Annotated in this window: 53 protein-coding genes, 6 tRNA genes and 1 pseudogene (2 of these 60 only partly in view); 21 read left to right on the forward strand and 39 right to left on the reverse strand. The window is 63.9% G+C overall.

The window, feature by feature from the left end; translation table 11 throughout:
- From GV035_RS19380 to GV035_RS19390, 3 genes are all read right to left on the reverse strand, one after another.
- Positions 1–266: the 5' portion of an NUDIX hydrolase gene (locus tag GV035_RS19380; RefSeq protein WP_159836600.1), read on the reverse strand. 196 nt of this gene lie to the left of the window's left edge; only the first 266 of its 462 coding nucleotides appear in the window; the start codon lies at positions 264–266; its stop codon lies off the left edge, out of view.
- Between the two features lie 22 nt (positions 267–288).
- Positions 289–687, reverse strand: coding sequence for an RT0821/Lpp0805 family surface protein (locus GV035_RS19385; RefSeq protein WP_159836601.1), 399 nt, complete (start codon positions 685–687; stop codon positions 289–291).
- A 234-nt stretch (positions 688–921) separates the two neighbouring features.
- Positions 922–1,611 carry a GntR family transcriptional regulator gene (locus GV035_RS19390; protein WP_159836602.1) on the reverse strand — a complete coding sequence of 230 codons (690 nt, stop codon included), beginning with the start codon at positions 1,609–1,611 and terminating at the stop codon, positions 922–924.
- A gap of 136 nt (positions 1,612–1,747) precedes the next feature.
- Between GV035_RS19390 and GV035_RS19395 the strand changes: the two genes are divergently transcribed.
- On the forward strand, positions 1,748–2,938 hold the full coding sequence (locus tag GV035_RS19395; RefSeq protein ID WP_159836603.1) for an amidohydrolase family protein: 1,191 nt from the start codon (positions 1,748–1,750) through the stop codon (positions 2,936–2,938).
- Positions 2,935–4,236 carry a cyanate transporter gene (locus GV035_RS19400; protein ID WP_159836604.1) on the forward strand — a complete coding sequence of 434 codons (1,302 nt, stop codon included), beginning with the start codon at positions 2,935–2,937 and terminating at the stop codon, positions 4,234–4,236. Before GV035_RS19395 ends, GV035_RS19400 begins: the two co-directional genes overlap by 4 nt.
- On the opposite strand, the gene GV035_RS19405 is transcribed toward GV035_RS19400, so the two are convergent.
- From GV035_RS19405 to GV035_RS19415, 3 genes are all read right to left on the reverse strand, one after another.
- Positions 4,136–4,591, reverse strand: a complete 456-nt coding sequence (locus tag GV035_RS19405; RefSeq protein ID WP_159836605.1) for a hypothetical protein — start codon at positions 4,589–4,591, stop codon at positions 4,136–4,138. The two genes, GV035_RS19400 and GV035_RS19405, sit on opposite strands and share 101 nt — an antisense overlap.
- A gap of 269 nt (positions 4,592–4,860) precedes the next feature.
- Positions 4,861–4,937: transfer RNA gene (locus GV035_RS19410), tRNA-Arg, on the reverse strand.
- Positions 4,938–5,028: 91 nt separating this feature from the next.
- Positions 5,029–5,859: an undecaprenyl-diphosphate phosphatase gene (locus GV035_RS19415; protein ID WP_159836606.1), complete on the reverse strand. Its 831-nt coding sequence runs from the start codon at positions 5,857–5,859 to the stop codon at positions 5,029–5,031.
- Positions 5,860–6,365: 506 nt separating this feature from the next.
- Between GV035_RS19415 and GV035_RS19420 the strand changes: the two genes are divergently transcribed.
- The 3 genes from GV035_RS19420 (at position 6,366) to GV035_RS19430 (ending at position 8,448) form a co-directional block, all read left to right on the forward strand.
- On the forward strand, positions 6,366–7,277 hold the full coding sequence (locus GV035_RS19420; protein WP_159836607.1) for an aldose epimerase family protein: 912 nt from the start codon (positions 6,366–6,368) through the stop codon (positions 7,275–7,277).
- A gap of 129 nt (positions 7,278–7,406) precedes the next feature.
- Positions 7,407–8,099, forward strand: coding sequence for a peptidoglycan DD-metalloendopeptidase family protein (locus GV035_RS19425; RefSeq protein WP_442859597.1), 693 nt, complete (start codon positions 7,407–7,409; stop codon positions 8,097–8,099).
- Between the two features lie 28 nt (positions 8,100–8,127).
- Complete coding sequence (locus GV035_RS19430; RefSeq protein WP_159836609.1) at positions 8,128–8,448, forward strand: hypothetical protein; 321 nt, start codon at positions 8,128–8,130, stop codon at positions 8,446–8,448.
- An 11-nt stretch (positions 8,449–8,459) separates the two neighbouring features.
- Here the strand turns inward: GV035_RS19430 and GV035_RS29525 are convergent, their stop codons facing one another.
- From GV035_RS29525 to GV035_RS19440, 3 genes are all read right to left on the reverse strand, one after another.
- Positions 8,460–8,597, reverse strand: coding sequence for a hypothetical protein (locus GV035_RS29525; RefSeq protein ID WP_236572667.1), 138 nt, complete (start codon positions 8,595–8,597; stop codon positions 8,460–8,462).
- Between the two features lie 162 nt (positions 8,598–8,759).
- Complete coding sequence (locus tag GV035_RS19435) at positions 8,760–8,933, reverse strand: hypothetical protein (protein WP_159836610.1); 174 nt, start codon at positions 8,931–8,933, stop codon at positions 8,760–8,762.
- Positions 8,934–8,994: 61 nt separating this feature from the next.
- Positions 8,995–9,071, reverse strand: a tRNA-Pro gene (locus GV035_RS19440).
- Between the two features lie 123 nt (positions 9,072–9,194).
- Between GV035_RS19440 and GV035_RS19445 the strand changes: the two genes are divergently transcribed.
- Entirely contained in the window at positions 9,195–9,653 is a 459-nt protein-coding gene (locus tag GV035_RS19445) for a SixA phosphatase family protein (protein ID WP_159836611.1), read from the forward strand.
- Positions 9,654–9,779: 126 nt separating this feature from the next.
- On the forward strand, positions 9,780–10,601 hold the full coding sequence (locus GV035_RS19450; RefSeq protein ID WP_159836612.1) for a GNAT family N-acetyltransferase: 822 nt from the start codon (positions 9,780–9,782) through the stop codon (positions 10,599–10,601).
- A 27-nt stretch (positions 10,602–10,628) separates the two neighbouring features.
- Here GV035_RS19450 and ppx read toward each other — a convergent pair whose 3' ends face one another.
- Positions 10,629–12,137: an exopolyphosphatase gene (ppx, locus tag GV035_RS19455; protein WP_159836613.1), complete on the reverse strand. Its 1,509-nt coding sequence runs from the start codon at positions 12,135–12,137 to the stop codon at positions 10,629–10,631.
- A 244-nt stretch (positions 12,138–12,381) separates the two neighbouring features.
- Between ppx and ppk1 the strand changes: the two genes are divergently transcribed.
- Positions 12,382–14,445: a polyphosphate kinase 1 gene (ppk1, locus tag GV035_RS19460; protein ID WP_159838073.1), complete on the forward strand. Its 2,064-nt coding sequence runs from the start codon at positions 12,382–12,384 to the stop codon at positions 14,443–14,445.
- 13 nt (positions 14,446–14,458) lie between these two features.
- Here ppk1 and phoR read toward each other — a convergent pair whose 3' ends face one another.
- From phoR to pstS, 7 genes are all read right to left on the reverse strand, one after another.
- Positions 14,459–15,772 carry a phosphate regulon sensor histidine kinase PhoR gene (phoR, locus tag GV035_RS19465; RefSeq protein WP_159836614.1) on the reverse strand — a complete coding sequence of 438 codons (1,314 nt, stop codon included), beginning with the start codon at positions 15,770–15,772 and terminating at the stop codon, positions 14,459–14,461.
- 51 nt (positions 15,773–15,823) lie between these two features.
- On the reverse strand, positions 15,824–16,525 hold the full coding sequence (phoB, locus tag GV035_RS19470) for a phosphate regulon transcriptional regulator PhoB (protein ID WP_159836615.1): 702 nt from the start codon (positions 16,523–16,525) through the stop codon (positions 15,824–15,826).
- Positions 16,526–16,565: 40 nt separating this feature from the next.
- Complete coding sequence (gene phoU, locus GV035_RS19475; RefSeq protein WP_159836616.1) at positions 16,566–17,270, reverse strand: phosphate signaling complex protein PhoU; 705 nt, start codon at positions 17,268–17,270, stop codon at positions 16,566–16,568.
- 41 nt (positions 17,271–17,311) lie between these two features.
- A complete protein-coding gene (gene pstB, locus GV035_RS19480; RefSeq protein ID WP_159836617.1) occupies positions 17,312–18,187 on the reverse strand; it encodes a phosphate ABC transporter ATP-binding protein PstB in 876 nt (291 codons plus the stop codon).
- Between the two features lie 15 nt (positions 18,188–18,202).
- The gene (gene pstA / locus GV035_RS19485; protein WP_159836618.1) at positions 18,203–19,090 is read right to left on the reverse strand and encodes a phosphate ABC transporter permease PstA; all 888 of its coding nucleotides are present in this window, start codon (positions 19,088–19,090) and stop codon (positions 18,203–18,205) included.
- On the reverse strand, positions 19,087–20,070 hold the full coding sequence (gene pstC, locus GV035_RS19490) for a phosphate ABC transporter permease PstC (protein ID WP_159836619.1): 984 nt from the start codon (positions 20,068–20,070) through the stop codon (positions 19,087–19,089). Before pstC ends, pstA begins: the two co-directional genes overlap by 4 nt.
- Positions 20,071–20,197: 127 nt before the next feature.
- A complete protein-coding gene (gene pstS, locus GV035_RS19495; protein WP_159836620.1) occupies positions 20,198–21,229 on the reverse strand; it encodes a phosphate ABC transporter substrate-binding protein PstS in 1,032 nt (343 codons plus the stop codon).
- 263 nt (positions 21,230–21,492) lie between these two features.
- Between pstS and GV035_RS19500 the strand changes: the two genes are divergently transcribed.
- Both GV035_RS19500 and GV035_RS19505 read left to right on the forward strand, forming a co-directional pair.
- Positions 21,493–21,660 carry a transposase domain-containing protein gene (locus tag GV035_RS19500; RefSeq protein WP_236572668.1) on the forward strand — a complete coding sequence of 56 codons (168 nt, stop codon included), beginning with the start codon at positions 21,493–21,495 and terminating at the stop codon, positions 21,658–21,660.
- A pseudogene (locus tag GV035_RS19505) lies at positions 21,635–22,263 on the forward strand (transposase); the annotation flags it as partial. The gene GV035_RS19500 and the pseudogene GV035_RS19505, both read left to right, overlap by 26 nt.
- Before the next feature lie 56 nt (positions 22,264–22,319).
- Here GV035_RS19505 and glmM read toward each other — a convergent pair.
- From glmM to GV035_RS19525, 4 genes are all read right to left on the reverse strand, one after another.
- On the reverse strand, positions 22,320–23,678 hold the full coding sequence (glmM, locus tag GV035_RS19510; protein WP_159836621.1) for a phosphoglucosamine mutase: 1,359 nt from the start codon (positions 23,676–23,678) through the stop codon (positions 22,320–22,322).
- 111 nt (positions 23,679–23,789) lie between these two features.
- On the reverse strand, positions 23,790–24,674 hold the full coding sequence (gene folP / locus GV035_RS19515) for a dihydropteroate synthase (RefSeq protein WP_442859576.1): 885 nt from the start codon (positions 24,672–24,674) through the stop codon (positions 23,790–23,792).
- A gap of 109 nt (positions 24,675–24,783) precedes the next feature.
- Positions 24,784–26,670 carry an ATP-dependent zinc metalloprotease FtsH gene (gene ftsH, locus GV035_RS19520; protein WP_159836622.1) on the reverse strand — a complete coding sequence of 629 codons (1,887 nt, stop codon included), beginning with the start codon at positions 26,668–26,670 and terminating at the stop codon, positions 24,784–24,786.
- A gap of 173 nt (positions 26,671–26,843) precedes the next feature.
- Positions 26,844–27,518: an RlmE family RNA methyltransferase gene (locus tag GV035_RS19525; protein ID WP_159836623.1), complete on the reverse strand. Its 675-nt coding sequence runs from the start codon at positions 27,516–27,518 to the stop codon at positions 26,844–26,846.
- A 327-nt stretch (positions 27,519–27,845) separates the two neighbouring features.
- Between GV035_RS19525 and GV035_RS19530 the strand changes: the two genes are divergently transcribed.
- Positions 27,846–28,385: a YhbY family RNA-binding protein gene (locus GV035_RS19530; RefSeq protein WP_159836624.1), complete on the forward strand. Its 540-nt coding sequence runs from the start codon at positions 27,846–27,848 to the stop codon at positions 28,383–28,385.
- 57 nt (positions 28,386–28,442) lie between these two features.
- On the opposite strand, the gene GV035_RS19535 is transcribed toward GV035_RS19530, so the two are convergent.
- From GV035_RS19535 to gloB, 7 genes are all read right to left on the reverse strand, one after another.
- Positions 28,443–28,964, reverse strand: coding sequence for a DUF4149 domain-containing protein (locus tag GV035_RS19535; RefSeq protein ID WP_442859577.1), 522 nt, complete (start codon positions 28,962–28,964; stop codon positions 28,443–28,445).
- Positions 28,964–29,440, reverse strand: a complete 477-nt coding sequence (gene greA / locus GV035_RS19540) for a transcription elongation factor GreA (protein ID WP_159836625.1) — start codon at positions 29,438–29,440, stop codon at positions 28,964–28,966. The genes GV035_RS19535 and greA overlap by 1 nt, the downstream gene beginning before the upstream one ends.
- 114 nt (positions 29,441–29,554) lie before the next feature.
- Positions 29,555–32,809, reverse strand: a complete 3,255-nt coding sequence (gene carB, locus GV035_RS19545) for a carbamoyl-phosphate synthase large subunit (RefSeq protein ID WP_159836626.1) — start codon at positions 32,807–32,809, stop codon at positions 29,555–29,557.
- Positions 32,810–32,830: 21 nt separating this feature from the next.
- On the reverse strand, positions 32,831–33,973 hold the full coding sequence (gene carA / locus GV035_RS19550; RefSeq protein WP_159836627.1) for a glutamine-hydrolyzing carbamoyl-phosphate synthase small subunit: 1,143 nt from the start codon (positions 33,971–33,973) through the stop codon (positions 32,831–32,833).
- Positions 33,974–34,326: 353 nt separating this feature from the next.
- Positions 34,327–35,628, reverse strand: coding sequence for an MFS transporter (locus GV035_RS19555; RefSeq protein ID WP_442859578.1), 1,302 nt, complete (start codon positions 35,626–35,628; stop codon positions 34,327–34,329).
- 45 nt (positions 35,629–35,673) lie between these two features.
- Positions 35,674–37,326, reverse strand: coding sequence for a transglycosylase SLT domain-containing protein (locus GV035_RS19560; protein ID WP_159836629.1), 1,653 nt, complete (start codon positions 37,324–37,326; stop codon positions 35,674–35,676).
- Positions 37,327–37,474: 148 nt separating this feature from the next.
- Positions 37,475–38,326 (reverse strand): hydroxyacylglutathione hydrolase, encoded by an 852-nt coding sequence (gene gloB, locus GV035_RS19565; protein ID WP_159836630.1) that lies wholly within the window; start codon positions 38,324–38,326, stop codon positions 37,475–37,477.
- A gap of 17 nt (positions 38,327–38,343) precedes the next feature.
- Here gloB and GV035_RS19570 point away from each other — a divergent pair, with 17 nt between their 5' ends.
- From GV035_RS19570 to GV035_RS19585, 4 genes are all read left to right on the forward strand, one after another.
- Complete coding sequence (locus GV035_RS19570) at positions 38,344–39,147, forward strand: class I SAM-dependent methyltransferase (RefSeq protein ID WP_159836631.1); 804 nt, start codon at positions 38,344–38,346, stop codon at positions 39,145–39,147.
- Positions 39,147–39,608, forward strand: coding sequence for a ribonuclease HI (gene rnhA / locus GV035_RS19575; RefSeq protein ID WP_159836632.1), 462 nt, complete (start codon positions 39,147–39,149; stop codon positions 39,606–39,608). The genes GV035_RS19570 and rnhA overlap by 1 nt, the downstream gene beginning before the upstream one ends.
- 22 nt (positions 39,609–39,630) lie before the next feature.
- Positions 39,631–40,368 carry a DNA polymerase III subunit epsilon gene (gene dnaQ, locus GV035_RS19580; protein WP_159836633.1) on the forward strand — a complete coding sequence of 246 codons (738 nt, stop codon included), beginning with the start codon at positions 39,631–39,633 and terminating at the stop codon, positions 40,366–40,368.
- A gap of 67 nt (positions 40,369–40,435) precedes the next feature.
- Positions 40,436–40,510 (forward strand) — tRNA-Val (locus GV035_RS19585).
- Between the two features lie 95 nt (positions 40,511–40,605).
- Here GV035_RS19585 and GV035_RS19590 read toward each other — a convergent pair.
- The 3 genes from GV035_RS19590 to GV035_RS19600 all read right to left on the reverse strand — a co-directional run bounded on the left by GV035_RS19590 (position 40,606) and on the right by GV035_RS19600 (position 43,271).
- Positions 40,606–41,079 (reverse strand): DUF2214 family protein, encoded by a 474-nt coding sequence (locus tag GV035_RS19590; RefSeq protein ID WP_201304003.1) that lies wholly within the window; start codon positions 41,077–41,079, stop codon positions 40,606–40,608.
- A gap of 64 nt (positions 41,080–41,143) precedes the next feature.
- Positions 41,144–41,956 carry a hypothetical protein gene (locus tag GV035_RS19595; RefSeq protein WP_159836634.1) on the reverse strand — a complete coding sequence of 271 codons (813 nt, stop codon included), beginning with the start codon at positions 41,954–41,956 and terminating at the stop codon, positions 41,144–41,146.
- Between the two features lie 253 nt (positions 41,957–42,209).
- Positions 42,210–43,271 carry a glycosyltransferase family 4 protein gene (locus GV035_RS19600; protein ID WP_159836635.1) on the reverse strand — a complete coding sequence of 354 codons (1,062 nt, stop codon included), beginning with the start codon at positions 43,269–43,271 and terminating at the stop codon, positions 42,210–42,212.
- A gap of 469 nt (positions 43,272–43,740) precedes the next feature.
- Between GV035_RS19600 and GV035_RS19605 the strand changes: the two genes are divergently transcribed.
- Together GV035_RS19605 and GV035_RS19610 are read left to right on the forward strand one after the other, a co-directional pair.
- Positions 43,741–43,956, forward strand: coding sequence for a hypothetical protein (locus GV035_RS19605; RefSeq protein ID WP_159836636.1), 216 nt, complete (start codon positions 43,741–43,743; stop codon positions 43,954–43,956).
- A 120-nt stretch (positions 43,957–44,076) separates the two neighbouring features.
- Positions 44,077–45,957 carry an ABC transporter ATP-binding protein gene (locus GV035_RS19610; RefSeq protein WP_236572669.1) on the forward strand — a complete coding sequence of 627 codons (1,881 nt, stop codon included), beginning with the start codon at positions 44,077–44,079 and terminating at the stop codon, positions 45,955–45,957.
- Positions 45,958–46,014: 57 nt separating this feature from the next.
- Here GV035_RS19610 and otsA read toward each other — a convergent pair whose 3' ends face one another.
- Both otsA and otsB read right to left on the reverse strand, forming a co-directional pair.
- Positions 46,015–47,397 carry an alpha,alpha-trehalose-phosphate synthase (UDP-forming) gene (gene otsA / locus GV035_RS19615; protein ID WP_159836638.1) on the reverse strand — a complete coding sequence of 461 codons (1,383 nt, stop codon included), beginning with the start codon at positions 47,395–47,397 and terminating at the stop codon, positions 46,015–46,017.
- Entirely contained in the window at positions 47,394–48,146 is a 753-nt protein-coding gene (gene otsB, locus GV035_RS19620; RefSeq protein ID WP_159836639.1) for a trehalose-phosphatase, read from the reverse strand. The genes otsA and otsB overlap by 4 nt, the downstream gene beginning before the upstream one ends.
- 290 nt (positions 48,147–48,436) lie before the next feature.
- On the opposite strand from otsB, the gene GV035_RS19625 reads away from it, so the two are divergent.
- Both GV035_RS19625 and GV035_RS19630 read left to right on the forward strand, forming a co-directional pair.
- Positions 48,437–49,069 (forward strand): SCO family protein, encoded by a 633-nt coding sequence (locus GV035_RS19625; RefSeq protein ID WP_159836640.1) that lies wholly within the window; start codon positions 48,437–48,439, stop codon positions 49,067–49,069.
- A gap of 2 nt (positions 49,070–49,071) precedes the next feature.
- On the forward strand, positions 49,072–49,935 hold the full coding sequence (locus tag GV035_RS19630) for a cytochrome c oxidase assembly protein (RefSeq protein ID WP_159836641.1): 864 nt from the start codon (positions 49,072–49,074) through the stop codon (positions 49,933–49,935).
- On the opposite strand, the gene GV035_RS19635 is transcribed toward GV035_RS19630, so the two are convergent.
- The 6 genes from GV035_RS19635 to uvrC form a co-directional block, all read right to left on the reverse strand.
- Positions 49,930–50,424 (reverse strand): GNAT family N-acetyltransferase, encoded by a 495-nt coding sequence (locus GV035_RS19635; RefSeq protein ID WP_159836642.1) that lies wholly within the window; start codon positions 50,422–50,424, stop codon positions 49,930–49,932. The genes GV035_RS19630 and GV035_RS19635 overlap by 6 nt on opposite strands.
- A 115-nt stretch (positions 50,425–50,539) precedes the next feature.
- Positions 50,540–50,613, reverse strand: a tRNA-Cys gene (locus GV035_RS19640).
- Positions 50,614–50,693: 80 nt separating this feature from the next.
- Positions 50,694–50,769: transfer RNA gene (locus GV035_RS19645), tRNA-Gly, on the reverse strand.
- A 96-nt stretch (positions 50,770–50,865) separates the two neighbouring features.
- Positions 50,866–50,941 (reverse strand) — tRNA-Gly (locus GV035_RS19650).
- 148 nt (positions 50,942–51,089) lie between these two features.
- Complete coding sequence (gene pgsA / locus GV035_RS19655; protein WP_159836643.1) at positions 51,090–51,686, reverse strand: CDP-diacylglycerol--glycerol-3-phosphate 3-phosphatidyltransferase; 597 nt, start codon at positions 51,684–51,686, stop codon at positions 51,090–51,092.
- 118 nt (positions 51,687–51,804) lie between these two features.
- Positions 51,805–54,165 carry an excinuclease ABC subunit UvrC gene (gene uvrC, locus GV035_RS19660; protein ID WP_159836644.1) on the reverse strand — a complete coding sequence of 787 codons (2,361 nt, stop codon included), beginning with the start codon at positions 54,163–54,165 and terminating at the stop codon, positions 51,805–51,807.
- 121 nt (positions 54,166–54,286) lie between these two features.
- Between uvrC and earP the strand changes: the two genes are divergently transcribed.
- Positions 54,287–55,453 carry an elongation factor P maturation arginine rhamnosyltransferase EarP gene (gene earP / locus GV035_RS19665; RefSeq protein WP_159836645.1) on the forward strand — a complete coding sequence of 389 codons (1,167 nt, stop codon included), beginning with the start codon at positions 54,287–54,289 and terminating at the stop codon, positions 55,451–55,453.
- Positions 55,454–55,699: 246 nt separating this feature from the next.
- Positions 55,700–56,162, forward strand: the 5' portion of a protein-coding gene (gene efp / locus GV035_RS19670) for an elongation factor P (RefSeq protein WP_159836646.1). The gene runs 95 nt beyond the window's last position; only the first 463 of its 558 coding nucleotides appear in the window; it begins with the start codon at positions 55,700–55,702; its stop codon lies beyond the right edge, outside the window.

The raw sequence follows: 56,162 nt of genomic DNA on the forward strand, positions 1-56,162 counted from the left end.
CGCACGCGCACCGCGAAAAGGTGCAGATCCTTGTCGCGCCGATAGACGAAGCGGCCCAGATCCTTCAGATGCGCAAGGCGCTCCTCCGACAGCACGATGCCCGTCTCCTCGACGAGCTCGCGCAAAGCCGCATCGCGCGGGTTCTCGTCAGGGTCCGCCTGGCCCTTGGGCACGTCCCAGTGCGCGGTTTCGGTCGCGTGGCAGAGCAGCACGTCGCCCTCTGCGTTCAGAATGACGACGCCGCACGAAACGGTGCGGCCGGTCATCGCGCGTGTGCTCCGCTCGTGCTCATTGCTTTTTCAGTTTCCATTTGCCGTCGGCTTGCTTGCAGGCGGTCGGCGCCCACGTCTGCGTCTGCCCTTTCGCGTTCGCCACCAGCGTGATCTTGCGGCACTTCAGGCCGTCCGAGTCGAACGTTTCGTGCGGCGTCACGGTGCCGTTGATCGCGACGGTGTTGCCGGTGCCTTCGTTGTTCCAGTCGAGCGATTCGCCGTCCTTCTTCGTATCGAGCGCGGTCTGCGCGGCCTTGTTGAGCGCCTGAAGATCGCGCTGTTTCATGTACGTGATCGGCGTGTTGTTCAGAAAGCCCAGATTGGCCGCGAAAGCGCCTGCGCTGGCGGCAGCGAACGCGACGGCCACGGTCGTGCGGATGCAGGCGCGAGCGGGTGCTCGATGAAGACTCGGCATGAAATTTCTCCTCGTTGCAGAAAGGTCCGGAGCCGGGACGTGAACTGCGTCGCTCGCCAGCCGGAGTGCGACGAGAATAGCATGAGGCGGCGATCGGTTTTCCTACCGATCTCGATTCGCTTTCGTCGGAAAAACGCGTCGCACCGCCGCCGCAGCCGGGAATCGCATCGCGCGATGCTGCGCGTCCCGCGAAAGCCGATGCGCGGACTCACAAAGGCGAATCGCGGTGTGAGCTCAAGCCTGGGCGAAGAGCGTCGCTAGACCGGTGGGCTTCGCCGCGCTCGCTTGTGCGAGGACGCGGGCTTCGATCTCCGACAGATGCTCGCGCATGGTCGCCAGCGCCGTGTCGAGATCGCCGGCTTCCAGTGCATCGACGAGACTGCCGTGCTCGTCGGACGCGCAGTTCGATACCTTCGACGAATCGAACAATGCCTTGTAAAGCTCGGTTTTCGCGACGAGCTTCGCGAGAAACGCCTCGACTTCCGGCGCGCGGGCGAGCTGCGCGAGGAGCAGATGAAACTGGCCGGCGAGCCGCACGCACTCCGCCGCATCGCCCGCCTTTGCCGCACGGCGTTCGCTGCGGATATGCGAGCGCAGCGCGCGCTTGTCCGGCGTGCGAAGCGTGCCGCACAGCGCCACCACGATGCCCGCTTCAGCGACCTGCCGCGCACGGTACACATCGCGGATATCGTCCACGGACGGCGACGGCACGAACGCGCCGCGATTGACCTCGAGCGTGAGCTTGCCTTCCGCGCCGAGACGCGCGAGCGCCTTGCGGACCGCGCCGCGCGTGCAATCGAAAGCCGCGGCCAGTTCGCGCTCCACGAGTTGCGCGCCGGGCGGCAGCTTGCCCCGCAGCAATGCCGAGGTGATCGCGCGGTGAACGCGCTCGTCGGGTGCGGTATCGTCGTTTTCCGATGCCATGAATGCGTGTGATGTAGAAAGGCTTGGCAGCGATTGTAGCGAAAGCCGAATGCGGCGCATCAGGGTTAAGCGCATTTTGGTTAACCATGCGTTGCTACAATGGTCAACCAAAACGGGGCATAGAGGAGAGACGGCGATGCAGAATCCGACGTGGATCATCGGCGCACGACCGTTCGGCGGTGCGCTTTCCGACGTGCGGGTCATGGGCGCGATCATCGACGCCATCACGCCGCATGGTGAGCGCGCGCCGGCGGCGGGCGACACGGTCATCGACGGCGCGGGCATGCTGCTGTTGCCCGGCTTCGTCGAAGGCCATACGCATCTGGACAAGACCACGTGGGGCATGCCGTGGTATCGCAATGCGGTGGGTCCGCGGCTCACGGACCGGATCGAGAACGAACGAAACTGGCGCAGGAAAAGCGGACACGACGCTGCGCAGGCGTCGCGCGCGCTTGCACTCGAATTCCTGCGCCGCGGCACGACCCGCCTGCGCACGCACGTCGACATCGATACGGACGCCGGCCTGCGCCATCTCGAAGGCGTGATGGCAACGCGCGCCGCACTCGCCGACGTGCTCGACATGCAGATCGTCGCGTTCCCGCAATCCGGCGTGCTGAAACGCGAAGGCACGCGCGAACTGCTCGATGCCGCGTTGCGTGAAGGCGCGGACGTGCTCGGCGCGCTCGACCCCGCAGCCATCGACGGCGATCCGGCCGCATCGCTCGACATGACGTTCGCGCTCGCCGCGAAGCACGGCAAGCCGATCGACATCCACTTGCACGAACCGGGCGAGCTCGGCGCGTTCACGCTCGACCTGCTGCTCGATCGCGTGGAGGCGCACGGTTATCAGGGACGCGTCGTCGTGAGTCATGCGTTCGCGCTCGGCGCGTTGCCGGACGCCAGGCGCCGCGCGTTGCTCGAGCGCATCGCGCTGAACCGCGTTGCGCTGCTCACGACTGCTCCGGCGTCCGTGAGCGTGCCGCCCTTTCACGAGGCGCGCGCGGCGGGCGTCACGCTCTTCGCCGGCAACGACGGCGTGCGCGACACGTGGACGCCGTTCGGCTCGCCCGACATGCTCGAACGCGCGATGCTGCTCGCGATGCGCTACGACCTGCGTCGCGACGACGACCTCGCCGCCGCGTTCGATTGCATCTCGACCGACGCGGCCCGTGCCTGCGGCTTCACGCGTTATGGTCTCGCACCGGGCATGCGCGCGGACCTCGTGCTGCTGGAAGCGGAGACTATCGCGCATGCGCTCGCGCTGCGTCCGCCGCGCCGCTTCGTGATGGCGAACGGCGTCGCGATCGCCGCGAATTTCACGCGATGAAGCCGCGTTCGATCGACGTCGCGTGGCTCGTCGTCATCGTCGCGACCGGGCTGAATCTGCGGCCGCTCCTGACGTCCGTGAGCCCGCTCATGAACGTGATTCTGCCCGCGACGGGGCTCTCGTTCCGTGGTGCGTCGTTGCTGACGGGGCTGCCTGTCGTCGCGATGGGCGTGTGCGCGTTCGGCGCGGGCGCGCTGTCGCGTTCGATCGGCAATGCGCGCGGCGTCGCCGCGGGCCTGGTCGCGATCGTCGTCGCTTGCGCCGCGCGTCTCGCCGCGGACAACGCGGCGGTCTTCATTGCGAGCGCGGCGGTGGCGGGTACGGGCGTCGCGATCATTCAGGCGCTCTTGCCCGGCGTGATGAAGACGCGCTTCGCTGCGCGCCTGCCCTTCGCGATGGGCGTGTATTCCGCGTCGCTGATGGCGGGCGGCGGGCTCGGCGCGAGCATCACGCCGGCGGTGGCGCGCCATGCCTCGTGGCAAGCCGCGCTTGCGTGCTGGGCGCTGCCGGGCGCGGTCGCGCTCGCCGCGTGGCTTTCGCTGATGCGCGCCGACGCCTCCCCTCACGCACGCCCGATGCAACGCGGCGCACCCGCGTCTTCGCTCATTAGGAACCGGCGCGCGTGGACGCTCGGCGTGTTCTTCGGCCTCGTCAATGGCGGCTATACCTGCCTCGTGGCGTGGATGCCCGCGTACTATCAGCAATTGGGGCGCGGCGTGAGCGAAAGCGGCGCGCTGCTCGCGACGCTCACGGTATTCCAGGCTTCGTCGGCCTTGCTCTTGCCGATGGCCGCGTCGCGCTTCGGACGCGGCCGGGACCGGCGCGGGTGGATCGCGGCGGGGCTGCTCGCTCAACTCGCGGGCTTCGTGCTGTTGCTCGATGCGCCGCTCGCCGCGCCGGTTCTCGCCGTGGCGCTGCTCGGCGCCGGCCTCGGCGGCGTCTTCGCGCTCACGCTCGTGCTGACGCTCGATCACACGGACGATCCCGCGCTCGCCGCGCGTCTCGTCGCGTTCGTGCAGGGCGTGGGCTTCATCATCGCGGCGGTCGCGCCGGTCGCGGCGGGCATCGTTCGCGATGCGACCGGCGGCTTCACGATGTGCTGGGCGTTGCTGGCGGCGAGCCTCGTCGCGATGATCGGGCTCAACGTCGTGTTCGGTCCGCGCAGCTATGCGCGCGCCATGCCGCGCCCGGCATCGGCTAACGAACGAGATGACACGCGAAAAACTCGTCGAGGATATCCGTCATCTGCCACACGGGACACGGCCGGCGACAGTGACCGTCGTAGCCCGCTTCCTTGAGCGCGGCGAGCGGCTCTTCCGGCAAGAAACCGCTCATCGCGACGACGAGACGGTTCGCGTCTTCCCGATGCGCTCGCAGCTCACGGACGAGCGCGTAGTTTGCGCATCCGCCGAGGCGCGTATCGATGAACAGCACGTGCGGCTGCCATTCGCTGACGCTGTGCCTGAGCGACGATACGTCGGCGACGAATCGCGCGGGAAAGCCCTTGAGATCGAATAGCTTGACGAGCGATTCGGCGAGCGCGCGCTCCGTCGACGCGACGAGCACGCGCCGCGCTTCCCGTTCCAGACGCAACTGCCTGCGGTTCCATAGCGCGCATTGCGCCGTACTCGATTCGTAGGCTCGTTTGTTCATGCGCCCTCTTCGCGATTGCATTCGGTGCATCGCGCGCCGCGATGATGCATGCGCGCACCGCTGGCGAGCGGCGCTGTCGACGGTTAATGGCGTGAGTCGTGAAGCGCCGCGTGCGGGGCGAATACGGGCAGGAAGCGGGCCAGTTCGACGAAGAAAAGGTATGAGCTTTGGGACGCGTGCGCGAAGGTCGAACAGGAATGCTAATGATCGCGGGCCGCAGGGCACGAACGACAAAGGGCTACGCGACGCGCAGCCCTTCAATAGCGACTTGGCCCGCCCTACACGATTCGAACGTGTGACCTACGGCTTAGAAGGCCGTTGCTCTATCCAACTGAGCTAAGGGCGGGTGACGGCTGCGCGCAGAAGTCGCGCAGCCGGGGAAACGCCGGATTTTACCTCATCCGCCATACCGCGCGAATACCGGCATCAGACCGGCATCAAACCGGCTGAGCGTGCATCATGAACCAGCCCAGAAAGAAGATGCCCGCGATCACGCAATACACGCCGAACGACGCCAGCTTGCCGTGGCCTTCGAAGTAGCGCATCAGAAAGCGCACGCTCAGGTAAGCGGCGATGCCCGTCAGCACGCCGCCGAGCGCGGCGTCGAACAGTTGGCCGGGCGCGTGAAAGAGCTTCGGCAATTCGAGGATGCCCGCCGCGAAAATGATCGGCGTGCCGAGCAGGAACGAGAATTCGGCCGCCGCTTCGGCCGTCAGTCCGGCGCCCACGCCCGCGATCATCGTCAGGCCGCTACGCGAGAAGCCGGGAATCAGCGCGCCGATCTGCGCGAGGCCGACGAGAAACGCCTGCTTGAACGTGAGCTTCTCCGGCGCACGCGCGGCGCGGCTGCGCTGCAAGCGATCGCCGAGCCACAGCAGCACGCCGTTGACGATCAGCGCCGCCGCGACGATCCGCAGATCGTGAAACAGCGCTTCCAGCCGCTTTTCCAGCAACAGACCGACGATGCCCGTCGGAATCGTGCCGATGATGAGCGCCCACATCATATGGCCGTCTTCGTTGCGGCGTCCGCCGAAGGACGCGAACCAGCCGGCGATCAGCGCGATCCATCGCTTGCGGAAATACCACAGCAGCGCGAGCGCCGTGCCGAGATGCAATGCCACGAGAAACGGCAGCAGCTGCGGCGCGTGCTTGTCGATATGCATGCCGATGAGGCCGGGAACCAGCAATGTATGGCCGAGACTGCTGACCGGAAACAGTTCGGTTACGCCCTGAAGGACGCTGAGAAATACGAGAAACCAGAGAGTCACGCGTCGGTCCTTGTCGTGGAGGAAATGAACGACGCGCCGCAAATCGCTCGCAGCGCCGTGAGGCGCAGAGCAGAGACACAAACAGGGAAAAATGTTGCGACGCGCAAGCCGGGACCGATTATGCCTAGGGGAAAACCCAGCGCCAAGCGCCTTGCGCACACAAATAGAAACCGACAGCGGAACGTCGGCGATTCAACGAATAACGAAAGCGGATGCCAATGCAATCGAAAGAAACAGAGCGGGCGCGCTTGCCGTTCAACCCTTGAGTTTGAAGAGAAAAAGCGCCGTGCTCGCGCCGAAGAGGCTGAACATCGCGACGCCCATTGCCATCGCCAGATCCATGCTGACTCCTGTCCGTCTGATTCCTCACATTGGAACCGTATAACAACACATCGCCATGGCGCCTGGCAGTCGCAGTTTCCCGCAAAGGGTTTCTGCGTAGAACAATCCAAGGCAGAATCGACGAATCCTGAAACCAGTCGGCCATTACGGAGCGCGTTGCCACCATGTCATCCGAGAAAGACGTCATCGAAATCGAGCGCGACGGCGCGGCCATCCAGCTCGCGCCGCATGCGGGCGGGCGGCTCATGACCTGGCGCGTCGGCGGCGAGCCGGTCATTCAATGGCCGGCCGCGCTGGATGCAGCCGCCTGGTCCAACGCCGCGAAGGTTCGCGGCGGCAATCCGCTGCTGTTCCCGTTTCTCGGGCGGCATTTCGTCGACGGCGAAATCGGCAAATGGCGTGATCCGGACGGCGTCGTCCATGCACTGCCCACGCACGGCTTCGCGCGCAATCTGCCCTTCTCCTCCACGCGCGATGCCGACGGCCACGGCCTGCGCATGACGCTCGTCGACAGCGACGCAACGCGCGACGGCTATCCGTTCGCGTTTCGCTTCGAAGCGGCCTACCGTCTCGTCGATGCCGTCACGCTCGACGTCGAACTCACGACATCCAATCCCGGCGAAGTCGCGCTGCCCTATTACGCGGGGCATCACTTCTATTTCCATCTGCCGCACGACCAGCGCGGCGAGAGCAGCGTCGAGTTGCCGCGCACCGAGCGGCGGCGTCAGTTGCCGGACGGCTCCATCACCGATGCCGAGACCGGCGCGCCGCGCTATTCGCTGGCGGATGCGAGCATCGTCGATTGCTTCCATTGCCTCACCGGGCCTTCGGATGAACCCGTGAGGCTCGTGCTGCCGGCGCTGAACCGGACGGTGAGCTTCGAGCTGCAACAGCCGGACTCGGTGCCGTGGTACGCGGTCACGACGTGGACGGAGTCGGATACGTCGGACTTCTACTGCGTCGAGCCGTGGATCGGCCTGCCGGACGCCATCCACAACGGCTGCGGCCTGCGCTGGCTCGCGCCGGGCAAGACCGAGACGGCGTCGCTTCGGCTCGTGGTCACTCCCGCGCGATAAGCTCGAGCGCACCGCCGGCACGCGGCGCCTTTCGGTGCGCGCAAATCCGGGACGGTAAAATCCTGCCTTCCGATCCGCCGCCGCTCGACGCGCGGCGGCGCTTTACGAGGTCAGGTTTTGCAAAAAAGAATTAGACAGGTCGTCCGCGCGTCGGTCGTCGCAACGCTAGTCGCGGTGCTTGCCGCGTGCGGCTCCGGGCCGGTCGCGCCGGGATACTATCGCGTGCAACGCGGCGACACGCTCTCCAAGATCGCGCGGGAAAACCGCACGTCGATCAGGAACATCACGCGCTGGAACGCGCTGACGAACCCCGACGCTATCGAAGTCGGCCAGGTGCTGCGCGTCGAGCCGCCTGCGGGCAGCGCGAGTGCGTCGGGCGCAACGTCGGCTGGCGCATCGAATTCCGCGAAGAACGAAGCAAAGGCCGACGCGGCGGCGCAGGCCAAACCGGGACCGGGCGTATCGCTCGTCTGGCCGGCGCAGGGCACCGTGATTCGCGGCTTCGACGGCAAGAATTCGAAGGGCATCGACATCTCGAATTCGGCGGGCACGCCGGTCGTGGCGGCGGCGACGGGCAGCGTCGTCTATGCCGGCAATGGCCTGCGCGGCTACGGCAACATGCTGATCGTCAAGCATAGCGACGACTATCTGACCGCCTACGCCCACAATCGCACGCTGCTCGTGAAGGAAGGACAGACCGTGCAGCAGGGACAGCAGATCGCGGAGATGGGCGACACCGACAGCGATCGCACGATGCTGCACTTCGAAGTGCGCTACATGGGCCGTTCGACGGACCCGTCGCGCTATTTGCCGCCGCGCTAAAAGCGGGCGGCCGTTACGAGGAAGAGGGATGAGATCGAAGAAGACAACGACTGCTGCCGCGCTGATCGCGGCGGCGGCCTTGGGCGCCGCGCTGGGAGGCTGCGCGCACACCGCCACGATGACCTACCTGCCTTCGGGCGATACCGGCTTCGCGATCAACTGCAGCGGCAGCGACGCGAGCACGAGCTGGGCGGCGTGCTACAAGCAGGCCGGCGAAGTCTGCGGCGCGTACGGCTATGACGTGATCTCGAAAGACGCGGACAATGGCGCGACCTCGGGCGGGTCCGTGGCGGGGATCTTCGGCGCGAACATCAAAAACCGTTCGATGGTGATCCGCTGCAAGCAGTAGTGCCTGCGGACTCAGGCGTCCGAAGGCTTGTTCCGGGCGCCTTTTCGCGCGCGCCAGCGGCCGGACGCCGGATCGATATGCGCGGCGAACACGAAAAGCGAAGCGAGCGCGACGGGCGCGACGGCAGCGAAGACCCACAACAGATTCATGGCGAAACCCAGTTGCGATGAATGGCCCGATGATAACCGCGCAGCAAAAACTTCGCTTCAATCAGCACTAGAGGCTTCGAACCAGTTATTCTGACCGATTCCCGGGTCTGTCCGAATGGTGATGCCCGCGTCTCGTCCTGCCCTCGCCTGTCCGGCGAACGCTTATTGCGGCTGTGTCGGCGCGATGAGCATGGATGGCGGGCGCGTGTCGGTCGGCACGCCGTGGTAGTCGGGCGGATCTTGCGGCGGATGCTTCTGGCTGGGGGAATCGGCGCACGCTGCGAGCGCGAGTGCGAAGGCAGCGGAGCAGGCGAACGACAGAACGATACGCGGCATGAGGTTTCCTGAAAAGACGAAGGGGTTACAAGCCGAGACTTGTAACCCCTTCGTTGTATCGTGGTCGGAGCGAAAGGATTCGAACCTTCGACCCTCTGATCCCAAATCAGATGCGCTACCAGGCTGCGCTACGCTCCGACGAGCCGCGTATTGTAGCGTCGATGCCGCATAACCGCAAATGCGTTTCGGCCGCGACGCGACGAGCGGGCACGCAACGTTCTATCAAGTCTGCAAACAGGCCATCCATTCTGGAGACGATCGATGAACCTCATTCTCTGGCGTCATGCCGAAGCGGAAGACCACGCGTCGAGCGACCTCACGCGTCAACTCACGTCGCGCGGACGCAAGCAGGCGCAAGGCATCGCGAAATGGCTGCGAGCGCGGATCGACGATGACGCCGTCTTTCTCGCCAGCCCCGCCACGCGCACCATCCAGACGGCCGAAGCGTTCGGCGACCGCTATCGCGTGGTCGACGATCTCGCGCCCGGCAACACCGCTGAAGCCGTGCTGCACGCCGCCGGCTGGCCGGATGGCGTGGGCGAAACGGTCGTCGTGATCGGGCATCAGCCGACGCTCGGGCGCGTGGCCGCGCTGCTCCTGACCGGACACGAAGCGGATTGGTCCATCAAGAAGAGCGGCGTGTGGTGGTTTCAGGGCCGCACGCGCGGCGGCGACGGGCAGATCGTGGTGCGCGCGGTGATCTGTCCTGACCTGCTTTGAGCGTCCGGTGAGCGTGTCGTTGCGGCGTGTGTCGATTCATCGAAACGTCACTGCGACGCCATGCGAGCGTCACCCGGCATCCTTACATTGGCGAGGCTCAAGTCTCCTTTCCGCCGAGGAATGCCAATGCAAGATCTGCCGACGCCTTTCCTGCCATTCGGAGCGTCATCGCACTCGCTCGATTCGCGCCGCCACCTTCCGCGCACTGCCGAAACGGTCACGGGCCAGCACCGCTTGCAGGTCGCCTGGGCGCGCTCCGACGACGCGCTGCGCGAAGCCCAGCGCCTGCGCTACCGCGTGTTCGCCGAAGAGATGGGCGCGCATCTGTCGGGCCCTGCGGGGCTCGATGTCGATGCCTTCGACGCCTACTGCGATCACCTGCTCGTGCGCGATCTCGATACGCTCAAAGTGGTCGGCACGTATCGGGTGTTGCCGCCGCATCAGGCCGCGCGCATCGGGCGGCTCTACGCGGAAAGCGAATTCGATGTGTCGCGTCTCACGCATCTGCGGCCGAAGCTCGTCGAAGTGGGCCGTTCGTGCGTGCATCCGGACTATCGCAACGGCGCGGTCATCATGTCGCTCTGGGGCGGGCTCGCCACGTACATGATGCAGAACGGCTACGAGACGATGCTCGGCTGCGCGAGCGTGGGCATGAACGATGGCGGCCATTACGCCGCGAATCTGTTCTGTTCGCTGACCGCCGACGCGCTCACCGCGCACGAATATCGCGCGTTCGCGCACACGCCGCTGCCGGTCGAAGAGTTGCGCACGGGCGTGACGGTCAGCCCGCCGCCGCTCGTCAAAGGCTATCTGCGCCTCGGCGCGAAAATCTGCGGCGCGCCCGCGTGGGATCCGGACTTCAACACGGCGGACTTTCTGACGCTCTTCCGGCTCTCGGAGATCAACGCGCGTTACGCGCGGCACTTCATGGGCAATGCAGGACGCTGACAACCGCCCGGGCGCCCAGTCGTCCGCTCAGTCCGTGTAAACCACGCGATACGGCCGCCCGATCTTTTCCCATTCCATCGCTTCCTGCACGAGACTGTAGTCGGTGAGCGGATTGCTCGTCACCCACTCGTTCGGCAAACGCACTTCAAAGCCGCCGCCCGCGGCTTTCACTTCGATGCCCGGCAGACCGACATCCGTGCGGCGACGCGACAGAAGCGCGGCGAGACGCAGGCAGAACAGCAGCGTCCAGTCGACGCCGCGCGCCTGCGCAAGCTTGCCGAGCTTGCCCGCGTGTCCGAGCACGAGCGCCGCGAGCCGCGCCTGATCCGTGCGCGAGAAGCCGGGCATGTCGGCGTTGCTCGCGATATACGCCGAATGCTTGTGGTACGCGCTATGCGCGATCGACAAACCGATCTCGTGCAGCGACGCCGCCCACGCGAGAAACATGCGATTCTCGACGCTGCGCTCGGCGTCCGGTTCGCCTAACTGATCGTAGAAACTGATCGCCAGATTGGCGATGCGTTCGGCCTGCGCGGCATCGACGCCGTAGCGGCGTTTGAAGCCCTCGACCGTCACGGTACGCATGTCCTGATGCTGCGAGCGGCCGAGCAAGTCGTACAGCACGCCGAGACGCAGCGCGGCGTCCGTCGTATCGACGTATTCGATACCCAGTTCCTCGAACACGCCGAGCATGATCGACAACCCGCCCGCCAGCACCGGAATGCGGTCCGGCTTCAGCGCGATCAACTTCAGGCGGTTCACGTTCTCCGCCTTGATGAGCGCGCGTTTCAGGCGCTCCAGCCCGCCGCGCGAAATGCCGTGCGTGTACTCGGGATCGTTGAAGCCGTTGGCTTCCACCAGTTCGGCGAGCGCCCGCGCGGTGCCCGACGAGCCGATCGCCTGATCCCAGCCGGTCTGCTTGTATTCGCGCGAGATGATCTGAATCTCGCGCTTGGCGGCGAGTTCGGCCTGACGCATCGTGTATTCGTCGACGTTGCCGGCCGGAAAGAACTGGCGGCTGTGGCTCACGCAGCCGATATAGAGGCTCTCCATGTGAATCGGCGTGTAATGCGATCCGATGATGAACTCCGTCGATCCGCCGCCGATATCGACCACGAGCCGCTTGCCCGCGCTCGCCGGCACCGAATGCGCCGCGCCTGCATAGATGAGGCGCGCTTCCTCTCGGCCCGCGATCACTTCGATCGGAAAACCGAGCGCGCTTTCGGCTTCGATCAGGAAGTCGTGCGCGTTTTTCGCGACGCGCAGCGTGTTGGTCGCCACCGCGCGCACCTGATCCGGATGGAAGTCGCGCAGACGCTCGCCGAAACGCTTGAGCGCGTCCCAGCCGCGCAACTGCGACGCGCGGTCGAGCATCTTGTCCTTCGAGAGACCAGCGGCGAGACGAACGGGCTCGCGCAACGCATCGACCTGATAGATCTGGCTGCCCGCGGGCGTTTCCTCGACCCGGCCGACGATCAGCCGGAAACTGTTCGATCCGAGGTCGACGGCGGCGAGAAGATGGGGATGTGTGACCATCGGATATCCGGAAATCGTGAAGTGAGAAAGCGCAATCGCGGGTCAGTGACACGCTGCCAAAACCACGAATTTTATTTCATGCCGGCGCGCAGATCGGAATCTGGAACGCGCGCGCCCGCTAGCGACGCTATCCGCAATGTGAGTAGAATTTGTGAAAATCGTTCTGTCACAATAAAGACATCCTAGTGTGAGATCATCCGAACGCTTCTCTGCCCTTCCGATCGAGACACCTTACGCCCAGCCGATGTCGATACGTTATCCGCTCTTCAACCGTGAACTAGGCATCCTGGGTTTCAACGAGCGGGTACTGGCACAAGCCGCCGACACATCGGTGCCGCTGCTCGAGCGCCTGCGCTTCATCTGCATTACGAGCAGCAATCTCGACGAATTTTTCGAAGTCCGCATGGCGGGCCTTCAGGAGCAGATGCGCGACAACCCCGGCGCGCTGTCGCCGGACGGCATGTCGCTGCAACACGTCTACGATCTCGTGTCCGAACGCGCGCAACGCCTCGTGCATCAACAATACGCGATGCTGCACGAGACTGTATTGCCGGCGCTCGAAATGGAAGGTATTTATTTTCATGGCGCCGAAAGCTGGTCCGAGCAGCAGACCGCGTGGGCGCGCGAATATTTTCAGAACGAATTATTGCCGGTGCTGACGCCGATCGGGCTCGATCCCGCGCATCCTTTTCCGCGCGTGCTGAACAAGAGCCTGAACTTCGTCGTCGAACTGGAAGGCACCGACGCGTTCGGCCGTCAGGCGATGATGGGCATCGTGCAGGCGCCGCGCGCGCTGCCGCGCCTCGTGCGAATGCCCGAGGCGCTCTCCGGATATCCGCATGGTTTCGTGCTGCTGAGTTCTTTCATGCAGCATTTCGTGAGCGAACTCTTTCCGCATCTGACGGTGCGCAACTGCAATCAGTTTCGCATCACGCGCAATAGCGAGCTTTTCGTCGATGAAGACGAAATCACGAATCTGCGCGTCGCGTTGCAGGGCGAACTGCCGGCGCGGCATCTGGGCAATGCGGTGCGGCTGGAAGTCTCGGCGGAAACGCCGCCGCATCTGATTAGCCGTCTGCTCGACGAAAGCCAGCTCAATCCGCGCGACTGCTATCGCGTGAACGGGGCTGTCAACCTCGTGCGGCTCATGCAGTTGCCCGAAATGGTGGACCGGCCGGACCTCAAGTTCGTGCCGCATATTCCGTCGGTGCCGAAGTCGATCGCCAATACGACCAATCTCTTCGATGCCATCGATCAGGGCGATATCCTGCTGCATCACCCGTACGAGAGCTTTCAGCCCGTGCTGGAACTGTTGCTGCAAGCGGCCAAAGATCCGCAAGTGGTTGCCATCAAGCAGACCATCTACCGCACCGGCACCGATTCGCCGTTGATGGACGCGCTCATGCAGGCGGCGCGCAACGGCAAGGAAGTCACGGTGGTGGTGGAGCTGCTCGCACGCTTCGACGAGGAAACGAACATCAACTGGGCGTCGCAGCTGGAAGCGGTGGGCGCGCATGTGGTGTATGGCGTCGTCGGCCACAAGTGCCATGCCAAGATGATGCTGATCGTGCGGCGGGTGTCGCAAGGCGGCAAGACCGTGCTCAAGCGTTACGCGCATCTGGGCACCGGCAATTACCACCCGCGCACGGCGCGTCTGTACACCGACTTCGGCCTCATGACCGCCGACCAGCAAATGTGCGAAGACGTGCATCACGTCTTTCAGCAGTTGACGGGCATCGGCGGCGAGATCGCGCTGCATCAGCTATGGCAGTCGCCGTTCACGCTGCATGCGAAGCTGATCGAAGCGATCCGCGCCGAAGCCGAACATGCGCGTGCGGGCCGGCGCGCGCGCATCGTCGCGAAGATGAACGCGCTGCTCGAACCGACCGTGATCGCGGCGCTCTACGAGGCATCGCATGCGGGCGTGAAGATCGACCTGATCGTGCGTGGCGTGTGTTCGTTGAAGCCGGGCGTCGAAGATCTTTCGGAAAACATCACGGTGCGCTCGATCGTCGGGCGCTTCCTCGAACATCACCGCATCTTCTATTTCTATGCGAACGGCAAGGAAGACGTGTATTTGTCGAGCGCCGACTGGATGGATCGCAATTTTTTTCGCCGCGTGGAAGTGGCGTTTCCGATCCGCGACCGGCGTCTGAAGCGCCGCGTGATCGCGGAAGGGTTGTCTGTGTGTCTCGGCGACAATCAGTCCGCGTGGGTCATGCAAAGCGACGGGCACTATCGCAAGCGCCGCTCCGGAAAAGCGTTGCGCAACGCGCAGATGGGATTGCTCGCGAAATTCTGTTCCTGAAGCTGCGGGACGCTCACGCCGCGAGCGATTTCCGCAATGCCGTGCGCGACGCAGGAAAGCGCACGACGAACGTACTGCCCCGCCCCACTTCGCTCTTCACGTCGAGATCGGCATGATGCCGTTGCAGCACATGCTTGCAGATGGCAAGGCCCAGTCCCGTGCCGCCCGTATCGCGCGAACGGCTGCGATCCACGCGATAGAAACGCTCCGTCAAGCGCGGAATATGCTCGGCCGGAATGCCCAGGCCGCTGTCGCGCACGGTGAAGACCGCGCGACCCTCCACGCGCTCCCATGACACGTCGATGCTGCCGCCATCCGGCGTGTAGCGCACCGCGTTCGTCACGAGATTGCCGAGCGCGCTCACCAGTTCGGTTTCCGCGCCCGCCACGGTCAGCGCATCGTCGTTGTGGAAGTGGATGCGATGACGCCCGCCCGAAAGACTGTTGGCGTCGTCTTCGAGATGACGCAGCACCGCGCGCATGTCGAGCAGCTCGTCGCCCGGCGGACGCACGTCACCTTCGAGATTCGCGAGCACGAGCAGATCGCGCACGATGTTCTGCATGCGCGTCGCCTGCTGACTCATCATGTCGAGATAGCGCGCACGGTCGGCTTCGTCGAGCGGCAACTCGCGCATCGTTTCCAGAAAGCCCGAGAGCACGGTGAGCGGCGTCTTGAGTTCGTGCGACACGTTCGCGACAAAATCGCGGCGCATGGAATCGGTACGCTCCAGCTCCGTAATGTCTTGCGTGAGAATCAGCTTGCGGTTCTCGCCGTACGGAAACACCTGAACGGAGATGCTTCGCTGCCGGTTGGCGCCCATGCCCCGCATGATAAGCATCTCTTCGTAGCGATGCGAATTCAGATAGCGGATGAAATCCGGATGACGCACGAGATGCGTGATGTGCTGGCGCAGATCGCGCTTGGCGTCGAGCCCGAAGTGCTTCTCCGCGATGGCGTTGCACCATTCGATCTGGTCGTGATCGTCGAGCATCGCGACGCCGTTGGGCGATGCCTGGATCGCCTGAATGAAGCGCGAATGCTGCTGCTCGACCTGGCGCACCTGCGCATGCCAGCGTTTGGCGAGCTTGTGCAGGCGGTAATAGATTTCACCCCAGATGCCGAGCGCGCTGGGCACCTGCCCGTACACGGGCGCGTCGAGCAGACGCCAGAGGCGCTGCGTGTGATACGTGCTCACGAAGCTCTGCACGACGAGCATGACGACCGCGAAAGCGAGCGCCGCCGGCACGCCGGCGAATGCGCCGATCGCGGCGCACAGCACCGCGAGGAGCGCGAGGGACACGATGGAACGCGTCCAGATGATGTTCATGTTGTCGGCTAGATCGGATGACGGCGAAGAGGCGGCGAACGGACAGCGGGCTTACGCGCCTTTCGCGAGCCGGTAGCCGCTGCCGCGTACCGTTTCGATCATAGCATCGCAGCCCGCCGGCTTGAGCGCGGCGCGCAGACGCTTGATATGCACATCGACCGTGCGCTCTTCGACGAACACGTGATCCCCCCAGACCTGATCGAGCAGTTGCGTGCGGCTGTGCACGCGCTCCGGATGCGTCATGAAGAAGTGCAACAGGCGGAACTCCGTCGGGCCGAGATCGAGCTTGATGTCGTTGCCCGAATGGTTCGCCGCCACGCGATGCGTCGCCGGATCGAGACGCAAGCCGTTGATCGCGACGACATCTTCCGTCAACTGCGGCGCGCGACGGCGCAGCACCGCCTTGATGCGCGCCATCAGTTCTTTCGGCGAGAAAGGCTTGGTCACGTAATCGTCCGCGCCGATCTCGAGGCCGAGCACCTTGTCCTGCTCGTCGCCGCGCGCCGTGAGCATGATGATCGGGATATGCTTCGTGCGCTCGTTGTTGCGCAGCTCGCGCGCAAACGCGATGCCGGACTTCGCCGGCAGCATCCAGTCGAGCAGCACGAGATCGGGCAGCACGTCGCTGATCAGGTTTTGCGCCTGCTCCGCGTTGTAGGCGCGAATCGGGCAATGTCCCGCATGTTGCAGATTGACCGAGATCAGTTCGGAGATCGCGGGTTCGTCTTCGACGACGAGGATACTGCTGGGCATCGGCACCTCTTGACCTTTTTGCTTGAAGTGAATCGTGGGATTAACTGAGCGCCTCGCGTTCGAGCTGGTCGCGCGAGATATGGCGCACGTCCGTGCCCTTCACGATGTAGATGATGAACTCGGCGATGTTCTTCGCGTGATCGCCGATGCGCTCCACCGCCTTCGCGATGAACAGATAATCGAGGCCCGCCGAAATGGTGCGCGGGTCTTCCATCATGTACGTCACGAGCTTGCGCACGAAGGCGCGGAATTCGTCGTCGATAGCCTTGTCGTCGCGCACGATCTGTGCGGCGGCGACCGTATCGAGACGCGCGAACGCATCGAGCGCGCGGCGCAGAATCGACACGGCCATCTCGCCCGAGAGCTTGATTTCGGCGATGTTCACCGTGCGGCCCGCGCCGTCTTCGTTGATGCGCTTCACGCGCTTGGCGATCTTCTCGGCTTCGTCGCCGGCGCGTTCCAGATTCGTGATGGTCTTCGAGATCGCCATGAGCAGACGCAGATCGCGCGCGGCCGGCTGACGGCGCGCGATGATGTTGCTGCACTCCTCGTCGATCTCGACTTCCATCGTGTTCAGGCGCGGCTCGGCCGCGATGACCTGATCGGCGACCTGCACGTCGAATTCGTTGAGCGCGTGCATGGCCGCGGTGATCTGCGACTCGACGAGACCGCCCATTTCCAGCACTTTCGACGACACCGCGTTCAGATCGGCGTCGAACTGGCTCGACAGATGTTTATCGGACATGTTCTGCTCCTGTAGTCTTTTGTCGTTGGCTGACCGGCCGATCAGCCAAAGCGGCCCGTGATGTAGTCTTCCGTTTCCTTGCGGGCCGGCTTGATGAAGATCTTTTCCGTGTCGCCGAATTCGATCAATTCACCGAGATACATATAGGCAGTGTAGTCCGAGCAGCGCGCGGCCTGTTGCATGTTATGCGTGACGATCACGACCGTGTAGTCGCTCTTCAGCTCCGCGATCAGTTCTTCGATACGGCCGGTCGAGATCGGATCGAGCGCCGAGCACGGTTCGTCGAGCAGCAGCACTTCGGGGCGAATGGCGATGCCGCGTGCGATGCACAGACGCTGCTGCTGACCGCCCGAAAGACCGTAGCCGCTTTGCGAGAGCTTGTCCTTCACTTCGGTCCAGAGCGCGGCCTTGGTGAGCGCCCATTCCACGCGGTCGTCCATTTCCGAGCGCGACAGCTGCTCGAACATCTTCACGCCGAACGCGATGTTGTCGTAGATCGACATCGGAAAAGGCGTCGGCTTCTGGAACACCATGCCCACGCGCGCGCGTAGCAGCGAGATGTCCTTCGTCGTGTCGAGCAGATTGGCGCCGTCCATCAGGATCTCGCCTTCCGCGCGCTGCTCCGGATACAGCGCGTACATCTTGTTGAACGTGCGCAGCAGCGTGGACTTGCCGCATCCCGAAGGACCGATGAACGCGGTCACTTTCTTCTCCGGAATGCGCAGATTGATGTTCTTCAGCGCGTGATACTTGTTGTAGAAAAAGTTGAGGTTGTTCACCTCGATCTTCGGTTTGATGGAATCCGCCGGCTGCGAACCATGCGTCGGACGCACGCTGCCCGGCACCGGACCGCGCTCGACGGGCTTATCTTCAGTCTTCGAATTCAGGTGGTTGACACCGCTTTCGACCATATTCATGGAATCACTCCACCCTTATTTCTTCGAGAAAATGACGCGCGCGAGGATATTCAGACCCAGCACGCCGAGCGTAATCAGGAACACGCCGGCCCACGCGAGCGTTTGCCATTGCGGGAACGGGCTCATCGCGAACTTGTAGATCGTCACCGGCAGATTCGCCACCGGCTGATTCATGTCCACCGAGAAGAACTGGTTTGAGAGCGCCGTGAAAAGCAGCGGCGCGGTCTCGCCCGCAATACGCGCGACCGCCAGCAGCACGCCCGTGACGATACCGCCGACCGACGCCTTCAGCGTGATCGACATCACCATCTTCCACTTCGGCGTGCCGAGCGCGAAGGCCGCCTCGCGCAGCGCGTTCGGAACCAGATTCAGCATGTTTTCCGTCGTGCGGATGACGATCGGAATCTGCAGCAATCCGAGCGCGATCACGCCGGCCCAGCCCGAGAAGCGCCCCATCTTCGCGACGACGAGCGCATACACGAAGAGACCGACGACGATCGACGGCGCGGACAACAGAATGTCGTTGATGAAGCGCGTCACGCTCGCGAGCCACCGCTTCTGCCCGTACTCCGCGAGATACACGCCCGCGAGAATGCCGAGCGGCGTGCCGATGCAGGTGGCCAGCACGACGAGCATGAGACTGCCGACGATCGCGTTGGCGAGGCCGCCGCCGTCGGTGTTCGGCGGGGGCGTCGACTGCGTGAACAGCTCGACCGAGAGGCCCGCGACGCCGAGCTTCAGCGTCGTGAAGAGAATCCACACCAGCCACAAAAGGCCGAAGGCCATTGCCGCGAGCGAAAGCGTCAGCGCAATTGCGTTGGTGCCGCGGCGGCGGCGCTGGAGCTTCGCGCGCGTGGCGACCGTGCGCTCGTGGTCCTGATTGAACGTGGCGGGACGGCTCACTTTGCACCCTCCGCGCGTTGCATGCGCAGCAGCATCAGCTTCGACAGCGCGAGCACGAAGAACGTGATGACGAAGAGAATCAGGCCGAGCTCCATCAGCGCGGACGTATGGAGGCCGGGACTCGCTTCGGCGAACTCGTTGGCGAGCGCGGACGTGATGCTGTTGCCCGGCGAAAAGAGCGACACGTTGTCGAGCAGATTGGTGTTGCCGATGACGAAGGTCACGGCCATGGTTTCGCCGAGCGCGCGGCCAAGACCGAGCATTACGCCGCCGATCACCCCGGCGCGCGTGTACGGCAGCACGATCTTCCACATCACTTCCCACGTCGTGCAGCCGATGCCGTACGCCGATTCCTTCAGCAGCACGGGTGTGACTTCGAACACGTCGCGCATGACCGACGCGATGTACGGAATGATCATGATCGCGAGGATGACGCCCGCGCACAGAATGCCGATGCCGATGGGCGGCCCCTGAAAGAACGCGCCGATAACCGGCACGCCGCCGAGCAGCGCACCGAGCGGCTTTTCGAAATATGCGGCGAAAATGGGCGCGAATACGAGCAGGCCCCACATGCCGTAGACGATCGACGGGATCGCCGCGAGCAGTTCGATGGCGACGCCAAGCGGCCGGCGCAGCCATGCGGGCGACAGTTCCGTCAGAAAGAGCGCGATGCCGAAGCTCACCGGCACCGCGATGATGAGCGCGATGATGGACGTGGCGATGGTGCCGTAGATGGGCACGAGGGCGCCGAAGCTGTCGCTGGGCGGATCCCACTCCGCGCGCCAGAGAAAGCTGAAACCGAATTTCTCGATGGTCGGCATCGACGCGATGATGAGCGAGACGATGATGCCGCCAAGCAGCAGCAGCGTCACGACGGCCGCCAGCCGGGTGACGCCGCCGAAAACGATGTCGCCGATACGGCTCGGCGCGCGCTGCGATTGCGCCGCCGGCGGTGCCGACGCTAGGTTGATGTCCGACATGGGAGCCTTGGTTACGCTACGTGTCAGACCGCGCGGCGACCTTTCGATCGCCGCGCGGCTTCTTGCTGCTGATCTGTCCGCTTCAGCTTAGGACAGTTTCAGACTGTACGACTGCGATACTTCGGCATTACTCCGCGACCGGCTTGCCCGAACCGTCTTTGACCTTCGCCTTCCACTGCGTGCGGATTTCCGAGACGACCGATTCCGGCAGCGAGATGTAGTCGAGGTCGTTCGCAGCCTGGCCGCCGTTTTTGAACGCCCAGTCGAAGAACTTCAGCGTTTCGGTGCCCTGAGCGGCCTTGTCCTGCGTCGAATGCAAGAGCACGAAGGTCGCGCCGACGATCGGCCATGCGTCCTTGCCCGGCTCGTTCGTGAGGATCTGATAGAACGACTTCGACCAGTCCGCGCCCGCAGCCGCCGCCTTGAACGTCTCCGTCTTCGGTTCCACGACGGTGCCCGCCGAGTTCTTCAGGCCGACGTAGGTCATGTGGTTCTGCTTCGCGTAGGCCCATTCCACGTAGCCGATCGCGCCCGGCAGACGCTGCACGAATGCCGCGACGCCGTCGTTCCCCTTGCCGCCCGTGCCCGTCGGCCAGTTGACGGTCGAGCCTTCGCCCACCTTCGACTTCCAGTCGGGATTGACCTTGGACAGATAGTTCGTCCAGATGAAGCTCGTGCCCGAGCCGTCCGCGCGACGCACCACGGCGATATCCGTATCCGGCAGCTTGACCTTCGGGTTCAGCGCGGCGATGGCCGGATCGTTCCACTTCTTGATCTTGCCGAGGTAGATGTCGCCCAGCACCTGACCCGACAGCACCAGTTCGCCCGCCTTCACGCCCGGCACGTTGATGACCGGCACCACGCCGCCGACGACCGTCGGGAACTGGAACAGGCCGTCTTTCGCGAGTTCGTCATCTTTCAGCGGAGCGTCCGAGCCCGCGAAATCCACCGTCTTCGCGACGATCTGCTTGATGCCGCCCGACGAGCCGATGCCCTGATAGTTGACCTTGCCGCCGCCGCTCTTCTGATAGGCGTCCGCCCATTTCGTGTATATCGGAGCTGCGAAGGTGCTGCCCGCGCCGGTGATATCGGCCGCTTGCGCAGAGATGGCCAGCATTGCGCCAATTACGCCAGCGAGCGCGGTGTGCATCAATTTCATGAGACCTCCAGGGTTGAATAGCGTGTGGGACGACAGGCGAAATATAGGCAGTCTCTGTGACAGTAATGTGACTCTCGGTGAAGGCCATGTGACAGCGTGCTTTCAGCGGGAAAGTCGATCGAGCGTTCATTCGTCAGGCTGCGGCAGACAACAAAAAAGCGGGCCGAAGCCCTAATGCCGTTCAGTTAAGCGACTGAACGGCATTTTTCTTTTCGGCGCAAAGTAGTTGTAAACCGGGCGCGGCGGTGTTAACTTGCATCGCCATGCTGGTTGATGATCTGCGCCTTCTAGTCGAATCACAGCCGCCGCTCGAATGGGGACGGCTGGGCCAGCATCTGCCGTACGAATGGATCGAGGCTGCCGTGCAGGCTGGTGGCAGCGCCAGCGTTCGTCGGCGTCGACTTCCCGCGCAGCAGGAATCTGCGGTGTGAGCTCGTGAGCGGGCGCGACGGTGACCAGATCGTGCGTATGCGAGTCTCACCGCAGGCCCGTACGAAGTGCCCGGATCTGCCCGAATTCTGGCAAGCGCGTGCCGTGCTTGCCGTCGATGCCAGTGGGCGGCAACGGACACTGCTGACGTCGCTGACTGATCGAAGACGTTTCAAGGCGGCCGACATTGTGTCGTGCTACGAGCGTCGCTGGCAGATCGAGACCAGTTACCACGAGTTCAAGCAGTCGATGCTCGGCATGGAGCTGACCCTTCGCAGCCAGACCGTGGAAGGCGTCTATCAGGAGTTCTGGGGCGCGCTGATCGCGTATAACCTGATACGTCTGGAGATGTCAAAGGCCGCACTCGCGGCCGGGCACGCCCCCGATGAACTGAGCTTCATCCGCGCATTCCACACCATTCAGTACGAAATGACATGGGCAGCCGTGACGCGCTCGTACGGCAAACTCCCCGCGCTGCTCAAGCGCCTGCGTGAGCGGCTCAAACAGCTTCCCATAGAAAACGGCCCGGGCGCAGTTGCGCTCGAGCCGTCAAATCGCGACCGTTTCGCTACACCGTTCGAGTCCTCAAAAGAGACCTTAACTGAACGGCATTAGGGCCGAAGCCCGCTTTTAGCGAAAATGCGCGTTCTTCTGCGAACGCTTACGAAGTGACGTCCTTCACGACCTGCGCAATCGTTTCCGCGTGCCGAACCGCGTCGGGTTGCGCGGCGGCTTCCACCATCACGCGCAGAACCGGTTCAGTTCCAGACGCGCGAATCAAGACCCGCCCGCGCGATTCGAGGGAACGCTCGGCTTGCTCCACCGCGCGTCGAATCTCCTCGCTGCTTTTCCAGTCCGCGCCCGCGCTCATGCGCACGTTGATCAGCTTTTGCGGGAACAGGCTCACGCCATCGAGCAGCTCGGCGAGCTTCTTGCCGCTGCGCTTGAGCGCCGCGAGCACGAGAAGCGCCGAAACGATGCCGTCGCCCGTCGAATGCCGGTCCAGCGAAAGAATATGGCCCGAGCCTTCCGCGCCGAGCTGCCAGCCGCGCTCGCGCAGCTTTTCGAGCACGTAGCGGTCGCCGACCGCGGCACGGACGAATTGCACGCCCGCCTCCTTCAGCGCCACTTCGACCGCCATGTTGGTCATCAGCGTGCCGACCGCGCCTTCCACCTTGCCGTCCGTCGCGATGCGATCCTTCACGAGCACGTACAACAACTCGTCGCCGTTATAGAGCCGTCCGGTCGAATCGACGATTTGCAGCCGGTCCGCGTCGCCGTCCAGCGCGATGCCGATATCCGCGCCGTGCTCCTTAACCGCCCGCACGAGCGCATCGGGCGCCGTGGCGCCGACGCCGTCGTTGATATTGAAGCCGTTCGGCGACACGCCGATCGACACCACTTCGGCGCCGAGCTCGTGGAACACGTGCGGCGCGACGTCATAGGCCGCGCCGTGCGCGCAGTCGACCACGAGCTTCAGACCGCGCAGGTCGAAGCTCGCCGGGAACGTGCTCTTGCAGAATTCGATGTAACGGCCGCCCGCGTCGTCGAGACGGCGCGCCTTGCCGAGCCGCTCGGACGGCGCACAGTCCATCGGCTGCTCGAGTTGCGCTTCGATCCGATGTTCGACTTCGTCGGGCAGCTTGTTGCCGTCGGCGGAAAAGAACTTGATGCCGTTGTCGTCGTACGGATTGTGCGACGCGCTGATGACCACGCCCGCCGACAGCCGCAGCGCGCGCGTCAGATACGCGACGCCGGGCGTGGGCATCGGGCCGGCGAGCATCACGTCGACGCCTGCAGCCGAGAAGCCCGATTCGAGCGCCGCTTCGAGCATGTAGCCCGACACGCGCGTGTCTTTGCCGATAAGCACCGTCGGGCGATTGCCTTTTTGCGGCGACTGGTCACCGCCCGCGAGCACCTTGCCGGCTGCGTAGCCGAGCCTGAGCACGAAGTCCGGCGTGATCGGGGCCGCGCCCACGCGTCCGCGAATGCCGTCAGTTCCGAAATATCGTCTTGCCATTGTTGCCTGACCCTCCTCGCGAATAGATGGCGCCTGTTTTGATCCGCGTTGTTCGTTGATGAGCTGCGAGCGCGAGCGCCTTCGCCGCAGTGCTACCGTCGCGAGCTCGCGTCAATCATGCGCGCGAAGCCCCGCTAGCTTTGTGACTTGCCAAACTTTCAATGCGTCCAAGGTTTCCGCGACATCATGGACACGAATGATGGCCGCGCCGCGTTCCGCCGCGCAGACCGCCGCCGCGATGCTCGCAAAGACACGTTCACCTGCGGCACGGCCGGTCACGGCGCCGAGCATCGATTTGCGCGACATGCCAGCCAACAGCGCGCGATGCGTGCCGCTTGGCAGCGTTGCGGCGAGCTCGGCAAGTAGCGTGTAATTATGCCCGACGGTTTTGCCAAAGCCGTAGCCGGGGTCGAACGTCACGCGATTGACCGCAATGCCTGCCGCTGTCAGCGCGGCGAGCCGCTCTGCGAAGAAGTCTCGCACCGAGGCGACGACGTCGTCGTAGACCGGTTCGTGCAGTTGCATCGTGCGCGGCTCGCCGAGCATGTGCATCACGCACAGACCGCAGTTGCTGTCCTTCACGGCATCCAGCGCGCCATCCTGACGAAAGCCCCAGATGTCGTTGATCATGTCCGCGCCGGCCTCGAGCGCGGCACGCATCACGGCGGGCTTGTAGGTATCGACGGAAAGCGGCACCTGCATGCCGCGCAACGCCTCGACGATCGGCACCACGCGTTCCAGTTCTTCGTCGATCGGCACGGGCGGCGCGCCCGGACGAGTCGATTCGCCACCGATGTCGATGATATCGGCGCCGTCAGCAAGCATCTGCTCGGCGCGCGCCAACGCCGCGTCGTGGGAAAGGAAGCGTCCGCCGTCAGAGAACGAGTCTGGCGTGACGTTCAGGATACCCATGACGAGCGGGCGCTCGAACGTCAGCATGAAACGGCCGCATTGAAGCGGCTCGGCGAGAACGGCGGAGGATGTGTATGTGGTCAAGCGAATCAGCGAGAGCGAGTGACTGGCGTTCGACGCAAGGAACGCGGGCCTGAAAATGAAAATGGGCCGACGTGCAATGCACGCCGGCCCATGATACGACTCGGGAAGCTTAGGCCGGCGCGGTTGCGCTGCCCGGCTTCACTTCAGTGCCGCTGTTGCCGCTCGAAGGCGAGTCGCCCGACGGCGGCGGCATGTTCTTCGGCGGACGCGGCGGACGGCCGGCCATGATGTCGCTGATCTGGTCTGCGTCGATGGTTTCCCATTCGAGCAGCGCCTTGGTCATGGCTTCGACCTTGTCGCGATTGTCTTCCAGCAGCTTGCGCGCGAGCGCGTACTGCTCGTCGAGAATGCGGCGGATTTCCGCATCGACCTTTTGCAGCGTCGCTTCCGAAACCGTCTTCGACGCGAGCTTGCCGAACATGCCGTCCGGTTCCGTGTCGACGTACACCATCGTGCCGAGCACGTCCGACATGCCGTAACGCGTCACCATGTCGCGCGCCATCTTCGTCGCGCGCTCGAAGTCGTTGGAAGCACCGGTCGACATCGAGTTCAGGAACACTTCTTCCGCTGCACGGCCGCCGAACAGGATCGCGATTTCTTCCAGCATCTTGTCGCGATATAGGTTCACGCGATCATGCTCCGGCAGCTGCCAGGTGACGCCCAGCGCCCAGCCACGCGGCATGATCGTGACCTTGTGAACCGGGTCGGCGTGCGGCAAAAGCTTCGCCACCACCGCGTGGCCCGACTCGTGGTACGCCGTGTTGCGGCGTTCCTCTTCCCGCATGACTGCCGACTTGCGCTCCGGACCCATGAAGATCTTGTCCTTCGCGTCCTCGAAGTCCTGCATCTCGACGATACGCTTGCCGCGCCGCGCGGCGAACAGCGCCGCTTCGTTGACAAGGTTCGCCAGATCTGCACCCGAGAAGCCCGGCGTGCCGCGCGCGATAACCGATGCATCAACGTCGTTCGCAATCGGCACCTTGCGCAGATGCACCTTCATGATGTGTTCGCGGCCGCGGATATCCGGCAGACCGACGTACACCTGACGGTCGAAACGGCCCGGGCGCAGCAGCGCCTTGTCCAGCACGTCCGAACGGTTCGTCGCGGCGATCACGATGACGCCCGAATTTGCCTCAAAGCCATCCATTTCGACGAGCATCTGGTTCAGCGTCTGCTCGCGTTCGTCGTTGCCGCCACCCATGCCGGCGCCGCGATGACGGCCGACCGCGTCGATTTCGTCGATGAACACGATACACGGCGCATGCTTCTTGGCCTGCTCGAACATGTCGCGCACGCGGGCCGCGCCCACGCCAACGAACATTTCCACGAAGTCCGAACCCGAGATGCTGAAGAACGGCACCTTCGCCTCACCGGCGATGGCGCGCGCGAGGAGCGTCTTACCCGTACCCGGAGGACCGACCAGCAGCACGCCGCGCGGAATGCGCCCGCCGAGCTTCTGGAACTTCTGCGGATCGCGCAGGAAGTCGACCAACTCCGATACTTCTTCCTTGGCTTCGTCGCAGCCGGCCACATCCGTGAAGTTGATCGCGTTGTTGTTTTCGTCGATCAGCCGCGCTCGCGACTTGCCGAACGAAAACGCCCCGCCTTTGCCGCCTCCCTGCATCTGCCGCATCATGTAGAACCAGAACCCGATGATCAGAATCGTGGGTCCGAGGTAGTACAACGCGGAGACGAGCGCATTCGGTTCATCGTCAGCCTTGCCGCTGACCTGAACGCCGTATTTCATCAGATCGCCGACCATCCAGATGTCGCCGGGCGACACGATCTGGTACTTCTGGCCGTCCGACGGAGTGACCGTGAGATTGCGCCCCTGAACCGTGACGTTCTTGACCTTGCCGTTCTTCGCGTCGTCCATGAACTGCGAATACGACACGCCTTCCTGGACGCGGGGCTTATCGAACTGCTTGAACACCGTGAACAGCACCAGTGCGATCACGAGCCACACTGCTGCCTTAGAGAACATATTGTTGTTCAAAGCACCACTCCTCACTCATAGACGGGCGCCTACATAAACCTTGCGACGCCACTAAAGCATTCTAATCCAGACCGCTAACCCCTGCCATAAGGTTTCACTACCGCCCAAATAGCGTTAGTTGGCCTTTTTTCGGCATAATCCGCGAAAATATCGCCGATTTTCGCCGACATCGTTTAAGCGCGTCCCGCAGCCGGATTTTTGAGCCGCCGCCCGAGGATGAAAGTCTCGGACGATTTATCCCGAGACGCCTTCGGCTTGCGCGGCGCGACCACTTTGAAATGGTGCTTGAACTTCTCGACGATCTGGCTATAGCCGCTGCCGTGAAAACATTTGACTAACAGCGCACCCTCCGGTTTCAAGTGGTGTTGAGCGAATTCCAGCGCCAGGTCGCAAAGGTGCTCGATTCGCGCCGCATCCGCACTCGCTACTCCGGAGAGGTTGGGGGCCATGTCGGAGATTACAAGGTCCACTTGCCGCTCACCGACGATTTCATCCAGCTGCGCGAGCACGGTGTCTTCCCGAAAGTCGCCCTGTATGAAAGTGACGTCCGCGATCGGCTCCATCGGCAGGATGTCGAGCGCGATGATCGTGCCGTCGATGCCGCCTTCGCGCTGCGCGTCGCGCTTCGAACCCTGCGCGAGCTTGTTGCGCGCGTACTGGCTCCAGCTTCCGGGCGTCGAACCGAGATCGACGATGATCTGCCCCGGCTTGATGAGCTTGTCCTGCTCGTCGATCTCCTTGAGCTTGTACGCCGCGCGGGCGCGATAGCCCTCGCGCTGCGCCATCTTCACGTACGGATCGTTGATGTGGTCATGCAACCACGAATGATTGAAGCGATTCTTTGCCATGCAAACTGAGCTCATGCCGCGCTTTCGCGGCGTGGAAGGTGTTTCGGTGGCGCGCACCGCGCGCGCCGGTGCGTGATCTGGGCTGCGTGCGCGCAATCTTGCTGCAACGTGCGGCGCTTTTAGCGGATAATACGCGTCTTGTCGGCCGGAACGTTTCCGCGGGTGCTCGAATGCGCCCGGCAATCGCGTCTCCGGCCTATTTTGTTTTTGGCGGCGGTCAACATTGACCGGCCGAATTCTTGCCGCGTCGCCAGCTTCGCCGCACTCCGCGTTTCGGCATGCCGTCAGGCCCGCGCCGCGCTATTTTAGTCGACTCCCCACTTTCTCATGCCAGCTCTCGAACTCTCTCCTGCCCAACGCTCCGACCTGCGCTCCCAGGCCCATGCGCTCAAGCCCGTCGTGCTCGTCGGCGCTGAGGGTTTGACGGATGCCGTGCTGACCGAAATCGGCGTGCACCTCGAAGCGCATCAGCTTATCAAGATTCGCGTGTTCGGCGACGACCGCGAAGCGCGCATCGCGATCTACGACGAAATCTGCGACCGCCTGAACGCCGCGCCTATCCAGCATATCGGCAAGCTGCTCGTGATCTGGAGGCCGGAAGGCGCCGCGCCGGCCAAGAGCCGCGGCACGCGCACTCGCAGCACCATGCCGCCGAGCGCGGGCGAAGCCGTCGAGCGTCCGTCGAAGGGCCGCGCGCCGCGCATCGTCAAGGCCGTGAAGATTTCGCGCGATGCGCCTGCGTTCAAGAAGCCCAAGAAGCAGACGCTCAAGGTGCTCGGTAACGAGCGCGTGACCGCAGGCGGAAACGTCAAGCGCGCCAAGAAACGTCAGACCGGCTCGAAGCGCCAGCATCAGGCCGCGAAGTAATCGACGCGGCGCGAACCTGATACAGAACGAGCGCGCCGTATTCGACCGCAGCGCGAATCAGCTTCGCGCGCGCTTGGCCGCCATCTTCGCCGACTTGTTCTTCGGCACGATGGCGCTGGGCGCGCTGCCCGGCAAGCGCCACACGAGCGCAATGCCGAACAGGCATTCAATGAGATAAATGGCGGTCGACACGCCGTGCAGAATGCCGAACTGCCGCGCATACGGCGAACTGGCGAGATCGGTGCCCGCTTCCTGCGCCGCCATGCGCAGCGAACTCATGAACGGCTGCAACGCGAAGTAACCGGCGAGCACGCACACCAGCATGACCGCGACGATCCAGCGCACGCGCTTGTAGTCCGCGATGCCGCTTTTCACGAAGCGATTGCCGATCAGAATAAGAACCAGCGCGCTGACGACGCCGACGAACGCCTCGATCCTGAAGTACTGCGCGGCGACCGACCCGGCCACGGCGGAGTCCAGCATCGAGAAGAGAACGGGCGCGGCAACGAGGCCGAGGGTCAGCAGGCTGCCGACCCACAGCATGCTGACGATGCGAAAAACGCGGTGTGCGATGGCCATCAGACGTAACGGACAGCGATGATTTCGTACTCGCGCGCGCCGCCGGGCGCCTGCACCGAGGCGACGTCGCCTTCCGACTTCGAAATCAGGGCGCGCGCAATGGGCGAGCTCACCGAGATCAAGCCGTGATCGATACTGGCTTCGTCGTCGCCGACGATCTGGTAGGTCACGGTGTCGCCGGATTCCAGGTCTTCCAGTTCGACGGTTGCGCCGAAGACCACGCGGCCATCGGCCTCCACGGTCGTCGGGTCGATCACTTGCGCCGCGGCCAGCTTCGATTCGAGTTCGGCGATCCGGCCCTCGATGAAGCCCTGCTTTTCCTTCGCGGCATCGTATTCAGCGTTTTCAGACAGATCGCCCTGCGCGCGCGCTTCCGCGATCGCGTTGATGACCGCCGGACGCTCGACAGACTTCAGGCGTTGCAATTCGTCGCGCAGCAACTCCGCGCCGCGCTTGGTCAAGGGAATCGTGCTCATAGACAGCCCAAAACAAAAAACAGCCGTAAAAAAATTACCGCGGTTAGCGCATCTCCCGTATGAGGAGATACCGCTCAACCGCGGCTCGTGTTACTTAGACCAGTCGTCGAAGCCTTAGTTTAGGCGAGCATGCAAGCCTTGTAAATCATAGACTTCCAAATCGCGCAGATAACGCAGCCCTTCCACGGCGGCACGCGCACCCGACATCGTCGTGTAGTACGTGACCTTGTTGGCCTGCGCGCTCATGCGGATGGAACGCGAATCGGCGATGGCGGCGCGGGTTTCATCGACCGTCGTGAATACGAGCGCGATCTCGCCGTTCTTGATCATGTCGACGATATGCGGCCGGCCGTCCTTCACCTTGTTGACGACCTTCACCGGCACCCCCGCCGCCGCGATGGCCGCAGCCGTGCCCTTCGTCGCGACGATCGGATAGCCGAGTTCGTGCAGCATGCTCGCCACTTCGACGGCCTTCGGCTTGTCCGCGTCCATCACGGTAAGAAGCACCGTGCCCGATTCCGGCAGGCGCGAACCCGCCGCGAGTTGCGACTTGAAGAGCGCCTCGCCGAACGTGCGGCCCACGCCCATCACTTCGCCGGTCGAGCGCATTTCGGGTCCGAGAACCGGATCGACGGTCGGGAACTTGACGAACGGGAACACCGCTTCCTTCACGCTGAAGTACGGCGGCACGATTTCCTTCGTCACGCCTTGCTGCGCGAGCGTCTGACCGACCATCGCGCGCGCGGCGATCTTCGCGAGCGGCAGGCTCGTCGCCTTCGACACATACGGCACCGTGCGCGAGGCGCGCGGGTTCACTTCCAGCACGTAGATGATGTCTTTCTTCGTGCCGTCTTCCTGCGCAACCTGCTGGATGGCGAACTGGACGTTCATCAGGCCGACGACGTTCAGCGCCCGGGCCATGGCTGCCGTCTGGCGCTTCAGTTCCTCGACGGTTGCGTCGGACAGCGAATACGGCGGCAGCGAACAGGCCGAATCGCCCGAATGCACGCCCGCCTGTTCGATGTGCTCCATCACGCCGCCGATAAACACGGCTTCGCCGTCCGAGATGCAATCGACGTCGCATTCGATCGCGTCGTTCAGAAAGCGGTCGAGCAGCACCGGCGAATCGTTCGACACCTTCACGGCCTCGCGCATGTAGCGTTCGAGGTCGCGCGGCTCGTGGACGATTTCCATCGCGCGGCCGCCCAGCACGTACGACGGACGCACGACGAGCGGATAACCGATTTCCTCGGCGAGCTTCAACGCTTCGTCTTCCGCGCGCGCGGTGCGGTTCGGCGGCTGGCGCAGATCGAGATCCTTGAGCAGCTTCTGGAAGCGTTCCCGGTCTTCTGCGGCGTCGATCATGTCCGGCGACGTCCCGATGATCGGCACGCCGTTCGCCTCCAGATCGAGCGCGAGCTTGAGCGGCGTCTGCCCGCCGTACTGCACGATCACGCCGACCGGCTTTTCCAGATCGACGATTTCGAGCACATCTTCGAGCGTCAGCGATTCGAAGTACAGGCGGTCGGACGTGTCGTAGTCGGTGGATACCGTTTCCGGGTTGCAGTTGACCATGATGGTTTCATAGCCGTCTTCGCGCATGGCGAGCGCGGCATGCACGCAGCAGTAGTCGAACTCGATGCCCTGCCCGATCCGGTTCGGCCCGCCGCCGAGCACCATGATCTTTTTCTTGTCGGTCGGATTCGCCTCGCACTCTTCCTCGTAGGTCGAGTACATGTAGGCGGTCTTCGTGGCGAATTCGGCCGCGCACGTATCCACGCGCTTGTAGACTGGACGCACCTTCAATTCATGGCGCTTCTTGCGCACGTCGGCTTGTGTCGAGCCCGTGAGCTTGGCGAGACGCCGATCTGAGAAGCCGCTCTTCTTCAGATACAGCAGTTCGTCGCGCGTGAGGCTTTCGAGCGTGCGGCCTTCCAGCGCCTTTTCCTTCAGCACGATCTGTTCGATCTGCGCGAGGAACCACGGATCGATCGACGTCTCCTCGAAAATCTCCTCCGCCGTGAGGCCGAGGCGGAACGCGTCGCCGAGATACCAGATGCGGTCGGGGCCCGGCTCGCCGATCTCGCGGATCACTTCGTCGCGGCTTGCGGTCTTTTCGTCGAGACCGTCCACGCCGACTTCCAAGCCGCGCAGCGCCTTCTGGAACGACTCTTGGAACGTGCGGCCCATGGCCATCACTTCGCCGACGGACTTCATCTGCGTGGTCAGGCGCGAATCGGCTTCGCGGAATTTCTCGAACGCAAAACGCGGCACCTTCGTCACGACGTAGTCGATCGTCGGCTCGAACGATGCCGGCGTCTGCCCGCCGGTGATTTCGTTCTTCAGTTCGTCGAGCGTGTAGCCGCACGCGAGCTTCGCGGCGACCTTCGCGATCGGGAAGCCCGTTGCCTTCGAAGCCAGAGCGGACGAACGCGATACACGCGGATTCATTTCGATGACGACCATGCGGCCGTCGTTCGGGTTGATCGCGAACTGCACGTTGGAGCCGCCCGTATCGACGCCGATCTCGCGCAGCACCGCGAGCGACGCGTTACGCAGCACTTGATACTCTTTGTCGGTCAACGTCTGCGCGGGCGCGACGGTGATGGAATCGCCGGTGTGCACGCCCATCGGATCGAGGTTTTCGATCGAGCACACGATGATGCAGTTGTCCTTTTTATCGCGGACGACTTCCATCTCGTACTCTTTCCAGCCGAGCAGCGATTCTTCGATCAGCAGTTCGCGCGTGGGCGAAAGATCGAGACCGCGACGGCAGATTTCCTCGAACTCTTCCTTGTTGTACGCAATGCCGCCGCCCGAGCCGCCCAGCGTGAACGACGGGCGGATCACGGTCGGATAGCCGCCGCTGCCCGTCGCTTCCGCGATCTGCGCCTGCACGGCGAGCGCCTCTTCCATCGAATGCGCGATGCCCGACTTGGCCGAACCGAGGCCGATCTTCGTCATCGCGTCCTTGAACTTCTGGCGGTCTTCGGCCTTGTCGATGGCTTCCGGCGACGCGCCGATCAGCTCGACCTTGTACTTTTCCAGCACGCCGTGATGGAACAGGTCGAGCGCGCAATTGAGCGCCGTCTGCCCGCCCATGGTCGGCAGGATCGCATCGGGACGCTCTTTCGCGATGATGCGCTCGACCACTTCCCACGAGATCGGCTCGATGTAGGTGACGTCGGCCGTGTTCGGGTCGGTCATGATCGTCGCGGGATTGCTGTTGACGAGAATGACCTTGTAGCCCTCTTCACGCAGCGCCTTGCACGCTTGCGCGCCCGAGTAATCGAACTCGCACGCCTGACCGATGATGATCGGGCCCGCGCCGATGATGAGGATGCTTTTGATGTCTGTGCGCTTCGGCATAACTTTGCTCGGTGATGTTCTTTATGCGGCGACCTTCTGCGCTTCCATCAGCTTGATGAAGCGGTCGAACAGATACGCGATGTCGTGCGGGCCGGGCGACGCTTCCGGATGGCCCTGGAAGCAGAACGCGGGCTTGTCGGTCAGCGCGAAGCCTTGCAGCGTGCCGTCGAATAGCGAGACGTGCGTGACTCGGGCGTTGGCGGGAAGCGTCGCGGCATCGACCGCGAAGCCGTGGTTCTGCGACGTGATGACCACGCGGCCGTCTTCCATGTCCTTCACCGGATGATTCGCGCCGTGGTGGCCGGTCTTCATCTTCGTGGTCTTCGCGCCGACAGCGAGGCCCATGATCTGATGCCCGAGACAGATGCCGAACGTTGGAATGCCGCGCTCGATGAACTCGCGCGTGGCGGCAATCGCGTAGTCGCACGGTTCCGGATCGCCCGGGCCGTTCGACAGGAAAATGCCGTCCGGATTGAGCGCGAGGGCGTCGGCGGCGCTCGCCTGCGCCGGCAGCACGGTCACATGACAGCCGCGCTCGGCCAGCATCCGGAGAATGTTGTATTTGACGCCGTAATCGAACGCGACGACGCGAAATCTAGGCGCGTCCTGCGTGCCGTAACCGCTGCCGAGACGCCATTCGCGCTGCGTCCATTCGTAACGGTCTTTCGTCGACACGACCTTCGCGAGGTCCATGCCGGCGAGACCGGGGAACGAGCGCGCGAGGCGCAGGGCTTCGGCTTCGTCGTCGCTGCCCGCCAGAATGCAGCCGTTCTGCGCGCCCTTGTCGCGCAGAATGCGCGTGAGCTTGCGCGTGTCGATGTCCGAAATGCCGACGACGCCTTGCGCCTTCAGATAGTCGGGAAGGGTTTGCTCCGAGCGGAAGTTCGAAGCGAGCACCGGCAGGTCACGGATGATGAGACCGGCGGCATGGACTCGAGTGGCTTCGACGTCCTCGGCGTTGACGCCGACATTGCCGATGTGCGGATAAGTCAGGGTGACGATCTGGCGGGCGTAGCTCGGATCGGTCAGGATTTCCTGATAGCCGGTGATCGCGGTGTTGAACACCACTTCGCCGATCGTCGAACCTGGGGCGCCGATCGATTGACCACGAAAGACCGTGCCGTCGGCAAGTGCGAGTAGTGCTGGGGAGAATGACGGCAACACGGGAAGCTCCTTGGGGAACACCCTGTTACCGACCTGTCTGTCCGAAATTCAGGCGTGGGGCCGCGGCACGAAGCGAGCGCGGGCATCCTTGCACGAGGGCGGCGGCTGACGCACGGGAAACCCGGGAATCGCGGCTCGGACCGGCTCGCTCGCGTAAGCGAACGGGGTATGGAAGCGGACGATTGCGGCGTGCAGCGCGCGCTGCCAAGCGCAGCGAACGACGGTGTATGGGAGGTAGGCGCTAGGGTGCGGGTTGATATGCTCAAACCTTCGAATTATAGCGTGAAATCAGCGGTTTCGCCAAACTTGGGAAATCTCCGCTTGCCCTCGCGCCGCGCCCTCACGTCATGCGGCTACGATGCAGTTCGCTCGGTCTTGCGCAGCACGCGGCTCGGCAGCACGTACCAGACGGCGCTCGCCAGCTGCAACGCGATCAGCACGCTCCACACCGTCACGTGCGCGGTGGCCGGATAGTGGCCGCCTTCGGGCGTCCAACGCGACAGCACCGCGCCCACGCCGACCTGAAACCCGAAGATGAGCAGGAAAATCACGAGCGTGAGCGTGGTCGTCGCCCGGCCGATCATGTGCGACGGAAAGTACTCCGCCATCACCGCGTAGCTCAGAATGCCCGTACCGCCGAAAACGCCGTACGCGGCAAGCAGCGTCGCGGGCGGCAGCGGCACGCGCAGCACCATCAGCACCTGCACGAGAACATAGAGCGCCATTCCCACGCCGCAGAACGCGTACACCGACACGCCGCGCCGCTCCATTCCGCGCGCCGCCGCGCCGAAGCCGACGCATCCGAGCATCATCGCGAAGCCCAGCACCGAGACGAGCGCGGCGGCATGCGCGGGCGTGAGATTCATCACGTCGAGCAGATAGGGGCGGATCCACAGCGATTGCATCGCGTAGAACACGCCCTGCGTGACGACCGAGAACGACGCGATCTTCCAGAACGCGCCGCTTTTCAGGATATGCCAGGTGCCCTTGAACTGGCTGATGACGTCGGCCTGATGGTGCGTGTCCGCGTTGCGGGGCGCGAACAACGCGATGGCCGCCGCGACGACGAGCGTGAACATGCCGAGGCCGACCGATACCTGGCGCCAGGTCGTCGTTTGCAACAGCGAGGCAAGCGGCGAGCCGACGACCACCCCGCCGAGTCCACCGACCGCCATCGTGAAACCATTGACGAGCGGCAGCCGCGCGACCGGAAAGTGCTGCGCCGACGCCTTGAACGCCGCGCTCAGACAGACGGAAACGCCGACGCCGATCAGCAAGCGCCCCACCATCAGTCCGCCGAGCGCGTGCGATGCGCCGAACACCCAGATGCCGGCTGCCGCGAACACGAGCATGCCGGCGGTGACGCGGCGCGGTCCGTAGTGATCGAGCAGCACGCCGACCGGAATCTGCGCGATCGCAAAGCCGATGAAATAGAGCGAGGTCAGCAAGCCGAGATCGGCGGCGGACAGGCCGAGATCGTGCGTGATGAGCGGCGCAAAGCCGAGATTGACGCCCCGGAACACGTACGAGACGAAATACCCGGCGGCGAAGAGGAAGAACACCCGGAGACGAACGGAAGGCGGCATGCGCTGGACAGTTGTTCGATTCTTTTGAAACGCCAGTTTAACTGCGCCGCCAAATGAAAACGCCGTCACCTTGGTGACGGCGTGGAATAAGCGGACGCGTGAGCCGCCCTGCCCTTATTTCTTCTTGCTCTTGGAACTGGCCGAATGCGCGGCGGCGTGCTTTTCTGCCTTGGCCGTGGCAGCAGGCTTGGCCGAAGCGCCCGTCTTCGGCGAGATCGTAGCCGACACGCGCGTGAGCGTATGCCCCGGCGCCTTGCCGTGCGGCGTTTTCGCGGTGACATGCGTGCCGATCTTGCTGACGCCGCCCGACGAGCGGCTCGACGCCGCCACCGTTTCGATACGCGCCGGACCCGGCTCGGCCGGCACGGGACGCCCGTACGGAACATGCAGCACGACGACCTGGCCGGGCATGAACATATCGCGATGCGTATGGTTCCAGGCCCGCACCTGCGCGACCGACACGTTGTAACGGTCCGCGAGCGTCGCGATGGACTGCTTGCGGCGCACGCGAATGGCCATTTTCCGCGTGTCGGGCACGTCGCGCTCGACCGCAAGCATGGCGTTCGCGGCGACGTCGGCGCTGATGTCTTCGTCGTCGTCGTCCGTGCGCGGCACGACGATGGTCGATCCCGGCTTGAGACGCATGCCCGCCGGAATGCGGTTGACCGACATGAGCGTGTCCGCGTCGACGCCGATCTTTTCAGCGATGGCCGCCGGCCGTGCCCGTTCCGTCACCGTGTACGTGGTCCACGACGACAGCGCGCCCGTGTACGAACCGAGGTTGCGCTGGAACGTAGCGGCGTTGTCGAACGGGAGCAGGATCTGCGGGTTGGTCGCGCCGAGAATGACCGGCTTCGAGAACGACGGATTCAGCGAGCGGAACTCCTCGACGCTCATGCCAGCGAGCTTCGCGGCCATTGTCACGTCGATATCGCGCGCGGTCGTGACCGTGACGAAATACGGGTGATTCGGAATGTCCGGCAGCGCGAGGCCGTACTGCTGCGGATTCGTCACGATGTTCTTGACTGCCTGCAGCTTCGGCACGTAGTTGCGCGTCTCGTTGGGCATGCGCAGGCTTTCGTAGTCGGTCGGCAAGCCCGCCGCCTCGTTGCGCGCAATGGCCCGCTGCACGTTGCCCTCGCCCCAGTTGTATGCGGCGAGCGCGAGATGCCAGTCGCCGAACATGTCATGCAGACGCGAGAGATAGTCGAGCGCGGCGCTCGTCGAGGCGAGCACGTCGCGGCGCTCGTCCTGCCACATGTTCTGCTTGAGGTTGTAATCGCGGCCGGTGCCCGGCACGAATTGCCACATGCCGGCAGCCTTCGCGACCGACAGCGCCTGCGGGTTGTAGGCCGACTCGATGAACGGCAAAAGCGCCAGTTCCGTCGGCATATGCCGCTGCTCCAGCTCTTCGACGATGTGATACAGGTACTTTTGCGAGCGCGTGGTCATGCGCTCGACGTAGTCGGGGCGCTGCGCGTACCAGTTCACCTGCATGTCGACGAGATCGCTTTGCAGGTCCGGAATCTGGAAACCATTGCGAATGCGACTCCACAAGTCCGCGGAACCCGCGAGCGAAGTGACAGGCGTCTTGTCGACGTTGATGGTTTCCTTGGCGGCTGCGGTGCGGCGAATCGTGTCGGCGACTTGTTGCTGCGAGGCGGCGGTAGGAGTAGCGGAAGTAGGATCGGAGGCGGGCGCCGTCGGCCCTTGGCTGGCACACGCGGCCAGCGTCAGGACGGATAGCGCACTTAATGTTAGTCGCATGAACGTCTCGGCTTCCAAAAGATATGCTTGGAAATTTGGAGCCGATAGTACGGAACCGAACTTAGGACGTCAATAAGAATGCGCGTAAAACCCCTGCAAAATCTTGCATCTATCGCCGTTCCTAAAGTATCGGATTAAGTTCCTGCGATCAGCGGAAGTTATCCTTCCAGCCGCGCAGCATGCGAAACGCCTCGGTGCGGTCGGCGGCAGTTTCGCCAAACTGCGTCTCAAGGGCCGCCTGAATTGCCGGCTCATCGACGCGCAAGAACGGATTTACCGCCTTTTCATGCGCGATTGTCGTCGGCAGCGTCGGCTTGCCTTCTGCGCGCAAGGCTTGCGCTTCGTCGCTCCAGCGCGAGAGCGCCGCGCTGTCCAGCTCGCAGGCGCGTGCGAAGCGAATGTTCGACAGCGTGTACTCGTGCGCGCAGTGGACGAGCGTCTCGTCGGGGAGCGCGGCGAGGGCGTCGAGGGACGCAAGCATCTGCTTCGGCGTGCCTTCGAAAAGCCGCCCGCAGCCGCTCGCGAACAGCGTGTCGCCGCAGAAGACGTGCGGCGTGCCGTTGCCGTCGTCTTCCTGGAAATACGCGATGTGGCCGGCCGTGTGACCGGGCACATCCATGACGGTGAAGCTGAGCGCGGGCTGCGCGATACGCACCGTGTCTGCTCCCGCGAGCCGCTCGGTCAGATGCTCGATGCGCTCACCCGCCGGGCCGTACACGGGAACGCCGCCCTCGTCCGATCGGCTATCGAGCAAGGCTTTCACACCGCCGACATGGTCGCGATGATGGTGCGTGAGTAAAATAGCGGTCAGCCGCCAGCCGCGTTCGGCGAGATACGCCTCGACGGGCGCTGCGTCGCCCGGGTCGATCACGACGGCATCGCGCGAATCCGACACGAGCCAGATGTAGTTGTCCTCGAACGCCGGGACCGGCACGTACTCGAGTTTGCGCTTGGGCGCGCGTTTGGACGAATCTTCAGCAAACGAATCCATGGCGATCATCTACGCGGCATCCGAACATGTCTGACCGAGCGATTATAGACTGGCCCGCCTGGACGAACTCCGCGCCCGGACGCTACGTGCTCGAGTGGGAGCAGGCGCAGCTCGACCGCGTGGTGTCCGACATCTTCGGCTATCACGCGCTCCAGCTCGGCATGCCGCAACTGGACGCGTTGCGCGAGAATCGCATGACCGGACGCGCGCTCGTGCTCGACGCGGAAAGCGGCGCCAGTGCGCCGTACGTGCTGCCGCGCACGCTGGGCAGAGGCGCGAGCGCACCCGGAGGCCGCAGCACGGTCTGGTGCGATCTTCTGGATTTGCCGTTCGAAGCGCAGAGCGTCGATCTGCTGGTGCTGCCGCATACGCTCGAATTCTCGCGCGATCCGCACCGGCTATTGCGCGAAGCCGAGCGCGTGCTGGTGCCCGAGGGCCAGCTGATTATCCTGGGCTTCAATTCGCTCAGCTTGTGGGGCGCGCGGCAGTCGCTCGGCAAGGTGGCAGGACGCCCGTTCGTGCCGGAAGCGCACGACATGATCGCGTTCACGCGCATCAAGGACTGGATCAAGCTGCTCGGATTCGACCTTGAACGCGGGCGCTTCGGCTGCTATCGTCCGCCGCTGCTGACGGACAAATGGCTGCAGCGTTATCAGTTCATGGAACCCGCCGGCGACCGCTGGTGGCCCATTTTCGGCGCCGCGTACATGATCACGGCGGTGAAGCGCGTGCGCGGCATGCGGCTCATCGGTCCACGCAAGCTGAAAAAACCCGCGCTCGCGCCTGGACTCGCTCCGGTCGCGGCCCCGCACACTCGCAACGAGCATTGATGACTGACGAATCCGCATCGGCCAAAATAATCGACATCTATACTGACGGCGCCTGCAAAGGCAACCCCGGTCCCGGCGGCTGGGGCGCCCTTCTGCGTTTCGGCTCGCTCGAAAAGGAACTGTTCGGCGGCGAGGCGGCGACCACCAACAACCGCATGGAACTGATGGCCGTGATCGCCGCGCTCGAAGCGTTGAAGCGCCCCTGCCGCGCCGTGATCCACACCGACTCGCAATACGTGCAAAAAGGCATCAGCGAGTGGATTCACGGCTGGAAGAAGAAGAACTGGATGACGGCCGCGAAGACGCCCGTGAAGAACGCCGACCTCTGGAAGCGCCTCGACGCGCTCGTCGCGCAGCATCAGATCGAATGGCGCTGGGTCAAGGGCCACGCCGGGCATCCCGAAAACGAACGCGCCGATGCGCTCGCCAATCGCGGCGTGACATCGCTGGCGGAAAGCTGAACACGCACTGACACCGATACCCATGCGCCAACTGATACTGGACACCGAAACCACCGGCCTGAACGCTCGCACGGGCGACAGGATCATCGAGATCGGCTGCGTCGAGCTGATCAATCGCCGGCTGACGGGCAACAACCTGCACATTTACGTCAACCCGGAACGCGACAGCGACCCCGGCGCGCTGGCGGTGCACGGCCTCACGACCGAATTCCTGAGCGACAAGCCGAAGTTCGCGGAGATCGCCGCGCAATTGCGCGACTTCATCGCGGGCGCGGAGCTCGTCATCCACAACGCGCCTTTCGATATCGGCTTTCTCGACATGGAGTTCGCGCTGCTCGGGCTGCCGAAAGTGTCCGAGCTATGCGCCGGCGTGATCGACTCGCTCGCGCACGCCAAGCAGATGTTCCCCGGCAAGCGCAATTCGCTGGATGCGCTGTGCGATCGCTTCGGCATCAGCAACGCGCATCGCACGCTGCACGGCGCGCTGCTCGACTCGGAACTGCTCGCCGAGGTGTATCTCGCGATGACGCGCGGTCAGGAGAGCCTCGTCATCGACATGCTGGGCGACACGCAGGCGGAAGGCGCGACGGCTGCGCCGCGTATCGCGCTGGACGACCTGGATCTGCCGGTGATCGTTGCGAGCGGAGAAGAACTCGCCGCGCACGAAGCGGTGCTGAATGGTCTCGACAAGGCGCTCAAAGGCACGAGCGTGTGGCGAACCGAAGCGCCGCAGACCGAGCCCGATGCGGTGGCTGCATAATTTTTCGAAATTGCTTAAAGAATCGCTTTACGAGACGAGATAGTCCTGACATAATCTCAATCTCTTCGGGTGGTTAGCTCAGCGGTAGAGCACTGCCTTCACACGGCAGGGGTCACTGGTTCGATCCCAGTACTACCCACCAGAATTCTGGTGCTGGTAACGCCAAGACACCGAAGACCAAAAGGCCCAAGTCTAACGACTTGGGCCTTTTTTATTTCCAGGCGTCGCCCACGCCGATCACGTCGCCCACACGCCCCGCGCCATTCCGCTCGCGGCAATCACCATCACCATGACGAGCGCCGCTTCGAGATCGCTCATCCATGCGAAGCGCCGCGCACGCGTGAGGTCGATCGCCCCGCCCTGCGCGAGCGCCGCGCGCCAGCGGATCAGCGCGAGCATCGGTGAAACTTCGATCAGCAGAATGACGACGAGCGCGGCCATCTTGATGTGAAAGAGCGGCTCGTGCAGATAGTACGCCCCGCCCTTCTCGAAGCCGCCGAAGGCGCGCGTCAGGCCCGTCACGATCAGGACGACGGCAGCGATGCCCCACACCATGTCCGACCGCAACACATCGCGCAGACGCAACGTGTTCGCCTGCACGGACTCCGCCGCATCCAGCCGGCGCAATGCGCGCGCACGCGCGAGCACAGAGCCGAGCGCAAAGCCGAAGGCAAGCAAGTGAACCGCGGCGAGCAACCAACGTGTCAGCATCCTTTCCTCCGACGATCGACAAGAAAGACGTGTACGGCTCGGTCAGACGCAGTTCAGACCTGACTTAGACCTGACTAAGCGTCGCATCGAGCGCGCGCGCGGCGCTGCGGTCGCTCTCGGTGGAAAGCGGCGCGCGGAACACCGTCGTTCGATTGTGCCCCGCTGCGGCGGGTGAATCCCACAGCAGCTCGACTGTCGGACGCCGCGAGAACCAGCCTCGCCGCGCGATGCCGTTCGACTGCACGGGCGATGCCGCCGGCTGCGTCGATGGCGCGAGCACCGCCGCCGCCGGCGCGGGCCACTTCACCGATAGCTCGCGTGCGTCGTACTGGCCGAGCTTGCGGCTCTCGGCCCAGACCATCGCGGTGCGCGTGACGGGATCGAGGGAAATGGCATAGCGGCCGATGGCAAAGCGCCGCGCCGCGATGTTGGTCCGCCAGAGCGCGCGGGGCCGGCAAATCCACATCACGACGGCATAGAGTGCCGGCGCGACCGCGAGCCAGCCGTTCGTTTCGGCGAGCGCATGCACGAAGCGCCGCCAGCCGGACATCCACACGAACGCGCCGACTGAAAATACCGCGAAGCCGAAAGTGAGCAACGCAAGCAGCCGCAACGCCTGCCGAAGCCACTGCGGCAGCGGATGCAGTGGACGCTCCAGGCGCGGCTTCGCGCCCGGCAGCACGATCAGAAGGAAGATCAGGACGAGGTTGAGGCACGCCCACGGCGATGAAGTCATCGCGCGCAAGGAGGACGCATAGCCCATTTGCGACATCGAAAGCGCCCATCGCGCCACGAGAACGACGCCGATGGCCCGCAGCGCGAACAAAGTGCCTGCGCCCGGTGCCGGGCTCGCGCTGGTTTGCTTGATTCTCGCCAAAGGGTGCGCTCCTGTCCACGAATGATGCTTGCCGCCGCTGTCCGTGCAAGCGGACGGCAATCGCGCCTTGCGCAGCGCAAAGCTCGGACATTATAGGGAGATTACGGATGCCGTCACCGGTTTCGCTTCCCGCGTGCGGCGCGGCGTTACTATTCGGAGGTGACTGTGCCATTGCGACAACGCCCCGGGCACCTTTCGGCGCGCGGGGCGTTGTCAGGGCCGCATCGCTGCGGCCACGGAGAGCGGTCGGCTATCAGGCGTTGGCTTCGCGCAGAACGGTGCGGCGCTTCTGGCGCAGCAGTTCCTCGTAATTCTGCACGTATCGCGCCGCCATGACCTTCGACGAAAATCGCGTCTCGAACGTCTCGCGGACCTTCGCGCGCGACAGCGAGTCGAGGCGCTTCACGGCGGCGATCGCCGAGAGTTCGTCTTCCACGACGAAGCCCGACACGCCGTTGTCGATCACTTCGGGCACCGAGCCGCGATTGAACGCGATCACCGGCGTGCCGCAGGCCATCGCCTCGATCATCACGAGGCCGAAAGGCTCCGGCCAGTCGATCGGGAACAGCAGCGCATGCGCATTGCCGAGGAATTCCGTCTTCTCGGCCTCGCTGATCTCGCCGATGTACTCGACGTGCGGCAGCGCGAAGAGCGGCTTGATCTCTTCTTCGTAATAAGCGCGGTCGGCCTTGTCCAGCTTCGCCGCGATCTTGATCTTCATGCCCGCCGCCTGCGCAATGCGAATCGCGCGATCGACGCGCTTTTCCGGCGAGATGCGGCCGAGGAAGGCGAGATAGCCGGGCTTCACGTTCGGAATCGGCTTGAGCAAGTTTTCCGGCAGGCCGTGATACACCGTCGACAGCCAGTTGGCTTGCGGCAGCGGCTGGCGCTGGTTGTCGGAGATCGACACCACCGGCACGTCGTTGAACGTGTTGAAAATCGGCTGCAGTTCCGGCAGATCCAGACGGCCGTGCATCGTCGTCAGGAACGGCACCGGCTGGCGCGCGAACAGCGAGAACGGGTAATAGTCGATATGGAAATGCAGCACGTCGAACTCGTCGGCGCGGCGGCGGACTTCTTCGAGCAGCAGCATGTGCGGCGCCATCGTGTCGCGGATGGTCGGATCGAGGCGCAGGGCTTGCGGCCAGAACGCTTCGAGCTTCGCGGACGTTTGCGAATCACCGCTCGCGAAGAGCGTGACGTCGTGTCCAGCCTCGACAAGAGCCTCGGTCAGATAAGACACCACGCGTTCCGTGCCGCCGTAGAGCTTCGGCGGAACGGCTTCGTGGAGGGGCGCGATTTGAGCGATTCGCATGGTCGTGAAACTCCTAATAAAAGGTCAGGCAAGGTGCTGCTGTCATGTTTGACATCGGGAGCGAATCGCTCGCCTCGGGCGAAAGCTTTTCGCGTCGCGTCGGCCGCGGGGCAACGGCTCGTGCTCGAGTAAAAAGCGGGGTCGCCGATCACCGGCTCCGCGCGGCAAACTTCAAGCAACATCGGAGCCATATCTCAAAAACCGCCGCGCCCAGCAATAAACGCGCTCGGGCTCCGCCGGTTGACGGCTTCCTACAGAAAGCTGTCGAAAAAACTCAGTAAAAACCCGGAGGGCATTATGGAGCCTTTACAGCGGCGACCGGCAGTCATTTCAACTTATTTACCTTGTTACACCGGGGAAACACTTAACAAACCCCTGTTTATTAAGGTTGTTCTACATTGGAGCACGTGCCGCCGCGATGCACGGGGCGCGACTTGCACCTTTTCGCACCGGACGATATCGAACCGGCATGCTGGCGCATCCCATGCTTATCTCGACGCTGCCGCGCAGCCGCTTCTGGCAGGAAAAGCAGCGCGGCGGGCCACGCCAGCGGCCGCTTCATCGCAAAAATGCGCGCGATGTGCTTACAATGCGCGCCCAAGCCCGACGAGACGTGCTCGTGTCTCAACGCGAAGCGCGCAGACGGTGTACGGACGGCAACATCCGCCGCGCATCATTTGACTGATCGACGTTCGCACGGCCGGTTACTGGCTACAATTCAGCGATGGAGACGGCGCCGCGCCGCCTCGGTTTCGATGTCAATCGCGCCGGCATAGCCGACGCATCGGACAGGCAGTGCATCCGCATGGCATGGCCCGAAGGCGCAACACACGCTCAACCGCTTCACGACCCAAAAAGACCATTGGACCAACTCACCGTCTCCCAGCGTAACGCGCACAACGCCAAGCTCGCGAGCTATGCGCACCGTCCGCTCGCGTTCCTGATGCGTTACATCCGCCGGCATCCGGTCGCCCATGCCATCGTGCTTGCAAGCGTGTTCGCCGCCGTCGGGTGCGCGCTGGCGTCGCAATATGCGATCAAGCATCTCATCGACGTGCTCGGCCAGGGGCGCGGCCATCCCGGCCCGCTGTGGGGCGCGTTCATGATCCTCGTCGGCCTGATCGCGGCGGACAACCTGCTCTGGCGGGTGGGCGGCTGGGTCGGCGCGCATGTATTCGTGATCGTCACGGGCGACTTGCGCAAGGATTTGTTCTCGTACCTGTCCGGTCATTCGCCGACGTATTTCTCCGAGAAGCAGCCGGGCATGCTCGCGAGCCGCATCACCGCGACTTCGAACGCCATCTATACGTCCGAGAACGTGATGGCGTGGAACGTCCTGCCGCCGTGCATCGCCGTGCTCGGCGCGATCGTGATGATCGTCGCGGTGAATCCGCTGATGGCCGCCGGTCTGATGACCGCTTCCATCATTCTCGCGCTCATCCTCTATCGGCTCGCAAAGCGCGGCTCGGCGCGGCATCACAGCTTCGCGTCGAAGGCAGCGTCGGTGGACGGCGAGCTCGTCGACGTGATCGGCAACATGGCGCTCGTGCGCGCGTTCGGCATGACCTTTCGCGAGCAGAAACGCTTCGGCTCGACCGTCAAGGCCGAAATGGTCGCGCGTCAGCAAAGCCTGCTGTACCTCGAAAAGCTGCGCCTCTTTCACGCGGTCGTCACCGCGATTCTCTCCGCTGGCTTGCTGGGCTGGGCGCTGTGGCTGTGGTCGAAAGGCCGCGCGACGTCGGGCGACATCGTGCTCGTCAGCTCGCTCGGCTTCACCATCCTGCACGGCACGCGCGATCTCGCCGTCGCGCTCGTCGATGTGACGCAGCACGTCGCGCGTCTCGCCGAAGCCGTGCAGACGCTGCTGGAGCCGCACGGCATGCCGGACCGGTCTGATGCGACCGAACTCGTGCCGCAAGGCGGACGCGTCGATTTCGACGGCGTGACGTTCGCGTATCCGCGCCGCCGTCCGATTCTCGACAACTTCCATCTGCATATCGAACCGGGGCAGCGCGTCGGCCTGATCGGCAAGTCGGGCGCGGGCAAGTCGACGGTGCTCGCGCTCCTGCAACGCTTCTACGAGACGCAAAAGGGCAGCATCAAGATCGACGGCCAGGATATCGCCGGGATCACGCAGGACAGCTTGCGTCACGCCATCGCGCTCGTGCCGCAAGACATTTCGCTCTTTCACCGCACGGTGTTCGAGAACATCGCGTATGGCCGTCCGGACGCGAGCCGCGAGGAAGTGATGGCGGCCGCCCGCGAGGCGCGCTGCACGGACTTCATCGAGGCGATGCCGGAAGGCTTCGATACGATCGTCGGCGATCGCGGCGTGAAGCTCTCGGGCGGGCAGCGGCAGCGCATTGCGATCGCGCGAGCGATTCTCAAGAACGCGCCGATTCTGCTGCTCGACGAAGCGACCTCCGCGCTCGACAGCGCATCCGAGGAAGCGATCCAGCAGGCGCTCGACCGGCTGATGGTCGGCCGCACGGTGATCGCGATCGCGCACCGGCTTTCGACGCTGCAGAACTTCGACCGCATCATCGTGATGAGCGCGGGCCGCGTGATCGACGACGGCTCGCCGCAAGAACTGCGCGAGCGGCCGGGGCTGTATCGCGAACTGCTCGCGAAGCAGCACGGCAAGCTGCCGTCCATCGTCGCGACGCCGCACAAACAGCCGGCTTGATGCGCGAGTGACGAAAAAGCCGCGTTTCCTGTCTCGGGAAACGCGGCTTTTTTGCGTTTATCGCGCCTTCAGATCGCGCAGGAAGTTATCGCGCCAGACCGACACGTTGTTGTCGCGCAATTGCCCAAACATCTCGCGATGCCGCGCCCGGCGCTCGTCGAGCGGCATCGCGAGCGCGGTGGCGAGCGCATCGGCCATGCCGTCGATGTCGAGCGGATTCACGATCAGCGCCGCCGTCAGCTCGCGCGCCGCGCCCGCGAACTGCGAGAGCACGAGCACGCCGGGATCGTCCGGATTCTGCGCGGACACGTATTCCTTCGCGACGAGGTTCATGCCATCGCGCAGCGGCGTGACCAGGCCGACATGCGCCTCGCGAAAGAGCGCGGCGAGCACCGGCCGCTCGTACTGCCGATGGATATACCGGATCGGCGTCCAGTCCAGTTCCGCGTACCGCCCGTTGATGCGCCCCGATTCGGCTTCGAGTTGCTGACGGATGTCGCGGTACGCGTCGACATCGGTGCGCGTCGGCGGCGCGATCTGTAGCAACGACACGTTGTTGCGCTGCTGCGGGTCGTGCTCGAACAGGCGCTCGAACGCGCGAAAACGCTCGACGAGACCCTTCGAGTAATCCAGCCGGTCCACGCTCATCACGAGCTTGCGCTGATGCAGCGTCTCCTTGACGATCTGCACGTCGCGCCCGCCCTCGCCGTCTTTCGCGAGTGCGCGCACTTCATCCGGATACACGCCGATCGGATACGCCGCCGCCTTCAGCGTCTTCCCGAACGCGCGAACATCGACGGGTTTGCCCGCATGCCGCGCGAGCGCGCCGCCCGCCTCCGTCTCGATGTAATCGCAAAACGCGCGCAGGTCCGGCTCCGTCTGAAAGCCGAGCAAATCGAACGCGCAAAGCGCCTCGACCAGTTCGCGGTGACGCGGCACGCTTAGCAGAATCTGCGACGCGGGAAACGGAATGTGCAGAAAGAAGCCGATGCGGTTGCCGATGCCCAGCGCGCGCAACGCCTGCGCGAACGGAATCAGGTGATAGTCGTGAACCCAGATGACGTCGTCGGGCCGCAGCAGCGGCGCGAGCCGCGCGGCAAGCCAGTGATTCACGCGGCAATAGCCGTCGTATTCGTGGCGATCGAATTCGATCAGATCCGGGCGATAGTGGAACGCGGGCCAGAGCGTCGCGTTCGAAAAGCCGCGGTAATACTGGTCGTAGTCGCGCCGCACGAGGCCGACGGTCGCGAACGTCACCGGGCCATGCTCTTCCAGCTTGATGCCCTCGGGGGGCGCCGACAGCACGTCGCCGCTCCAGCCGAACCACACGCCGCCGGTTTCCTTGAGCGCGTCGTAGACGCCGACCGCGAGACCACCCGCCGCCGGACCGCCCTCGGAAATCGGCGCGACCCGGTTCGAAACGATAATCAGGCGGCTCACGCGTGCTTCCCCGCCGTCCCCGCGATCACTTGCAGCCAGTCGAGCAGCAATTCGACCGATTCGATCCGCGCGCGCGCCACCGTTTCGCCCGCGCCGATCTTGACCGAAAGACCATCGAACGCGTTGACGACCGCAAAGCCTTTCTCGTCCGTCAAATCGTCGCCGATGAACACGGGCTTTCGGCCCGTAAACGGCGGCTCCGCCATGAACGCGCGCAACGCGCGGCCCTTGTCCACGTCCTTCGGCTTGATTTCGTAGACCATCTTGCCCGGCTGGAGCATGTAGGCGTCGACGTATTCGGCGACGAGCCGCTCGGTCGCCGCGCGTGCGGCCGGCTCGCGGTCCGGCGCATTGCGGTAATGCAGCGCGAGCGCGGCGCCCTTGATCTCCAGCAGCATGCCCGGATTGGCGCTCACCACGCCTTCCAGCACATGCTCCATGCGCAGGAGCCGCTCGTCGTTGAATCCGATGCGCTGCACGTCGCCATTTGCGTCGCGCCGCTCGGCGCCGTGCATGCCCGCGACCGGCAAATCGGGAATCTGGAGAAACGAATCGATATTGTCGATACCGCGCCCCGACACGACCGCGACCGCGTTGTTGGTCGCGCGTCGCAGCGCGGCGAGGATATCGGGCACCGAACGCGGCACGAAGATGCCGTCCGGCGTGGACGCGAGTTCGACGAGCGTGCCGTCGAAATCGAAGAAAAATGCAGTCTCGGCAAGAGACAGGGAATCGGGAAGAATTTGCATCGGTTGTTGGCCTGTGGTTTCCCTTCTGACGGCGCGCGGCGCGTGGATGTTTGCGCATCTTACGTGCGCCAGCGTTCGGCCGGAAAAAGCCGGTGTGACTGACGGACGCATTCGGCGAGCCTTCCGTTCATCTGAAACGGAGCTTTCAGCGCGCCTGGATCGTGCGACAAAACGTCTCAAAAATCGTCTGCAATGGAGATGATGCGCCACCTCCGGCCGCAAAGGCGTGTATTTTGCGACAGATGTTCCTGCCGTCAAAGTCCGCCGCATCCCGCGGCTCGATCTTCCCGATGCACACTTCGTTCCCTGCTTTGCTTCTCTTGCCCGCCGCGCGCTGGCGCCGTTTCGTCGTTCCGCTCGCGTTTCTGATGCTGACCGCGTGCTCGCGGCCCTCCGAGCCGTGGCATCTGACTGACGTTTCGGGGCACCTGCCCGATCTGAATTTCTCGCTCACCGACGACAGCGGCGCGCACGTGACCGGCCGCTCGTTCGAAGGCCACACGACACTCGTCTACTTTGGCTACACGCATTGTCCGGATGTCTGTCCCGAAACGATGGCGCGTCTGATGCAGGTTTTGCAGCGCGTCGGGCCCGACGCGGACAATGCGCGCATTCTTTTTGTCTCCGTCGATCCGGCGCGGGATACGCCGTCGCTCCTGCGCGCCTATGTCCGCGCGTTCGACGAAAAGCACGCCGTCGGTTTGACCGGCAGCGGCCGCGCCATCGAAGCCGTCGCGCAGCGGTATCGCATCGCGTATCAGATGGAAAAGCGCGACCCGAACGGCGCGTACGAGGTGTCGCACAGCTCAGGCGTCTATATCTTCGATCGCGACGGCCACGCGCGCCTGCTTGCGACCGACCGCGATTCCATCGACGCCATCGCAGCCGATCTGCGACGCATCATTCATTCGAAGGACGCGTGACCATGAGCACGCTCTTGTATTGGCTCGACCCGTGGGAACCGTCGCCGACGGTCGTGATTTTGGTTCTCGTCGCCGCCATTCTGTTTGTGCGTGGCGCGCGGCATGCGCGGGTGTCGATCTCGCGGCGCATCGCGTTCTGGCTGGGCTTGGGCGCGCTCTATGTGGCGCTGCATACGCGGCTCGACTACTTCTTCGAGCACGAGTTCTTCATGCATCGGCTGCAGCATCTGGTGCTGCATCACCTCGGGCCGTTTCTGATCGCGCTCTCGTATCCCGGCGCGGCGCTGCGCGCGGGCGTGCCGTTCGCCTGGCGGCAACGCTGGCTGCGTCCGCTCACCGAGACGCGGGCGGCGCGCCTGTTCTTCGATATCGTGTTCAACCCGGCCGTCGCGGTGCTGCTGTTCGTCGGCCTGATCTACTTCTGGCTGCTCTCGCCGATTCATTTCAAGGCGATGCTCGACGCCCGGCTCTACCGCGTGATGAACTGGAGCATGGTGATCGACGGGCTGCTGTTCTGGTGGCTCGTGCTGGACCCGCGTCCCGCGCCGCCCGCGCGGCTCGCGCCGGGACGCCGCGTGCTCGTCGTGATTGCCGCGATTCCGCCGCAGATCATTCTCGGCGCGTTCATCTTCTTCACGCCGCACGAGCTGTATCCGATCTATTCGATCTGCGGCCGTGCGTTCACGTGGATCACGCCGATGCGCGACCAGCAGATCGGCGGTCTCTTGCTGTGGATTCCCGGCTCCATGATGAGCGTGATCGGCGCGCTGATCGCGCTGCGCCATTGGCTGCGGCTGTCGGCACGCTCGCGGCTGCGTCAGGAGCGCGCGACGCCGATCAAACCCGTCAGCGCGACCGCGTCATGAGCCGAAGCCGGGGCGGCGCATCCAGACGTGAGGAATGCCGTCCTCGTCATGCACACCCGATGACGCGACGAAGCCGAACGCGCCGTAAAACCGCTGCAAGTGCGCCTGCGCGTGCAGGCTGATCGGCTCGTCGGGCCATTGTTCGAGGATGTGTTTCAGCGCGCGTTCCAGCATGGCGCTGCCGAGTTTCATGCCGCGAAACCCGGCGGTCGTCAGCACGCGGCCGATGCGAACGTCTTTCTCGCTCGCCTCCGGATTGCCCGGCAGCAGCACGCGCAGATAGCCGGCGAGACGCGGACGCTGATCGCTTTCGCCGTACGCGAAGAGATGCCATGCATCGGTATCGAGCCCGTCGATATCGCCATACACGCAGTTCTGCTCGACGACGAACACCGCGCTGCGGGCGGCGAGCATGTCATAGACTTCAGCGGGCGTGAGGTCGTCGAAGGGCTTCCAGCGCCATTGAATGTCGGAGAGTGAGTCGTTCATGGGAATAAGTATCGGATCGCACGGGCGTTCTGCGATTATGCCGCGCGGCCCGCAGCCGCTGTTCAAAAAGCGACGACGATAAAGAAAAAGCCCTGACGAGTCAGGGCTTTTCAAGTGGAGGCGCGAACCGGAGTCGAACCGGTCTAAACGGCTTTGCAGGCCGCTGCATAACCGCTTTGCTATCGCGCCGAAAGCGGTGTGGTGCGCGCCGGTCGAACAACGCCGGCTGGCTCACCAAACAAAAAGGGAAGCGTTGCTTCCCCTTTGACTGGAGCGGGAGACGAGTCTCGAACTCGCGACCTCAACCTTGGCAAGGTTGCGCTCTACCAACTGAGCTACTCCCGCATTAAATCCTGCGCTGCTTTGCTGCTTGCAATCTACTGCTTGCTGTTTCCGGTACCGCTTCGCTCACGCGCTGCCTGCACCGAGGATTTCAAAACGTGGAGCGGGAGACGAGTCTCGAACTCGCGACCTCAACCTTGGCAAGGTTGCGCTCTACCAACTGAGCTACTCCCGCATGAACTTCTGCCTTGACCGCTTCGCTTACTGCTTTGCGTCGCGCATCAGAGAAACGAGATTATGTAGAAGGAAAAGCCGCCTGTCAACTGTCTCGCGAGCCGTTTAGGCGCGTTCGACGCAATTTTTTGCATCGCGCCGCCGCCTGCTCACAACATGCCGCCGCGCTCTCGAATTTGCGGCCACGCGAGCTTCATGTAATAGAGCATCGACCAGACGGTGAGGAAGGCCGCGACGTCGATCAGCCACAAGCCCCACACGCGCGTGTCCATCACCCATTGCGTGCCCGTGATGCGCAACGGGCCGTAGAACAGCAGCATCGGAATGGCGACCATCTGGCAGACGGTCTTGAACTTGCCGAGCGAATTGACGGCCACGCTCTTGGACGCGCCGATTTGCGCCATCCATTCGCGCAGCGCCGAAATGGTGATTTCCCGGCCGACGATCACGAGCGCGATCACCGCGTTCAGGCGCGAGAGCTGCACGAGCACGAGCAGTGCCGCCGTCACCATCAGCTTGTCGGCGACCGGATCGAGGAACGCGCCGAACGCGGACGTCTGATCGAGCTTGCGCGCGAGAAAACCGTCGAACCAATCGGTGAGCGCGGCGAGCACGAAGATGATCATCGCGAGCAGATTGCGATGATCCAGGCTCAGCATCATGTCCGGCAGATAGAACACGCCCACGACGAGCGGAATCAGCACGATTCGCAGCCACGTCAGAAAGATCGGTAAGTTGAACGGCATGGGCGATCAGCGAGTGAAGGACATGTAAGGGAGCCGCCATTGTGCCGCGTCGCTCCGATGCTCACAAGGCGCGAGCCCGGCGCGGCGCGGCTTGCGGCGGGCCGCGCCGCAGGGCTCGTCAATGCAACTGCCGGTAGATCTGCTGCGCGAGCGCAAGCGAAATGCCTTCGACGCTCGCCAGATCCTCGACGCTCGCCGCTTGCACGCCGCGCAACCCGCCGAAGCGCGACAGCAGCCGCTGACGCCGTTTCGCGCCGACGCCTTCGAGTTCTTCCAGCCGCGACGTCTGTCGCGCCTTCGCCCGCTTCGCTCGCATGCCGGTGATCGCGAAGCGGTGCGCCTCGTCGCGAATCTGCGCGACGAGCATCAGCGCCGCGCTTTCCTTGCCGAGTTCGAGCGCCGGACGCCCGTCCGCGAAGATCAGCGTTTCCAGACCGACCTTGCGCCCTTCGCCCTTCGCGACGCCGACCAACATGCCGTGGTCGAGCCCGAGTTCCGAGAACACCTGCCGCGCGATCTCGACCTGCCCCTTGCCGCCGTCGATCAGCACAATATTCGGCAGCGTGCCGCCCGCCGCGACCGCGGGCGCGGCGTCGGGCGTGACGTTGGGGTCGGCGGCGTCTTCGGGCTGCAGGATCGCGGCTTCCTCGTTGGCGTTGGCGGCCGCCTGCGCGACCATCTTCTCGTAGCGGCGCGTGAGCACCTGACGCATCGCGGCGTAATCGTCGCCGGGCGTGATGCCGTTGATGTTGTAGCGGCGATATTCGCCCGTCTGCATCTTGTGATGGTGATAGACGACGCACGACGCCTGCGTTGCCTCGCCCATCGTATGGCTGATGTCGAAGCACTCGATGCGCATCAGCGCGAGATCGTCCATGTCGAGCCCGAGCGTTTCGGCGAGCGAGCGCGTGCGCGCCTGCTGCGAGCCTTGCTCCGACAAGAGACGCGCGAGCGCGAGCTTCGCGTTCTGCTCGGCCATCGAAAGCCATACGCGCTTCTGGCCCTGCGGCTGGCGCAGCAAGACGACCTTGTGCCCCGCCTGTTCGATGAGCAGATCGACGAGTTCGCGGCTCGGCGCATGGGTCACGATCAGCACCGGCGGCACGCGATTGCCGATGTAATGCTGGGCCATGAATGCTTCGAGCACTTCGGATTCGAGGGTGCCTTCGCGAGGTTCGGGGTTGGTGCCTGGCTCGGTGCTGGCATTGGCGTCGGCGTCAGCGTCCGCGTCGGCGCCCGCGTCGGCGTGGGTTTCGGCGTGGGTTTCGGCGTGGGTTTCGGCGTGGGTTTCGGCGTTGGCGTTGGTTTCGGCGTTGGTTTCGGCGTTGGCTTCGGCTTCGGCTTCGGCTTCGGCTTGGGCTTCGGCTTGGGCTTCGGCGTTGACTTCGGCGTTCGCATTCGCGCTGGCGTTCGCACTCGCACTCGCGCTGGCGCTGGCGTTGGCGCCCGCGTCGAGCGCGGCCTCAGCGTCCAAATCGGCGTTGCCCCCATCGTTCACCGAAGTCCCCGCATCCGCCCCGACTTCTACATCAACGACCACCTCACCCGGCTCCGCGTCCTCGATGTCGTCTTCCTCGCCGCCGAGCGCCACCGCGCTTTCCACGTGCGCAGGAAAATACGCCTTGTCGCCGAGATGCCGCCCGCCGCGCACCATCGCGAGATTCACGCACACCTTGCCGCCCAGCGCGACCACCGCGAGGATATCCACGTCGCTGTCGCTGCCGACTTCGATCGCCTGCTGATGCAGCACCGTCGAAAGCGAACTCATCTGGTTACGCACGGCCGCCGCCTGCTCGAACTTAAGATCGGCGGCGAACGCGTGCATCTTCTGCTCGAGTTCCTTCATCACCTCGCCCTGCCGCCCGAGCAGAAAGCGCGACGCGTTCGCCACGTCGCGGGCGTAATCCTCCTCGGTGATGAGGCCGGTGCACGGCGCGGTGCATCGCCCGATCTGATGGAGCAGGCACGGACGCGTGCGGTTGCTGAACACCGAGTCTTCGCACGTGCGCAACTGGAATACGCGCTGCAAAATCTGGATGCTCTCGCGCACGGCCCACGCGCTCGGGAACGGGCCGAAATACTGGTTTTTCTTGTCGACCGCGCCGCGGTAGTACGCCATGCGCGGAAACGCGTGACCCGTGAGCTTCAGGAACGGATACGACTTGTCGTCGCGAAACAGGATGTTGTAGCGCGGCGCAAGCGCCTTGATCAGATTGTTTTCGAGCAGCAGCGCCTCGGCCTCGGAGCGCGTCACCGTCGTCTCGATCCGGCGGATGCGCGTGACCATCATCGCGATGCGCGGCGAATGCAGCGTCTTCGTGAAGTAGCTCGACACGCGCTTTTTCAGGTTGCGCGCCTTGCCGACGTAGAGCACGTTGCCGTCGCCGTCGTAATAGCGGTACACGCCCGGCAAATGCGGCAATTGCGCGAGCGTCTTCTTCGGGTCGAATGCGAAATCGGGGGCGTCGGTCTGAGTCATGCAGCGAATATCGCGACGAAGCGCGAAGGGACAAGGGAGGCGGCGTGCCGTGGGGCGGCGGGTATCTTAGAATCGCCAGTTTAGAACATTACGGCGCGGTCCCGCCGGCCGCGCTCCCGCCATGTCCTCTGCCATCACGCCTTCTTCTTCGCCGGAACTCGCCTGCGACATCTTCTGCGCGGTCGTCGACAATTTCGGCGATATCGGCGTGTGCTGGCGGCTCGCGCGTCAACTGCACGCGGAACATGGCTTGCGCGTGCGGCTCTTCGTCGACGATCTCGCCGTCTTTCACGCGCTCTGCCCCGCCGTCGATGCGTCGCTCGCGCGGCAGGAGGCCGCGGGCGTCCTCATCGCGCACTGGCGCGAGCCCGCGCATGCCGGCGACACGCTGGAGATCGCGGATGTCGTCGTCGAAGCCTTCGCGTGCGAACTTCCGCATGCGTACATCGCGGCGATGGCGCGTCGCGAGCGCAAACCCGTCTGGATCAATCTGGAGTATCTGAGCGGTGAGGACTGGGTCGCGGACTTCCATTTGCGGCCTTCGCCGCACCCGCGCTATCCGCTCGACAAGAGCTTCTTTTTTCCCGGCCTCGGCGCGGGCACCGGAGGCGTGCTGAAGGAACGCGATCTCGATGCCGCTCGCATGCGCTTCGATGCGCCTGCGTGGTGGCGGGAACGCCTGGGCATCGCGCGTCCGGACGACGCCTCGACCGTCGTCTCTCTCTTCGCGTACGAGAATCCCGCCGTCGACGCCCTGCTCGCGCAATGGCGCGACGGCGCTTCGCCGATCATTCTGCTCGTGCCCGAAGGGCGGATTTCCGGCGCGGTCGCGCGTTTTTTCGGGCTGCCGGAATTCGCGGCGGGCAGATCGGCGCGGGCGGGCGCGCTTCAGGCGCACGCGCTCGGTTTCGTCGAGCAGCCGCGCTTCGATGAATTGCTTTGGGCGTCCGATATCAACTTCGTGCGCGGCGAAGATTCGTTCGTGCGCGCGCAGTGGGCCCGAAAGCCGTTCGTCTGGCACATCTACCCACAAGCCGACGACGCGCATCTGCCGAAACTGGACGCCGCGCTCGCGCACTACACGCGCGGGCTGTCGGCGTCGGCGGAGCAGTCGATCAGCCGCTTCTGGCACGCATGGAACGGCGCGGGGACGCCGGACTGGGCCGATTTCTGGCGGCATCGCGCCGAATTCGTATCGCGCGCCAGCCGATGGGCGGACGAACTCGCGGGCGTCGGCGATCTCGCAGGCAACCTCGTCGCGCATGTTGCTGCGCGCATCGCGGCGTGAAGCACGCGGACGCGTCTGAGCGGCGCGACTCGCCAGCGCGCGCCGCCCTCCCCGGCTCGCCAAATAAGCAAAAAGTCAGTTAAGATAAGCGGTTATCCGAGGAGCAGGCCGCTTTTACCGCGATCATTCGCGGTGATGAGCCGAAAATGTCTGACAGCGCCGTCTGACAGCGCCGCGAATCCGATCAGCCACAATCAGCACTAATCAGCCATACCTGGCCATATTCATTCGTAAGGATCCAGTTTTATGAAGACCGCACAAGAACTCCGCGTCGGCAACGTCGTCATGATCGGCAACGATGCCATGGTCGTGCAGCGCGCCGAGTACAACAAATCCGGCCGTAACTCAGCGGTCGTGAAGATGAAGTTCAAGAACCTGCTGACCAACGCCGGCATGGAAACCGTCTACAAGGCGGACGACAAGTTCGACGTCGTCGTGCTCGACCGCAAGGAAGTGACGTACTCGTACTTCGCGGACCCGATGTACGTGTTCATGGACGCCGACTACAACCAGTTCGAAGTCGAAGCCGAAATGATGGGCGACGCGCTGAACTACCTGGAAGACGGCATGCCGTGCGAAGTCGTGTTCTACAACGAGAAGGCCATCTCGGTCGAACTGCCGACCACGCTGGTTCGCGAAATCGTGTACACGGAACCGGCCGTCAAGGGCGATACGTCGTCGGGCAAGGTGCTGAAGACCGCCAAGCTGA

The organism is Burkholderia sp. 8Y, from assembly GCF_902506145.1.
GTDB lineage: Bacteria > Pseudomonadota > Gammaproteobacteria > Burkholderiales > Burkholderiaceae > Caballeronia.

Coding starts and splice junctions, on each gene's coding strand:
- GV035_RS19385 (WP_159836601.1), bottom strand. CDS start 687: ATGCCGAGTCTTCATCGAGCACCCGCTCGCGCCTGCATCCGCACGACC.
- GV035_RS19390 (WP_159836602.1), bottom strand. CDS start 1,611: ATGGCATCGGAAAACGACGATACCGCACCCGACGAGCGCGTTCACCGC.
- GV035_RS19395 (WP_159836603.1), top strand. CDS start 1,748: ATGCAGAATCCGACGTGGATCATCGGCGCACGACCGTTCGGCGGTGCG.
- GV035_RS19400 (WP_159836604.1), top strand. CDS start 2,935: ATGAAGCCGCGTTCGATCGACGTCGCGTGGCTCGTCGTCATCGTCGCG.
- GV035_RS19405 (WP_159836605.1), bottom strand. CDS start 4,591: ATGAACAAACGAGCCTACGAATCGAGTACGGCGCAATGCGCGCTATGG.
- GV035_RS19420 (WP_159836607.1), top strand. CDS start 6,366: ATGTCATCCGAGAAAGACGTCATCGAAATCGAGCGCGACGGCGCGGCC.
- GV035_RS19430 (WP_159836609.1), top strand. CDS start 8,128: ATGAGATCGAAGAAGACAACGACTGCTGCCGCGCTGATCGCGGCGGCG.
- GV035_RS29525 (WP_236572667.1), bottom strand. CDS start 8,597: ATGAATCTGTTGTGGGTCTTCGCTGCCGTCGCGCCCGTCGCGCTCGCT.
- GV035_RS19435 (WP_159836610.1), bottom strand. CDS start 8,933: ATGCCGCGTATCGTTCTGTCGTTCGCCTGCTCCGCTGCCTTCGCACTC.
- GV035_RS19445 (WP_159836611.1), top strand. CDS start 9,195: ATGAACCTCATTCTCTGGCGTCATGCCGAAGCGGAAGACCACGCGTCG.
- GV035_RS19450 (WP_159836612.1), top strand. CDS start 9,780: ATGCAAGATCTGCCGACGCCTTTCCTGCCATTCGGAGCGTCATCGCAC.
- ppx (WP_159836613.1), bottom strand. CDS start 12,137: ATGGTCACACATCCCCATCTTCTCGCCGCCGTCGACCTCGGATCGAAC.
- ppk1 (WP_159838073.1), top strand. CDS start 12,382: ATGTCGATACGTTATCCGCTCTTCAACCGTGAACTAGGCATCCTGGGT.
- phoR (WP_159836614.1), bottom strand. CDS start 15,772: ATGAACATCATCTGGACGCGTTCCATCGTGTCCCTCGCGCTCCTCGCG.
- phoB (WP_159836615.1), bottom strand. CDS start 16,525: ATGCCCAGCAGTATCCTCGTCGTCGAAGACGAACCCGCGATCTCCGAA.
- phoU (WP_159836616.1), bottom strand. CDS start 17,270: ATGTCCGATAAACATCTGTCGAGCCAGTTCGACGCCGATCTGAACGCG.
- pstB (WP_159836617.1), bottom strand. CDS start 18,187: ATGAATATGGTCGAAAGCGGTGTCAACCACCTGAATTCGAAGACTGAA.
- pstC (WP_159836619.1), bottom strand. CDS start 20,070: ATGTCGGACATCAACCTAGCGTCGGCACCGCCGGCGGCGCAATCGCAG.
- pstS (WP_159836620.1), bottom strand. CDS start 21,229: ATGAAATTGATGCACACCGCGCTCGCTGGCGTAATTGGCGCAATGCTG.
- GV035_RS19500 (WP_236572668.1), top strand. CDS start 21,493: ATGCTGGTTGATGATCTGCGCCTTCTAGTCGAATCACAGCCGCCGCTC.
- glmM (WP_159836621.1), bottom strand. CDS start 23,678: ATGGCAAGACGATATTTCGGAACTGACGGCATTCGCGGACGCGTGGGC.
- GV035_RS19525 (WP_159836623.1), bottom strand. CDS start 27,518: ATGGCAAAGAATCGCTTCAATCATTCGTGGTTGCATGACCACATCAAC.
- GV035_RS19530 (WP_159836624.1), top strand. CDS start 27,846: ATGCCAGCTCTCGAACTCTCTCCTGCCCAACGCTCCGACCTGCGCTCC.
- GV035_RS19535 (WP_442859577.1), bottom strand. CDS start 28,964: ATGGCCATCGCACACCGCGTTTTTCGCATCGTCAGCATGCTGTGGGTC.
- greA (WP_159836625.1), bottom strand. CDS start 29,440: ATGAGCACGATTCCCTTGACCAAGCGCGGCGCGGAGTTGCTGCGCGAC.
- carB (WP_159836626.1), bottom strand. CDS start 32,809: ATGCCGAAGCGCACAGACATCAAAAGCATCCTCATCATCGGCGCGGGC.
- GV035_RS19560 (WP_159836629.1), bottom strand. CDS start 37,326: ATGCGACTAACATTAAGTGCGCTATCCGTCCTGACGCTGGCCGCGTGT.
- gloB (WP_159836630.1), bottom strand. CDS start 38,326: ATGATCGCCATGGATTCGTTTGCTGAAGATTCGTCCAAACGCGCGCCC.
- GV035_RS19570 (WP_159836631.1), top strand. CDS start 38,344: ATGTCTGACCGAGCGATTATAGACTGGCCCGCCTGGACGAACTCCGCG.
- rnhA (WP_159836632.1), top strand. CDS start 39,147: ATGACTGACGAATCCGCATCGGCCAAAATAATCGACATCTATACTGAC.
- dnaQ (WP_159836633.1), top strand. CDS start 39,631: ATGCGCCAACTGATACTGGACACCGAAACCACCGGCCTGAACGCTCGC.
- GV035_RS19590 (WP_201304003.1), bottom strand. CDS start 41,079: ATGCTGACACGTTGGTTGCTCGCCGCGGTTCACTTGCTTGCCTTCGGC.
- GV035_RS19600 (WP_159836635.1), bottom strand. CDS start 43,271: ATGCGAATCGCTCAAATCGCGCCCCTCCACGAAGCCGTTCCGCCGAAG.
- GV035_RS19605 (WP_159836636.1), top strand. CDS start 43,741: ATGCTGGCGCATCCCATGCTTATCTCGACGCTGCCGCGCAGCCGCTTC.
- GV035_RS19610 (WP_236572669.1), top strand. CDS start 44,077: ATGGCATGGCCCGAAGGCGCAACACACGCTCAACCGCTTCACGACCCA.
- otsB (WP_159836639.1), bottom strand. CDS start 48,146: ATGCAAATTCTTCCCGATTCCCTGTCTCTTGCCGAGACTGCATTTTTC.
- GV035_RS19625 (WP_159836640.1), top strand. CDS start 48,437: ATGCACACTTCGTTCCCTGCTTTGCTTCTCTTGCCCGCCGCGCGCTGG.
- GV035_RS19630 (WP_159836641.1), top strand. CDS start 49,072: ATGAGCACGCTCTTGTATTGGCTCGACCCGTGGGAACCGTCGCCGACG.
- GV035_RS19635 (WP_159836642.1), bottom strand. CDS start 50,424: ATGAACGACTCACTCTCCGACATTCAATGGCGCTGGAAGCCCTTCGAC.
- pgsA (WP_159836643.1), bottom strand. CDS start 51,686: ATGCCGTTCAACTTACCGATCTTTCTGACGTGGCTGCGAATCGTGCTG.
- uvrC (WP_159836644.1), bottom strand. CDS start 54,165: ATGACTCAGACCGACGCCCCCGATTTCGCATTCGACCCGAAGAAGACG.
- earP (WP_159836645.1), top strand. CDS start 54,287: ATGTCCTCTGCCATCACGCCTTCTTCTTCGCCGGAACTCGCCTGCGAC.